Origin of the sequence: Streptomyces sp. R35, from assembly GCF_041053035.1 — a bacterium.
GTDB lineage: Bacteria > Actinomycetota > Actinomycetes > Streptomycetales > Streptomycetaceae > Streptomyces > Streptomyces lutosisoli.
In genome coordinates this window covers 4,499,639-4,557,309 of the sequence record NZ_CP163440.1, presented here as the reverse complement: position 1 = coordinate 4,557,309, position 57,671 = coordinate 4,499,639, and the positions used below count along the sequence as shown (strand labels likewise).

Below are 57,671 nucleotides of genomic sequence, written 5' to 3'. Positions count from 1 at the left end.
GCGTCTCCGGCGCGACGACGTCGGGCTCGTCCTCGTCCTCTACCTCGTCCTCTTCCTCCTCCGGCGGAGGCCTGGCCGAGACCGGCGCGAACGATCACGGCGGGCTTCGGGCCCTCGGCTTTGTGGCCGGCACGGCGATTTTGCTCGGTGGAGCGGTCTTCACGTTCATGCCGAGGCGGCGCCTGCGCTGAGCTCGGGAGCTTCTTCGCCCCCGCCGCCCCTACCCGTCCCATCCCCAGGGGCTCTGCCCCTTCGACCCCGTTCGGTTGTGGGTCGGGTGCGGGTGGGTAGGGGGCTGGTCCAACAGATTGCGCAGTTCCCCGCGCCCCTTTTAGGGGCGCGGGGAACTGCGCAATCTGTTGGGGGTCTGGGGGCGGAGCCCCCAGGAACGGGATGGGACGCCGGAGGGCCCCGCACCACTCGGTGCGGGGCCCTCCGGCAGGGGAAGCGTTACGCGCGTGCGTCAGTGCACGTCGCCCATGAGCTCCTTGACCTTCTTGCGGTACATCCACACCGCGACACCGGCGAGCACGGCGAGCGTGGCCTCCAGGGCGACGATGCCCGTCTTGTTGAGGTCGACCTCGGCGATGGAGAGGAGACCGGTCGTGGCGTCACCGGCGGTGACGGCCAGGAACCAGACACCCATCATCTGGGAGGCGTACTTCGCGGGAGCCATCTTCGTGGTGACCGACAGACCCACCGGGGAAACGGTCAGCTCACCGACGGTCTGCACGAAGTAGATCGCGACCAGCCACATCGCGGCGGCCTTGTGGCCGTCCTGGGCGATCGCCAGCGGGGCCAGGAAGAGGAAGAACGACGCGCCGATCAGGATCAGACCCGACGCGAACTTCGTGGCCGTGCTCGGCTCCTTGCCGCGCTTGTTCAGCGCCAGCCACGCCCAGGCGAAGACCGGGGCGAGCGCCATGATCATGACCGGGTTGACGGACTGGTACCAGGAGACCGGGAACTCCCAGCCGAAGATGGTGTTCTCGGCGGAGGAGTCGGCGAAGATCGACAGGGTCGAACCACCCTGGTCGTAGATCATCCAGAAGACGGCCGCGGCGACGAAGAACCAGATGTACGCGGACATCTTCTTCTGGTCGATGCGGTTCAGGTCCTTGTCCCGCTTGATACGGGCGATGACCATGATCGGGATGATCAGACCGGCGATCGTGATCGGGACCAGCAGCCAGTTCAGCGTGTAGTGGCCCGAGAAACCGACGATGCAGTAGAAGACGACGGCGACGGCGGCCCACATCGCGGACTTGCGCAGCGTCGCGGCCTTCTCCTCGGCGGACAGCGGCGTGGGGATGTCGCTGGAACGCGCGCTGAGGTGACGGCTGCCGAGCAGGTACTGGGCGAGGCCGAGGGCCATGCCGAGCGCGGCGAGCGCGAAGCCCAGGTGCCAGTTCACGTTCTCACCGACGGTGCCGATGATCAGCGGAGCGGCGAAGGCACCGAGGTTGATGCCGATGTAGAAGAGGGTGAAGCCACCGTCACGGCGCGGGTCGTCCGGGCCGTCGTAGAGGTGGCCGACCATCGTGGAGATGTTGGCCTTCAGCAGACCGGAACCGATCGCGACGAGCCCGAGGCCCGCGTAGAAGGTGCCGGCGGAGGGCAGGGCCAGGGTGAGGTGGCCCAGCATGATGATGATGCCCGCGACGGCGACCGTCTTGCGGGGGCCGAGGACACGGTCGGCGAACCAGCCGCCCGGCAGGGCGAGCAGGTACACCAGCGACAGATACACCGAGTAGATCGCGGTCGCGGAGGCCGCGCTCATGTGCAGGCCGCCCGGTGCCACCAGGTACAGCGGGAGCAGTGCCTTCATGCCGTAGTAGGAGAAACGCTCCCACATCTCGGTCATGAAGAGGGTGGCCAGTCCGCGGGGGTGGCCGAAGAAGGTCCTCTCGGAACCGGGGGTGCCCGGAGTCACCGAGTCCTTCGTCAGGCTGGACGCCATGGTTGTTCCTTGCTGGTCGGGACGCGCTGCTTGAGCGTCGCGCGCCCGGTGGGGGGCGGCCGGCACCGGCGGGATTCGATCGTCCGCCCCCAACGCCCACGGGGGAGTCCGCTCCGGATTACGAAACGGTGGACGACGACCACCGGGATCCACGCCCGTCACGCATCGATGCGCTCGGGCCCGGCCACAGGTCATTCCTTTCAAGGCTGGCGAACACCAGCCCGCACACAAAAGAGACCTTTAGCGTCAATAGCTCGCCAAAGGTCCCGGTGTGGTGCTACAGGCGTCTGGTCACCATACGACATGCCAATGCGGCATATGGAAGGACTTGAGAGATGGATCACAGGCGATCATGGAACCAAGATCGCGCATTCGAAGGCGCTTGCCAGGATCGCATCCCACAGCCGCAGGTAAGAATCACACGGGTGGCGGGTGTGAATCACGGAGGCCGATCACCCCACAGCCGTCGTCCGAGGCGGACTACCATCACCCCATGACCCGTGTACTGCTCGCCGAGGACGACGCGTCCATCTCGGAGCCGCTGGCCCGCGCACTGCGCCGGGAAGGTTACGAGGTCGAGGTGCGCGAGGACGGCCCCACCGCGCTCGACGCAGGAATGCAGGGCGGCGTCGACCTGGTCGTCCTGGACCTGGGCCTGCCCGGAATGGACGGCCTTGAAGTGGCCCGCCGGCTGCGCGCCGAGGGACACACCGTCCCGATCCTCATCCTGACCGCGCGCGCCGACGAGGTGGACACCGTCGTCGGCCTCGACGCGGGCGCCGACGACTACGTCACCAAGCCGTTCCGGCTCGCCGAACTCCTCGCCCGCGTAAGGGCGCTGCTGCGGCGCGGTGCCGCCGAGCCCCAGCAGCCGCCCGCCACGCACGGCGTCCGGATCGACGTCGAGTCGCACCGCGCCTGGATGGGCGACGAGGAACTCCAGCTCACGGCCAAGGAGTTCGACCTGCTGAGGGTCCTCGTCCGCGACGCCGGACGCGTCGTGACCCGTGACCAACTCATGCGCGAGGTCTGGGACACCACCTGGTGGTCCTCCACCAAGACCCTCGACATGCACATCTCCTGGCTCCGCAAGAAGCTCGGCGACGACGCGGCGAACCCTCGGTACATCGCGACGGTACGGGGCGTCGGGTTCCGCTTCGAGAAGAGCTGATCCGCTCCGCTGGGTTGGGGCGGGTAGGGGTTGTTTGTTTGGCTGCGGGTGGGTGGGGGCTGGGCGCGCAGTTCCCACCGCCCCTAAAAGAACCCCGGGCGAAGCCCTGCCTTTAGGGGTGCGGGGAACTGCGCGCCCAGCCCCACCGCCCCGCAGCCGACGAACCACCCGGGGTTCTGGGGCGGAGCCCCGGAAGGATGGGACGGGTAGGAGCGCCGGGGGCGAAAACTCCCACTCCAGCCCAGCGCAGCGGCAAGGCACACTGGAGCACGAACAGCCACCTGCCCGGAGGGCCCCGTGCGTCGCCGTCTCATCCAGTCCACACTCGCCGTGGTCCTCGTCGTGATCGCCGTCTTCGGCGTATCCCTCGTCATCGTCGAGACCCGCACGATCAGCAACAGCGCCCAGGAACGCGTGGACTCCGAGGCACTCCGCCTCGCCAGCATCGTGGACAGCCGCATCCTCGGCGACGAGAACATCACCGCGGAGACCTTCAAGAACCAGGTCACGGACCAGCGCTACGCCGTGATCAGGATCCCCGGCCGCCCGCCCATCGAGGTCGGCACCGAGCCCACCGGCGACGTGATCCACTACACCGCCGATGGCGAGGAGGGCGAGACGGTCACCATCCAGGAGCCACGCTCGTCGGTGACGAGGGAAGTCGGCCGTACGCTCCTGATCATCGGCGCGGTCGCCCTGCTCGCGATCGTCGCCGCCGTGCTCCTGGCCGTCCGCCAGGCCAACCGCCTCGCCTCCCCGCTCACCGACCTCGCCGAGACCGCGGAACGGCTGGGCTCCGGCGACCCCCGCCCGCGCCACAAGCGGTACGGCGTCCCCGAGCTGGACCGTGTCGCCGACGTCCTGGACAGCAGCGCGGAGCGGATCGCACGGATGCTGACCGCCGAGCGCCGCCTCGCCGCCGACGCCTCCCACCAGCTCCGTACGCCTCTCACGGCGCTCTCCATGCGCCTGGAGGAGATCACCCTCACCGACGACCCCGACACGGTGAAGGAGGAGGCGACCATCGCGCTGACGCAGGTGGAACGCCTCACGGACGTGGTGGAACGACTCCTCACCAACGCCCGCGACCCGCGCACCGGCTCGGCCGTCTCCTTCGACCTCGACGAAGTCATCAAGCAGCAGCTGGAGGAGTGGCGCCCGGCCTACCGCAGCGAGGGCCGCGCCATCGTCAGCTCGGGCAAACGGCACCTCCGGGCGGTGGGCACCCCCGGCGCGGTCGCCCAGGTCCTGGCGGCGCTGATCGAGAACTCGCTCATGCACGGCGGCGGCACCGTCGCCCTGCGCACCCGCGTCACCGGCAACCAGGCGGTCGTCGAGGTCACGGACGAGGGCCCCGGCGTCCCCACCGACCTGGGCGCCCGCATCTTCGAGCGCACGATCAGCGGCCGCAACTCCACGGGCATCGGCCTCGCCGTAGCCCGCGACCTGGCGGAGGCCGACGGCGGCCGCCTGGAGATGCTCCAGGCCCAGCCTCCGGTCTTCGGCCTGTTCCTGTCCCGCACACCGATGAAGAGACCACCGATGACGGAAGAGGACGAGCGAACGGTCCGGTAGAGCGGAGACCGACGGGGCCTGACACGGGTCTCGGCTCCAGCCCGGGCCTCGGTTCGAGCTCCGGTCTCGGCTCCAGCCCGGTCTCAGCTTCAGCTCGGGTGTTGGCCCCGGCTCGGGTCTCGGTTCGAGCTCCGGTCTCGGCTCCAGCCCGGTCTCAGCTTCAGCTCGGGTGTTGGCCCCGGCTCGGGTCTCGGCTCCAGCCTGGGTCTCGGCTCCAGCCCGGGCCTTGGGTTCAGCTTGGGATTCGGCTCCAGCCTGGGTCTCGGCTTCAGCCTGGGCCTTGGGTTCAGCTTGGGACTCGGCTCTAGCTCGGGTCTCGGCTTCAGCCTGGGCCTTGGGTTCAGCTTGGGATTCGGCTCTAGCTCGGGTCTCGGCTTCAGCCTGGACCTTGGGTTCAGCCTGGTTCTCGGCTCCAGCTCGGGATTCAGCTTCAGCCCGAGTCTCAGCTCCAGCCCAGGTCTCAGCTCCAGCTCGGGCCTCGGCTCCAGTTAGGGCCTCGGCCCCACTCGGGATCCAGCTCCGGCCCGGATCTCAGCTCCAGCTCCGGTCTCAGCCCCGCCCGGGATACAGCCCTGCCCCGCGATTCAGCCCCAGCCCTGGACCAAGCCCCAGCCCTGGACTCAACCCCAGCCCCAATCCCCAGCCCCACGCCCCACCCGCACGGGTGGGTGGGTGGGAAACCCCCGCCGCGGAGCGGCGAAGAGGTGGCGCGGAGCGGCGGGAGGCGTCGGTCGCGGAGCGGGCGAATCGCTGAGGTTCAGTTCACCCTGGCCCGCGGCCGCGACTCCGCCCCCGCGTCAAGGAACGATTCCGCACTCGCCACGGCCTCCCGCGCCGGCAGCGCCTGGAACACCCACGTGCGGTACGACCAGAACCGGAAGAGCGTCGCGATCCCGATGCCGAGGAACTTGAACACGTTGCTCTGCAGCGAGCTGTCCCACCCGAACCCGTACGTCGCCGCGTACAGCACCCCGTTCTCGATGACGAGCCCGATCGCGCTGAACAGCAGGAAGAGCGTCAGCTCCTTGGTGCGCCCACCCTTGTCACGGTCCCGGTAGGTGAAGTAGCGGAACCCGATGTAGTTGAAGACGATCGCGACGACCGTGGCGATGACACTGGCCCGCACGACCTGCAACCCGGTGACGTTGCGTACGAGGTTGAACACGAGCAGGTTGACGAGCAGCCCCGCCCCACCGACCGCCCCGAACTTGGCGGCCTCCCGAATGAGCAGGTCGAACCGGCGGCGAACCGCGCTGCGAGGCCTCGCATGAGCCCCCGATGAAGCACTGCCCATGGTGTCGCCAGCCCCCGTCGGTCGGATTTGTCGGTCGTTCACGTCACGTACGTCAACGCAGCAATGCTAACCAGCGGCCCTCCCCGATGCCTGTGCACGTGCTCACAGGTAAGAAAAAACGCGGTCACCGGCAAAGAAAAGCTGCCGTCACCGGCAGGGAAAGACCGGCTTACGGGCACGGAAATCGGCCACCGTGGCGCGGCCGATACTCTTGGAGCGTGACGTTCCCGGTAGTCGGCATGGTCGGCGGGGGGCAGCTCGCTCGTATGACACACGAGGCGGGCATCCCGCTCGGCATCAAGTTCAAGCTCCTCAGTGACACCCCTCAGGATTCCGCGGCGCAGGTCGTCAGCGATGTCGTCATCGGCGACTATCGCGACCTCGACACGCTGCGTGACTTCGCGAGGGGCTGCGATGTGATCACCTTCGATCACGAACACGTACCCACCGAGCACCTGCGTGCCCTGGAGGCGGACGGCATCCCCGTGCGCCCAGGGCCCGACGCACTTGTGCACGCCCAGGACAAGGGCGTGATGCGGGCGAAGCTCGACGAGATCGGCGTGCCGTGCCCGAGGCACCGCATCGTGAGCGACGCCGGTGACGTCGCGGCGTTCGCGGCGGAGGGCCTCGCGGAAGGCGAGGAGGGCGACGGTTTCCCCGTCATCCTCAAGACCGTCCGCGGCGGCTACGACGGCAAGGGCGTGTGGTTCATCCGCTCCGCCGACGACGCGGCCCTGGCCGAACCCTTCCGCGCGGGCGTCCCCGTCCTCGCCGAGGAGAAGGTCGACTTCGTACGGGAACTCGCGGCGAACGTCGTCCGCTCCCCGCACGGCCAGGCGGTCGCGTACCCCGTCGTCGAGTCCCGGCAGGTCGACGGTGTCTGCGACACGGTGATCGCCCCGGCCCCCGGCATAGCGGACGGGCTGGCGCTGCAGGCCGGGGAACTCGCCCTGCGTATCGCGAAGGAACTCGGAGTCGTCGGCCACCTGGCCGTGGAGCTCTTCGAAACCCGCGACGGCCGCATCCTCGTCAACGAACTGGCCATGCGCCCGCACAACTCGGGCCACTGGACCCAGGACGGCGCGATCACCTCCCAGTTCGCCAACCACGTCCGCGCGGTCCTCGACCTCCCCCTGGGCGACCCGCGCCCGCGCGCCAAGTGGACGGTCATGGCGAACGTCCTCGGCGGCGACTACCCGGACATGTACTCCGCGTACCTGCACTGCATGGCCCGCGACCCCCAGCTGAAGATCCACATGTACGGCAAGGACGTGAAGCACGGCCGTAAGGTCGGCCACGTCAACACCTACGGCGACGACTTGGACGACGTCCTTGAGCGTGCCCACCACGCAGCCGGCTACCTGAGAGGCACGATCACCGAATGAGCCCCGTTGTAGGCATCGTCATGGGGTCGGACTCCGACTGGCCCGTCATGGAAGCGGCCGCCCAGGCCCTCGACGAGTTCGAGATCGAGTACGAGGTCGACGTCGTCTCCGCGCACCGCATGCCGCACGAGATGATCGCGTACGGCGAGCAGGCCGCCGAGCGCGGGCTCAAGGCGATCATCGCGGGCGCGGGCGGCGCCGCCCACCTGCCCGGCATGCTCGCGTCCGTGACCCCGCTGCCCGTCATCGGCGTACCCGTCCCGCTGAAGTACCTCGACGGTATGGACAGCCTCCTGTCGATCGTGCAGATGCCGGCCGGTGTCCCGGTCGCCACCGTCTCGGTCGGCGGTGCGCGCAACGCGGGCCTGCTGGCCGCCCGGATCCTCGCCACGTACGACGAGGAACTCCTCGGCCGGATGCGGGAGTTCCAGCAGGAACTGAACGACCAGGCCACCGAGAAGGGCAAGCGGCTGCGCGCCAAGGTCGAGGGCGCGGCCGGCGGCTTCGGCTTCGGGAAGTGACGCGCATGTCGTCTCTCGACCAGGCCCGTGCGCTCCTCGCCGAGTTCCCCGTCGTCGACGGCCACAACGACCTTCCCTGGGCGCTGCGCCAGCAGGTCCGTTACGACCTCGGCGCCCGCGACATCGCCACCGACCAGAGCGCGCACCTGCACACGGACCTGGCCCGCCTGCGCGCGGGCGGGGTCGGCGCCCAGTACTGGTCGGTGTACGTCCGCTCGGACCTGCCCGGCGCGGTCACCGCGACACTCGAACAGATCGACTGCGTACGGCAGTTGATCGACCGTCACCCGTCGGACCTGCGCGCCGCGCTGACGGCGGCCGACATGGAGGCGGCGCGCGCGGAGGGCCGTATCGCCTCGCTCATGGGCGCGGAGGGCGGCCACTCCATCGACAATTCCCTCGCCACGCTGCGGGGGTTGTACGCCCTGGGTGTCCGCTACATGACCCTCACCCACAACGACAACATCGCGTGGGCGGACTCGGCGACGGACGTTCCCGCCGTGGGCGGCCTGACGGCCTTCGGCCGTGAGGTCGTACGGGAGATGAACCGCGAGGGCATGCTCGTGGACCTCTCGCACGTCGCGGCGACGACCATGCGGGACGCGCTCGACACGACCGGCGCGCCGGTGATCTTCTCCCACTCCTCCGCGCGCGCCGTCTGCGACCACCCGCGCAACATCCCGGACGACGTCCTGGAGCGGCTGCCCGCCAACGGGGGAGTGGCGATGGTCACGTTCGTGCCGAAGTTCGTCCTCCAGGCGGCGGTCGACTGGACGGCCGCGGCCGACGACAACATGCGCGCGAACGGCTTCCATCACCTCGACACCACCCCCGAGGGCATGAAGGTCCACCGCGTCTTCGAGGAGACCCACCCGCGCCCCGTCGCCACGGTCTCGACGGTCGCCGACCACCTCGACCACATGCGCGAGGTCGCCGGCATCGACCACCTCGGCATAGGCGGCGACTACGACGGCACGGCGTTCACCCCGGACGGCCTGGACGACGTCTCCGGCTACCCGAACCTCATCGCCGAGCTGTACGGCCGCGGCTGGTCGAAGGCCGACCTCGCCAAGCTGACCTGGCAGAACGCGGTACGGGTGCTGGGTGCGGCCGAGGACGTGGCCCGCGACCTCCAGGCGCGGCGGGCCCCGTCGAACGCGACGCTGGAGCAGCTGGACGGCTGACACACCCGCTGGTGGGTGGGGCGTACCCGGGGGCGTACCCGTGGGTGCACCCGTGGGACGTACCCCCGAACGCCCCACCCACCAGGAAGCCCCCCGGGCTCCGTGCCACGGTGACGGTACTGCGATCAGATCACCGTCCACCCCACGGAGTCCCGTCATGGCAGACCTGCAGGACGAACTGAAGACCACCGCGGAGGTGGCAGAGCTCGACCAGCCCGCTGCCGTCTGGCCGGAGGCCGAGCAGCTTTCCCCCGGGCTTCCCGAGATTCCCGAGCCCCCGGAGTTCCCTGAGTGCGCCGAGCCCGCGCCCGACGCAGATGCCGACCCGCTGGAGCGGGCCCACGCCTTCCTCGCCGGCCACCCCGTCGCCGACGGCTACAGCGGTCTGCCCTGGGCGCTGCGCCATCTGCCCTGGTTCGACCTGGAGCTGGGCGAGAGCGCTGTGGACACGGACGTCCCCCGGATGAGGGAAGGTCATGTGGGCGCGCTGTTCTGGTCGTTGCACCTGCCCGAGGGCCTCGCCGGGGACCGGGCCGTCGGCGCGACCCTGGAGCAGCTGGACCTGGTGACGACGGTGGTCCAGGCGCACCCCGAGGGGCTGCGCATGACGCACAGTGCCTCGGAGATCACCGACGCCCGGCACTGCGGCCGGGTCGCCGTCATGCTCGGACCCGCCGGAGCGGGCGCGCTCGGCGACTCACTGGGCATCCTGCGCAACCTGCACGCGCTCGGCCTGCGCGTCCTCACCCTGACCGGCGCCTCCTGGGCGAGCGGGACGGGCCTGACCCGGTTCGGTGAGGAGGTACTGCGCGAGATGAACCGCCTCGGCGTGCTCGCCGACCTCTCCGGCACCTCGGAAGCCACCATCAGCCGCGCCTTCGCCGCCTCCAAGGCCCCGGTCCTGTTCACCCGCTCCGCGGCCCGCGCGCTGCGCCCCCACCCGGCCAACCTCCCCGACGACGTCCTCGTCGAACTGGGCGCCGCCAAGGGCCTGTGCCTCGTCCCGCTGACGGCCGAGCAGACGGGCCCGTCCGTACGGGACGTCGCCGACCACCTCGACCACGTCCGCGTCCTCGCCGGGGCGGAGTGCGTCGGCCTCTCGGGGACGTACGACTCCGGAGCCGCCCACCCGCAGGACCTCGCCGACGCGTCCTGCTACCCGAACCTGATCGCCGAGCTCTTCTCCCGCGGCTGGTCCGAGACCGACCTCGCCCTGCTCACCTGGGGCAATGTCCAACGGGTCCTGCGCAGCGCGGACTTCACGGCCCGCGCCGCCCAGCAGCGCCGCGCACCGTCATCGGCGAAGATCGCGGAACTCGACGGCTGACACCCGTCTCTCCGTCTCTCGGGGGTGCTCGATCCGGCCGTCCCTGAGGGGTGTTCGATCCGGCAGAGGCAGAACGGATGCCCCGCCGGATCGGCGTACACCAGGAAGTCCCGACAGGGTCAGCAGGCGCACAGACAGAACGGGTGTCCCGCCGGGTCGGTGTACACACGCCAGGACCGCGACCGGTCCTCGGCGTCCAGCGGCTTCGCGCCGAGCGCCAGCACGCCCTTCTCCGCCGCGTCCAGGTCGTCGACGGTCAGGTCCAGATGGAACTGCTGCGAGTCGTCGGGCGCGGGCCACTTCGGCGGTACGTGTCCGGGCGCGGCCTGGAACGCCAGCGGCTGACCGCCGGGCACGTCGAGGTCGACCCAGTCGCCCTCGCCCTGGACCGTGCCGCCCAGCACCTCGGCGTAGAACCCGGCGAGCGCACCCGGGTCGGGACAGTCCAGGACGACGACACCCAGCTTGGCGAGAGCCATGACTCCTCCTAGGGAAGACGGGTTACCCGTAGAACCCCGTAAGGGGTAACGGTTACTGCATGCTCCCGCACAAGAGGTAACGTCGCAACCATGAATGACCGCGCGCCCGCACCCGGCGGCCTGGCCCTGATCCAGTCCCTGGTGAACACCCTCGACCTCGAATCGGGCGCCGACTCCCTGGACACGGCCGAGGGACTGGCCCGCTTCGGCCTGGCGCCGGGCGAGGCCGAGGCGGCACGCGAGCTGCGCGAGTCGCTGCGCGTGGTCTGCCTGGCGCACGCGGGTCACCCGGCGCACCGGACCGTCGCCCCCCTCGGTGAGCTGCTGGCCCGGGCACCCCTGTACATCACGGTCGACGAACGCGACGGCAGCGCGGGGTTCGCCCCCGCCGGCTCCGCACCCCTCGCCTCCCGCGTCGCGGCGGCCATCGCCGACTCCCTCGTCGACGGCACCTGGCCGCGCCTGAAGGCCTGCGAGGCTCCTGCCTGCCACTGGGCGTACTACGACCGCTCCCCGGCGGGCAGGGGCCGCTGGTGCTCGATGTCGGTGTGCGGCGCGCGCGCGAAGATGCGCCGATACCGCGCCAAGTAGCGTTCGGGCACAGGGAGTCGGGCGGACACCGCTCGACGCACAGCGACGTGGTGCAGAATGCAACAGACGCCGGTCCGGCCGACTGAGCCTCGGCCGGACCGGCGTCGTCCTGAAAGTCCTAGGCGGTCGGCCGCCCCATCGCCCGGTACGTCCACCCGGCCCGGCGCCACACCTCGGGGTCGAGGGCGTTGCGCCCGTCGAGCACCACCCGGGCCGTGACCGCCTCGCCGAGCACCGCCGGGTCCAGCTCACGGAACTCGCGCCACTCCGTCAGATGCAGTACGACGTCGGCGCCGCGCACGGCCTCGACGGCGGAGTCGGCGTACCCGAGCGTCGGGAAGAGCCGCTTGGCGTTCGCCATGCCCTTCGGGTCGTAGACGGTGACCTGGCCGCCCTGGAGGTGGATCTGCCCGGCGACGTTCAGCGCGGGCGAGTCCCGGACGTCGTCCGAGTCGGGCTTGAAGGTCGCACCGAGTACGGCGACCCGCTTGCCGAGGAAGGACCCGCCCCCCAGCGCCTCCCGGGCCATCTCCACCATCTGCCCGCGGCGCCGCATGTTGATGGAGTCGATCTCGCGCAGGAAGGTCAGCGCCTGGTCGGCACCGAGCTCACCGGCACGGGCCATGAAGGCGCGGATGTCCTTGGGCAGACAGCCACCGCCGAAGCCGATCCCCGCCCGCAGGAACTTCTTCCCGATCCGCTCGTCGTGCCCGATGGCCTCGGCCAGCTTGGCGACATCGCCGCCGGCGGCCTCGCAGACCTCGGCCATCGCGTTGATGAAGGAGATCTTGGTGGCGAGGAAGGAGTTCGCGGAGGTCTTCACCAGTTCGGCGGTCGGGAAGTCGGTCACCACGAACGGCGAGCCCTTGGCGACCGGCGTCGTGTACACCTCGCGCAGCAGCTTCTCCGCCCGCTCGCTGCGCACACCCACCACGATCCGGTCGGGGTGCAGCGTGTCGTTCACGGCGAAGCCCTCGCGCAGGAACTCCGGGTTCCAGGCCAGCTCGGCGTCCTCACCGGCGGGCGCGAGTTCGGCGAGCCGCGCGGCCAGCCGCTCCGCGGAGCCGACGGGCACGGTGGACTTGCCGACGACGAGGGCGGGCCCGTGCAGATGCGGTGCGAGCGATTCGAAGGCGGCATCGACGTACGACATGTCGCACGCGTACTCACCGTGCTTCTGCGGTGTGTTCACGCAGACGAAGTGGACGTCGCCGAATTCCCCGACCTCGGCCCAGTCCATGGTGAACCGAAGCCGCCCGGTGGACCCCTCGATCCCGGCGACATGCTTGCGCAGCAGCTCTTCGAGCCCGGGCTCGTACATCGGTACTTCGCCCCGCCGCAGTATGTCGATCTTCTCTTCGACGACATCCAGCCCGAGGACCTCGAAACCGAGCTCGGCCATGGCGGCGGCGTGCGTGGCGCCGAGGTAGCCGGTGCCGATCACGGTGATCTTGAGGGCCATGGATGCTCCTGGGGTTTACGGCCGTGGGTGCGCTGCCCGAGCATAGTCGGGGCGTGTCACGCGCATGGCCGGGGTGTCACGCGCTGGTCGGGGCGTGTCGTGCGTGCCCTCACCGGGCAGATCTCCCTTTGTTTTCCCCCTGTCGCCAAGCTCACGTATCACTCCCGTGGGCGGGCCCCTAAAATTTGGGTTACTTAACGGTAGTTAGCGTCACCATCACAGCATCCTTGGAGCGTGAGAGACCTTGGCCGGATCGGCTGATTTCGACCTGTACCGCCCGTCCGAGGAGCACGACATGCTCCGGGACGCGATCCGCTCACTGGCCGAGGCGAAAATCGCGCCGTACGCCGCAGCGGTGGACGAGGAAGCCCGTTTCCCCCAGGAGGCCCTGGACGCGCTGGTCACCTCGGACCTGCACGCGGTGCACGTACCCGAGGAGTACGGCGGCGCGGGCGCCGACGCGCTGGCCACGGTCATCGTGATCGAAGAGGTGGCACGGGTCTGCGCGTCCTCCTCCCTGATCCCGGCGGTGAACAAGCTGGGCTCGCTCCCGGTCATCCTGTCCGGCTCCGAGGCCCTGAAGAAGAAGTACATGACCCCGCTCGCCAAGGGCGACGGCATGTTCTCGTACTGCCTCTCCGAGCCGGACGCCGGTTCGGACGCGGCGGGCATGAAGACCAAGGCGGTCCGCGACGGCGACTTCTACGTCCTGAACGGCGTGAAGCGCTGGATCACGAACGCCGGCGTCTCCGAGTACTACACGGTGATGGCGGTCACGGACCCCACCAAGCGCTCCAAGGGCATCTCGGCCTTCGTGGTCGAGAAGTCGGACGAGGGTGTCTCCTTCGGCGCCCCGGAGAAGAAGCTCGGCATCAAGGGCAGCCCGACGCGCGAGGTCTACCTCGACAACGTCCGCATCCCGGCCGACCGCATGATCGGCGACGAGGGCACCGGCTTCGCCACCGCCATGAAGACCCTGGACCACACCCGCATCACGATCGCGGCCCAGGCCCTCGGCATCGCCCAGGGCGCCCTCGACTACGCCAAGGGCTACGTCCAGGAGCGCAAGCAGTTCGGCAAGCCGATCGCCGACTTCCAGGGCATCCAGTTCATGCTCGCCGACATGGCCATGAAGATCGAGGCCGCCCGCCAGCTGACGTACGCGGCTGCCGCCAAGTCGCAGCGCGGCGACGCGGACCTCACCTTCCAGGGCGCGGCGGCCAAGTGCTTCGCCTCGGACGTCGCCATGGAGGTCACGACGGACGCGGTCCAGCTGCTGGGCGGCTACGGCTACACCCGTGACTACCCGGTGGAGCGCATGATGCGCGACGCCAAGATCACGCAGATTTATGAGGGCACGAATCAGGTTCAGCGCATCGTCATGGCGAGGAACCTTCCGTAGCAGGGTTTTTGCAGGTCAGAGGCAGTTTGGTGGCTCAGTGAGGGAGCTCTCGACTTCCTGTCCGTTGCGGCCCGATCAAGGGCGTTCATGGGCGTCATCCTGGGGGAATCCTGGGGGATTTGGGCCCCGAGAACGGCCGCTGACCAGCACAAACAACACAGCCCCCGGCATCGCGCCGGGGGCTGTTGTCGTACGTGGATCAGGCGACGTCTGACGCCTCCTTCTCCGTGGGGTCGTCGGCGCCGGGTGTCGGCATGGTCGCGATGGCTGCCCGGCCGCGCTGCTCGGCTCCCTCGAAGATGTAGTGGTAGTGCTCCCTGAGCACGTCCGTGCTGCTGTGGCCCATCCAGTCGGCCACGTCGTTCTCAGGGACTCCGGCGTACAGCAGACGTGATCCGTAGTAGTGCCGGAGTGAGTGAGGTTTGCAGTAGGGCACCCCGCCATTCTTCAGCGCCACCATCCAAATCTTTGGGTAGAAGTACGACGCGTAGAGGTAGTTGGTGCGCGTGACGTTGGGGAACAGAAGCCGTTCCGGCCCCCATACAGCGTGGTTCCTGATGTGCCGCCGCTGGATCGCACTGTTCTTGCCGGATTCGGTCTCGCCGTCTTCGGTGATCTGGAAGTCCACGCGAAGCGTCTCGGTCTTGAAGTCGATCTGATCCCGGGCGACGGCCATGGCCTCACCGAGCCTCAGCCCGCACCCCGCCATGAGCCACATCATCGCTCGGTACCGGGGCGGGCAGCCATCCAGCATCGCCAGGACCTCGCGGGTCGTCAGGCGGGTTGCCTTGCTCTTGTGTTCGCGGATCTCCTTAGCGCGGCTCCCCGCGTGCCGGATCTTCTTGCAGACGAGAGCGGCTTTGAGATCGAGCAGCAGCAAGGGGGGTGGACAGTGCGAATGTGGTGGCCAACTGGGCCCGTGAGCGGCGGCCCCCAGCGCATCACCATCGAGCCGACTGCTGATGCGCCTCCTCGTGACGTTGCACGGGGCATCTCAACGACTGTGCTGCGGAGGCTCGACCTCGCCGCAGCGCTCAAGCTGGCCAAGATGGCGCCGGAGGCGCAAAGCGTCTTGGATGACACGGCCAAGAAGCTCACAGAGTCAGGCGAGGCGGCTGGGCTACTGCTGGCCAATGAGGGGGTCTCGGACCGCTACCTGGCATTGCTCGCGGTCACGTACAAGAACATGGCGGACAAGGGGGCGGTGGCTCCTGTGCAGCGGCTGGCGGCGCTGATTGAGCGTCGGCCCGAGACTGTGAAGGACCATCTGAAGAAGGCGAGACGTGACGGCTGCCTCAGTGCGGTTGCCGGAAAGGCCGGGGGAGAGCTGACCGAGAAGGCGATGAGCATTCTGGCGGCCGTGTCAGGCGACGAGGCGTAGTCGCGACGGTTCCGCACCCTGCACCCCATTTGAAATGGCCCCCGAGGCTCCTCGGGGGCTCTTCTGTTTTCTGGAGGAGTGATTGACCAAGCTGATGACCGTCGATGACGTGGCCAACTACCTGAACCCTCAGATGCCGACCGGCCGACTTGGAGAAGTGGCTGGACAACCAGAACTGAAGAGTTTCCAAAACGATGACTTCTCGCCCTTCGTGCAGGCGCACAGCTCGATGGAGATGCCCTGCTTGCGCCCCGCCGCTGCCGCCCCCACGGCCCGGACCCGAGGGGCCTCCTGGAACCGGAAGCCAACGTGGCGGAGGCAACCGAGGTCTTCCTCTCAGGAGGCCCGGACCACGATGCCCTCACGGACCTGCTCCACTACCTGGCGGAACTCTCCGCGTCGGACGACGAACCGGCAGCCCGCGCAGAGCAGTGCCGCCGGCTCATCGCGGAGCGCACCGCACAGTGACGTGTCGGCCGGGCCACGCGGAGACATGGGCCGCGGCGACCGGCTGGGATCCCGCGCACCGCATCTGACGCACGGTCACCGGCCGGCCAGCGCGCGCCGCAGGTCCTCCGGTTCGCGGTAGTGGACCGCTCGCATGCCGAGCGCGGCCGCCGCCTCCACGTTCTCGATGGTGTCGTCCACGAAGAGGCACCGCTCGGCGGGGACCCCCGCCCGTTCGACGGCGATCTCGAAGATGCGCCGGTCGGGCTTGGCGATCCCGACGCGCGCGCTGCTGACGACGTCGTCGGCGAGGTCCGTCAGCCCCAGCACCTCCAGGTCCTCCTCCAGCTGGACGGTGGCGTTGGAGACGAGGACCAGGCGGAGCCCCTGGGCGCGGGTCCCGCGCAGCAGGGCCACGACCGTCCCGTCGGCCCGGAAGGGGGAGCGGGCGAGCGCCGTGCCGAGTTCCCGGGCGGTCACCTGGGACACGAGCCCGGTCAGGCCGCACGCGACCGACTCCGCCCACTCGTCCGGCGTGATCCGGCCGACCAGCAGCGGCAGTACCGTCTCCGGCGCGAACGCCACCTTCATGACGGTGCCCGCGGCCAGTCCGGCGGCCTGTTCCAGCGCGGACACGGGGGCCGGGTCGTAGATCCGGATCACGTTGTCGACGTCGCAGAGCACCGCGTCGAAAGGCGGTCTGCCGGACGGCGGAGCCGGGGGCGGGGAGATCGTCATGGGGAACACCCTGACATCCGCCCCCGGCGGGCCACCGGCCAGGGCGCAGTTGCCCGCCCCGCCCCTGACCCCGACTCGACCCCGACGCGCCGGCCCGTACGTACCAATCGGCGTATTGGCACCCCACCCTCCAGGGAGATTATGGAAGCTTTTGTCCCTTCGGTGGTGAGGCATTCGTAGCGGATTGTTCGCGTCTGCCCGATGGCGCGGGACGGTCGGCAGGCGTACGACGGAAGGGCACCCCGGGCCCGACCCGGGCCCAACCACCACGAGGAGGAGCCATGCAGCAGCACGGAACCATGACCGCCATGACCAAGGAGATGCAGGACTGCGTCGAGGCGTGCATGTCCTGCCACACCGTGTGCGAGGAGACCATGAGCTCGTGCATGCAGATGGGCGGACAGGCCCAGATGCAGATCATGCGCGCACTCATGGACTGCTCCGAGATGACCCGCATGTGCGCCGACATGATGATGCGCAGGTCGCCCATGTCGGCCGAGATGTGCGTCATGTGCGCCAAGGCGTGCGACATGTGCGCCGAGGCGTGCATGTCCATGCCGGACGATCCCCAGATGATGCGCTGCGCCGAGTCCTGTCGCCGCTGCGCGGAGATGTGCCGCACGATGGCGGGCGCACGGATGTGACACCCGCCTGACCGGCCTCAAGGACACCCTCCCGGGTGTCCTTGATCCGTTGTAGGGCAGGGTGGAGCCGTGACCGACCCCGCCGCCCCGCCGCCCCTGCCCTGCTTCCCGTACCACCCCGACCCGTTGGCCACGGGCTCGCTGGTGCCGTCGCGGGCGCGCTGCGCGTGCTGTGGGCAGCGACGCGGTTACGTGTACGCGGGCCCGGTGTACGCCGTCGCCGACCTCAGCCATGCGCTGTGCCCGTGGTGCCTCGCGGACGGCAGCGCCGCCGCGCGCTACGAGGCGCAGTTCACCGAGGTGGACGGCCGCGTGCCGGCGGATGTCGTGCGCACCGTCGAGCAGCGCACCCCGGGCTTCGGTGGCTGGCAGCAGGAGCGGTGGCTGACTCACTGCGAGGACGCGGCCGAGTTCCTCGGCCGTGCCGGGATCCGCGAACTGACGCCGCACCCGGACGCGCTGGAGGCCCTGGCCGCGGACTTCGGTGAGGAGTTCCTGTCCGTTCTGGACGCCGACGGCCAGCCCACGGCTTACCTCTTCCGCTGCCGTCACTGTGCACGGCACCTGGCCTACGCGGACTTCACATGAGGAGCCCGGCGGAGGCCTTCGACGCCATTGAGCGGACCATGTGGGACGGGCGGGCACAGGCCTACGCGGCAAGCTTCGCGCGGCTGTGTGCGTACCCGGTGGGGGCGCTGCTCGACGCGGCGGAGGTGACGGCGGGGACGTACGTCCTCGATGCCGGCACCGGGACGGGGACGGCGGCCATGGCGGCGCGGCGGCGCGGGGCGCGCGTCCGTGCTGTGGACGCCGATGCGGGGATGGTGGCGGCCGCGCGCGCCGGCGGTGTCGATGCCGGCGTCGCCGCCCTGCCGGAACTTCCCTTCGCCGACGGCGAGTTCGATGCCGTCGTCGCCAACTTCGTCCTCAACCATGTCGGCCGCCCGCGCGCCGCGCTCGCCGAACTGCGCCGCGTACTGCGCCCCGGCGGCCGCCTTGTGCTGACTCTGTGGAGCGCCCGGCGCGGCGCCGGGCAGGACCTGCTCGTGCGGGCCTGCGAGGCGGGTGGGGCCGTACCGCCGGCCGGTCTGCCCCGGCGCGACCCGGCCGAGGACTTCGCCCGGACGCCGGAAGGGCTCGCGGAGCTGCTGGAGGAAGCCGCGTTCACCGCGGTGGAATCCACCGAACTGGAGTGGGACCACCGCGCCACCGTCGAGGAGTGGTGGGGCGGCGCCGTGGCCGGCGTCGCCACCATCGGCCTCGTCGTCACCTCGCAGGAACCGGAGACGGTCGTACGGATCAGGCAGGAGTACGAGCGGTTGAGCGGCGAGTTCGCGGACGGGGGAGGGCGGCTGGCCCTCCCCCATGTCGCGCTGCTCGCCCACGCGCGGGCGTAGGCCGCCCAGGCGGCGGTGACGGCGTCAGTTGCCGCTGACCGTCACCTTCTCGTCGTTCTGCAACTCGTTCACCAGCGTCTTCACCTTGGCCTTGTCCCAGACGAGGTTGCCGCCCGTGGAGCCGGAGACGGGCATGTTCATGGACTTGCCGTCGCCGCCGGTCACGCCCTTCATCGCCCAGAACATGTCGGCCAGGTCCCACAGGCTCATGTCCTTGTCGACGGTGAGACTGTCGAGGCCCGCACCCATCGTCGGGTACAGCTTGAAGGGGTTCAGGACCGTGCCCGGCGTCGCGACCTGGTGCGCCAGGGCCGCCAGGAACTTCTGCTGGTTCTTCGTGCGCTGGAGGTCCGACGCCGCGAAGGCGTGCCGCGTGCGGACGAAGGCGAGGGCCTGCTCGCCGTTGAGGGTCTGCTTGCCCTTCTTGAAGTCCGCGCCCGAGTACTTGTCCTTGAAGCCCTGGTCGAGGTTCATCTCCACACCGCCGACCGCGTCGACGATGTTCGCGAAGCCGGCGAAGCCGATCTCCACGTAGTGGTCGATGTGCAGACCGGTGTTGGCCTCGATGGTGCGGACCAGCAGCGTCGGCCCGTCCTCCGCGTACGCCGCGTTCAGCTTCACCTGACGGCCCGTGCCCTGGAAGGTCTTGCCGGACGTGGATCCCTTGTACGTGGGAATCGTCACGTTCGAGTCGCGGGGCAGCGAGATCAGCGTCGAGCCGTTGTCGCCGGTGTGCAGGATCATCATCGAGTCCGTGCGCTTGCCTTCGGCGGACCCGGTGTGCAGCTTCTTCTTCTCCTCGGCGGACATGCCGGCGCGGCTGTCGGAACCGACGATCAGGTAGTTCGTGCCCTCGCCCGCGTCGGGCCGGTCGATGACCGTCGAGAGATCCACGTCACGGTGGAGCTTGGAGTCCGCCCAGAAGTACGTGCTCACGGACACCACGACCAGCAGCGTGACCAGCGTGATCGCGGTCCACTTGATCCGGCGCCGCCAGTTCGGCGCGGGGCGCGGGCCGCGCGAGCCGCCACCGCCGGGGCCCTGCGGACCGCCGGGCCCGTTCGGGGACCCGTACACCTGGCCCGTGTTGTAGCCGGAGTCGTACGGGTCGTCGTACCCCTGCCCGTCGTCGTACGTCGGCTGCTGGGGCACCCCGCCGTACGACGGCGGCGGCGCGGCCGGGCTGCCCGGAGCGGGCGCCGCCGGACCACGCCGGACCTGCCGCATGACGCGCGCGCCCTCAGGCTGTGCGCCTGCGCTGCCGCGTCCGTAGCGGTTGCCGCTGTTGCCGCCGTTGCTGCGGTTGTCTCCGGACCACCCGTCGGGCCAATCGTTCATGCCGACCAGTGTGCAGGGCACCACTGTGGGCCTTACAAGAGAGTGGGGAGATCTGGGTCACGCCTGTTGCAGAGCTGATGCAAAGCAGCCCTTGCGCGCCCCGGCATAGGGTGGACGCCATGACAGACCAGGCCTCCAGCCCGGAATCAGACATTCCAGGCAAGCCGACTTCCGCGTCCCGGACCACCCTCAGCCACATCATGACCCACAACGACACCAACCTTCTCGGAACGGTGCACGGCGGCGTCATCATGAAGCTCGTCGACGACGCGGCGGGCGCGGTGGCCGGGCGGCACTCCGGCGGGCCCGCCGTCACTGCGTCCATGGACGAGATGGCCTTCCTGGAACCCGTCCGCGTAGGCGACCTCGTCCATGTGAAGGCTCAGGTCAACTGGACCGGACGTACCTCCATGGAGGTCGGCGTCCGCGTCCTCGCCGAGCGTTGGAACGAGTCCACGCCACCCCAGCAGGTCGGCTCGGCCTACCTCGTCTTCGCCGCCGTCGACGCCGACGGCAAGCCCCGCCGCGTCCCCCCGGTGCTCCCCGAGACCGACCGCGACGAGCGCCGCTGCCAGGAGGCCCAGATCCGCCGCACCCACCGCCTGGCCCGCCGCCGCGCGATCATGGAACTGCGCGAGAAGCGCGCGGCGGAAGGCCTCGACGACTAGCGACGCCCGTCAGGGATACGGAGACCAAGGCGCCCCGGATTGGTGTCCGTACAAGCCAGGCCTACGGACACGTCACCTGATCCCCCGTCACCACCCCGAACTCCCCCTGAGACGGATCCTCCGCCCGCACCCGCCTGACCTCCTTGAAGTCCGCCCCGGCGGTCACCTTCAGCACCGGCCCCTGCCCCTGGACCGCGCGTAGCTCGGCGCCGGGCAGCGCGGTCGCGAGGGACTGCGCCGAGCGGTCCCAGCGGGGGTCGTACGAGACGATGGTGCGCCGCAGAGTCCGGTCCACCGCGCTGGTGGGCCGGTGCGTCGTACGGAACCCGGTGGCGGCGAGCGCGCTGTCGACACGCTTGCCGAGGCCCGCCGTGGCCGTCCCGTTCTCCACCTGGACCTGGATCTGCTGCGGGGCCACGTCGACGCGCAGGGCCCTGGGTCCTGCCTTGTGCACCGCGAGCGGTTTGTCGTCGCGCAGCGCCTGAAAGAGCTTCTGCGACTTCGCCGGGTCCCACTTCAGCGTCGAACCGATGCCCTTCACGGCGAATCCCATCTGCCCGATCGGCACGGTCGTGAACTCCGACGAGGAGGGGGAGAAGTTCCGCATCGCCCGGCCCAGGTCCAGCAGCTCGTCCGTGCCGAAGCCCTTGTCGGCCCGCACCGAGCCGAGCACCGCCCGCGTCGCGTCGCGGAACCTCATCGGGTTCATCAGCACCCCGGACGAGGTCGCCTGCGAGACCAGCGCCGCCAGGAACCGCTGCTGGCGCTGCATCCGGCCGAGGTCGGAGGACCCGTCGGCGTGCCGCGAGCGGACGTACTGCAAGGCCTCCCCGCCGTTCAGATCGTGCGTCCCCGCCGCCATGTCGAGCCCGGTGTAGGAGTCCTTCAGCGGCTGCGCGGTGCAGATCCGCACGCCGCCGAGCGCGTCCACCGTCTTCATGAAGCTGGTGAAGTCGACCTCCAGATAGTGGTCGATCTTGACGTGGGTCATGTTCTCGACGGTCCGCACGGTCAGGTTCGGGCCGCCCTCCGCGTACGCCGCGTTGAGCTTGACCGGGTGGGGGCCGTGCCGCTCGCCGGTGGTCTCGTCGATGTGCGCGGGCGTCTCGGCGTACGAGTCACGCGGCAGGCTGACGATGCTGGCCCGCCCCCGGTCCTCCGAGATGTGCACGATCATGATCGTGTCGGTGCAGTGGCAGGGCGCGCCGCCCAGCCGGTACGTCCGCCGCTCCGCCTCCGTGATCTTGTCCCGGCCGTCGGTGCCGACGAGCAGCACGTTCATGCCGTGGCCGGCCCGGGGGCGGTTCTTCATGTCCTTGAACGGGTCGACGCGGGCGATGTTCGCGTCCAGGCTGGTGACCACCGCGTGCCCGATGCCCGCCGAGGCGAGGACCACCACGGAGAGAGTGGTCACCACCCGCATGGCCCAGCGCGGCTTCTTGCGCCGTACGGGCGGCTGCACAGATGGCCGCCGGGAGCGGGACGGCTGCGGGTGGCGCTGGGGGCGGACGGGGGAGCGGGGCGGCGTGGACAAGGGGGACACCTCCGCGAGGCTGGACGGGGGATGCGTTCCGCGAGGACGCGGGAGGGATGCGTTCCGCGCGGCTGGGCGTGGGGATCCGTGAGAACCGTAGGCCGATACGATCTGCGGCCCGGGCCTTAGGCCGGGCGGCGCGCGCCCGTGTCCCCCGTTCGCGGTAACGTGACGTCCGATGAGCGAGAAGTCTGACGTGCGGCCCCCCGCCGTTTCTGTGATCATGCCCGTCCTCGACGAGGAGCGGCATCTGCGCGGGGCCGTCCAAGCGATCCTGGCGCAGCACTACGACGGCGAGATGGAGGTCGTGATCGCCATCGGTCCCTCCACGGACCGTACGGACGAGATCGCCGCCGAACTCGTGGCCGAAGATCCGCGTGTGCACACCGTGCCGAACCCGACCGGACGCACGCCCGCCGCGCTGAACGCGGCGATCAAGGCGTCCCGGCACCCCATCGTCGTACGCGTCGACGGGCACGGCATGCTCTCGCCGAACTACATCGCGACCGCCGTACGCCTCCTGGAGGAGACCGGCGCGCAGAACGTCGGCGGCATCATGCACGCCGAGGGCGAGAACGACTGGGAGCACGCGGTCGCCGCCGCGATGACCTCGAAGATCGGTGTCGGGAACGCCGCCTTCCACACGGGTGGCGAGGCCGCTCCCGCCGAGACCGTCTACCTCGGTGTCTTCCGGCGCGAGGCGCTGGAGCAGCAGGGCGGTTACAACGAGGAGTTCATCCGCGCCCAGGACTGGGAGCTGAACTTCCGGATCCGGGAAGCGGGCGGCCTCATCTGGTTCTCGCCCGAGCTGCGGGTGTCGTACCGGCCGCGGCCGAGCGTGCGCGCCCTCGCCAAGCAGTACAAGGACTACGGGCGCTGGCGGCACGTCGTCGCCCGCTACCACGAAGGCTCCATCAACCTGCGCTACCTCGCCCCGCCGACCGCCGTGTGCGCGATCGCGGCGGGTGTCGTCGTGGGCGCCGCGCTGACCCCCTGGGGCTTCCTCGTCCCCGGCGGCTACCTCGCGGCCATCGCGCTCGGCTCGCTGCCCGCGGGCAAGGGGCTGCCGCTGAAGGCGCGCCTCCAGATTCCCGTCGCCCTCGCGACCATGCACATGTCGTGGGGCTTCGGCTTCCTCACCAGCCCGAAGGCGCTGGCCAAGAAGGTCATCGCGTCGCGGCGGCCGGCGGTGCTCAGCAGCTCCAACTGAGCTTCAGTACATGTGAGTTGAGTTTCTGTGCGTATGAGTTGAGCTTCTGTGCGTATGAGTTGAGCTTCTGTGCAGACGAGTGGGGCCCCTCTCGGTTTCGAGAGGGGCCCCACTCGTCTGTGCTTGCCGCCGGCTAGGACCAGATGTAATCCGGGTCGACGTGCATGCACGCCTTGGTGTCCGTCCCCTTGTCCAGCTTCGCGGACGCCGGCGTCTTGTCGTCGTCCTCCGGCGCCGTGTACGTGGTGCCCGACCGCCAGTCGGCGCCGACGACCAGGGTGACCCCGGAGACGTCCGTCGACTTCTTCACCGCGCTGAACGGGATGCCGAGGGACTTGGCGACCCGCTGGGCGTCACCCTCCAGGTCGGCGCTCGGGTAGCGGATGACCGTCGTGGCCTCGGTGGTCGCCGTCGTCGTGTCGGCCTTGGCCTCGGTGAAGCCCTTGCCGACGAGCAGCTCGGTCACCGCGGACGCGCGCCCGCTGACCGGGGCCAGCGCCGAGGTCCGGGTGCCGTTCTGCACCTGCACCGCGATCGCGTCGTCCGCCGCGGCCGGGTCGGACGAGGCCTTGTCCTTGGTGGTCTTCTTCTTGTCCTTGCCGTCCAGCGCGATGTCCTCGCGCAGCAGACGCCAGACCTTCGCCGCGTCGGTCGGCTTGGGCACCACCCGGCCGCTGGTGGGCGACGCGTACTGCCACGGCATCGTCGTCATGCTGATGCGCTTGGTGGGGACCTTCTTCAGTTCCTTGCTCAGGTCGTACAGCTTCGTCACGGTTCCGAGGGCGTCGTCCACGGTGAGCGCGGTGGTGGCCGTCTCCGCGAGCTTGCGCAGCTTGCCCGGGTTGCCGAGTGTGGCGTTCTCCCGCAGCTGGCGCACCATCGAGTTCATGTACTGGTGCTGGGCCTTGGTCCGGGCTATGTCCGTGTCGTCCTCGAAGCCGTAGCGCGTGCGCAGCCACTGCAGGGCCTGCTTGCCCTTGATGGACGTGGTGCCCTTCTCCAGCTTCAGACCGGAGCCGTGGCCGGAGGAGGTGTGTGAGTAGATGTTGGCGTCCACACAGACCGGGACGCCGCCGATGGCGTCCGCCATCGACACCACACCCGAGAAGTCGACCATCATGAAGTGGTCGATGTGGATGTCGGTCAGCTTCTCCCAGGTGGCGACCGTGCAGCCGGGGCCGCCGCGGCCCAGCGAGTCGTTCGTCATCACGTTGGTCTCGGCCGCGTAGACCTTGCCGGTGTCCGGGTCCGTGCACTTGGGGATGGACACCAGCGTGTCGCGCGGCATGCTCACCACCGACATGTTGGAGCGGTCCGCCGACACGTGCAGCAGCATCTGGACGTCCGCGCGGGCCGGTGTGCCGAAGGTGTCCTTGGCGCCGCCGAGCTTCTGGTTCTCCGTGGAGTCCCGGGCGTCCGATCCGATCAGCAGGATGTTCAGCGGGGTCTGGCCCGCCGCGTTCGCCTTCGACTTGGCGGCCCGGTCCTTCGGGTCGCCGATGTTCAGGTCCTTCTTTTTGATGTTCGCGTTCAGGTGCTGGTAGTAGAGATAACCGGCACCAGCGGTGCCAAGTATCAGAACCGCCAGGACGATCGCGGACCAGCGCAGGATGCGACGTCTGCGACGCGGGCGCCCCCCGCCCCCGCGCCGGCGGCCGCCACCGCCGCCGTGCCGCCCGTGGCCCTGCGGCTTCAGCGGCATCGTGTCGTCGGCCGCACGGACTCCGTCGCCGTCGGCCGTCGGAGCCCCATGGGCGTCGGCCGTCCGTACCGAACCGTCGTCCACCCGATGAACGGGATCACCGTTCTCGTCGTACAGACTGTCGTCCCAGCCGTGCGCACCGGCTCCGCCGGACCCGCCGGCGTGCCGGACGCGTGGTCGTGCTCCCTCCCCACGCACACCGCTTTGAGCCATCTCTCCGCCCCTCCCCACCCTGCGCCTGACAAACGGGTCCGTCACGCGCCCCGCAGGACGCTTCCAGCGCCCCGCAGGACGCTCCTCGCGTCCTGTTAGACGCCTGACAGACCCGTTAGGTCATCAGCTGGCGCACACCGTCTTGTCCGCCGTCGACTTGTCGACGTCGGGCGCCTTCGTCGGGGTGGTCATCGACACCCCGGCGCCCTTGAAGTCCTTGCCCAGGGTCAGCACGATCGCGGGCAGACCCTGTGAGTTCTTCTCGCTCTTGCCAGGCTTCATCGCCGAAGCGGACAGCCCCATGAGATCCGCCAGTTTGCGCGCCTGATCGGCCTGGTCGGGAGAGTACTCCAGGGTCGTCTTGCTGAGTGTTTCGTCAGCGTTTCCGAGCTGGCTGGATTTGAGCACGCCCTCATCATTCTGCAGCCAGTTAAGAGTTGCCTGTGCGGAGCCGGCATCGGCGCCGCCGTTGTAGATGTCGACGCGGATGTCGGCGGCGGCGGAGCGGGTGCCCTTGAGGCGGGCGGCGACCGCGGCCTTCTCCTTTTTCTCCTTCTGCTTCACCGCGGTGAAGGAGACGTCGTTCTTGATGGCGTCGAAGACCGCGGGTGCCGTCGTCGGGTTCACGACGACCGTCGCGTGGACCTTCTCGGTCGGGTTGTCGATCACCGGCACCGTGGTGAAGGTGATGTTCTTCGCCGGCACCTTCTTCAGCTCCAGGGCGATGTCCTTGAGCGTGCTCACGCTGCCGATGCCGGTGTCCACGGTGAGCGCCTTGGTGGCGGCCTCGGCCAGCTTTATCAGCTTGGTGGGGCTGGTGAGGGTGTTGCTGGAGCTCATCTTGCGCATCAGGGAGCCCATGAACTGCTGCTGCACCTTGATGCGGTCGAGGTCGCCCTGGTTGCCGAAGCTGTGCCGGGTCCGCACGAAGGCCAGCGCCTGCTCGCCCTCGACAACGGACTTGCCCTTGGGCAGCTTGAGCTTCGACTCCTTGTCGTTGACGGCGTGGGCCACACAGACCTCGACACCGCCCACCGCCGTGGTCAGCGTCTTGACCGCGTTGAAGTCGACCATCATGAAGTGGTCCGGCGCGATGCCGGTGACCGCCTTGACCGTGTTCATGGTGCAGCCCGGGTCGCGGCCCGCCTGGCCGAGGCTCGTGTTGAAGCGGACGTTCTGCGTGCCCGTGATGGTCTTGAAGCTGCCGTCTGCCTGCTTGGTCTTGCAGTCCGGGACATCGACGATCAGGTCGCGCGGAATGCTCATCGCGGTCGCGTTCGTACGGTCCTTGGAGACGTGCAGCAGGATGTTGGTGTCGGCGTGCCCGACGCTGTTCTTGTCGCCGTAGCCCTCGTTGCCCTTACCGGTGCGCTTGTCCGTACCGATGATCAGGATGTTGAAGGCCTCGTCCTTGCTGAAGCCCTTCTTGCCCGCGCTGCCGATGTCCGTCGTGTTGACGTTGCCCTCAAGGTGCTTGAGGTAGGCGTACGCGGCGGCCGAGACGGCGACCAGCACGAAGGCCATGGTGCCGCCGGTCCACAGCACTATCTTCTTCGCCTTGGACTTCTTGGGCTTCGTACGCCCCCGACGGCGGCCCGGAACGGGCTCCGGCGGCTCCGCCCGGCGCCTGCGCGGCCCCGGCACATCGCGGCTCGGAGTCTCGCGACCAGGAGCCTCGCGGTCCCGGCCGGGCGCGCTGCGGGCACGCGCTCCCGCGGGAGCGCTCCGCCGCGGTCTCGGTACCCCCGACTGCGGTGCGGAAGGGGTCAGTCGCAGTTCGTATTCGCCGGTGCTCGGGTTGAGTACCCACTGGTCTGCGGGGTCGATGTTGTCCGCCCGCCCACGGCCTTGCGCGTCCACGGTTGTCTGAATCCTCCGTCGGGGCCACGCGGCGCCTTTTCCCCCCTCTAAAGGCGCTCGGGTCTCGGTCAACCAGTGCGCGACCTCCAGGACGGACCTCGTGGCCGGGTGCACCGGATCGCTCACACTATCCGCCCAGTTCAGCGTCGAGCGACGGCCGTGACAAATTCAACGCCCCTACAACTGGGCAATCCGCCCTATTTCTCAGAGACTTCTTAGCTCAGCAGTTCCCCGCCTTGGTGTGCGCTTTACCCGCAGGCGTCCTCGGCCGCCGTGTTCCCCCGGAAAGTCGGCGCGGGTTCGGGGCCGCCGGCCGGTCCGCCGGGCCGTTTGCCCCTCGACTTTCCGTCGCCGTAGGACTCCACTTCGTAGTTGGACGAGGAGTCGCGGGAGTGGCCGCCGGAGGAGTTGCCCGAGGAGTCGTACGTGCTTCCGCCTGTCGTATTGCTGCTTTTTGTGGCGGAAACCTCCGGAAGGACAGCGGAGTCCTCCGGAAGGTTCTTCGAGACCGCCACCGGCGCGTCCGCCCGCAGCCGCGCGAAGAGTTCCGCCGCCGCGGGTTCCACGAGCTGGTCGCGATTCACGTTCAGGACGTACGACGTCCGGGGCACCGTCAGGAACTGCACATGTTCCGTGGGGATGTTGCGCATGCCGCGCACCAGGTCGTACAGCCCGCGCAGGCTCGCCAGTCCCGGGTCCGTGGTGAGCGACGAGGTGGCCGCGTCGAGCACGGGATAGAGCTTCGCGGGATTGAGCAGGACGTCATTGCTGCGCACCTTGTTGACGAGCGCGCCGAGGAACCGCTGCTGGCGGTCCATCCGGTCGGTGTCGCTGCCGTCGCCGATGCTCTTGCGGGCGCGGACGTAGCCGAGGGCCTGCTCGCCGCTGAGCAAGACCTTGCCCGCGGGCAGCTTCAGCTTGGCCTCTTTGTCGTCGATGGGCTCCTTCAGGCACACCTCGACACCGTCCACGGCATCGACCATGTCCTTGAAGCCGTGGAAGTCGACGACCATGTGGTGGTCGACGCGGATGTTCGTGAGCTTCTCGACGGTCCGGATCGTGCAGGCCGAACCGCCCACCTCGAAGGCCGAGTTGAACATCCCGAACACCGGCTTGGTGCGGCTGCCGTCCGGCCGTCGGCAGCTCGGCATGTCCACCATCAGATCGCGGGGCAGCGAGACGGCGGTCGCGCTGCGCCGGTTCGCGGCCAGGTGCAGCAGGATCGTGGTGTCGGAGCGCTCGGTCCCGGAGTCCCGCCCGTACTTCTGGTTTCCGTCCCCCGAGCGCGAGTCCGACCCGATCAGCAGGATGTTCTGAGCGTCCCGCACCAGCGCGGTGGGCCGCTCCTTCCCGTACCGGGCGAGCTCGGCGGCGGCGGCGTTGTCCGGCGTGATGTTCGCGTTCAGCTTCTCGTACGCCGCCCAGCCGACCCCCACGGCGCCCAGCACCACGACGGCCACACCGATCGCTGTGTAACGCAGCCACCGCCGCCGCCGACGTATGAGCCCGCCTCCGCTGGGCGACGCCCCGAGCCCCGGCCCCTCCGGCCGTCCGGAGGGCGCACCTACGGTGTCGGTCACGTGTCGGTCCACCCCTCATGGCGTACGAGCGTGTCGAACTGCTCTTACGACCATGGCTCGGAGGGGGCGGGGAGGGGGGCCTTTGATGGGCCGAACGGATGACACTGGGTGAGGGGGGGCGCCCCTTTAGGGGCGCGGGGCTGTGTCGATATGCGGCTCCGCCGCGTGGGCGCGACCAGCCACAGACGGCCTGCAGCCGACAAACAACCCCCACGGCTCCCTCAGCGAGCCGTCGCGGTCACCCGCTCACTCTCCACCCGCTTGGCCACCGCATCCTCCCCGAGCTGATCCAAGTGGCGGCACAGCACCACGGACCCCCCGGTGGCGAGCGGCGCGTACAACCCGGCACTGAGCCCCTCCCATGTGTCATAGGGGAGCGCCGACAGAATCCGGGACCCCGGCCCCGTGAGATCGAACCCGGGGGCGTCGGCCCGAGCTCGCTCAACCACCTCGGCCCCCGTGTACTCGGCCCCGGCGACGATCAGCGCCGGCTCCTCCGGATCCACCGGCGCGTACGGCATGAAGCGGTCACCCTGGCTCGGCACCTCCACGGCGTAATCGGCGAAGCCCTCCGGCGGCTGCGGGAAGCGCCCGCCGAGGGGCCGCAGCGCGAGCGCCACCCGCTCCCCGGAGCACGCGCGGGCCGCGTCCAGCGTGTCCGGTCCGCTCACCACGAGGTCCGCGGCGGCGGGATCGCCCCCGACATCGGCGATGACGCCGACCGAAGAACACGCGAGCAGCCACACCGCGGTCTGCCAGTGCGCGGGCAGCAGCAGCGCGACCCGCTCGCCGGGCTCGGCGGACAGCTCGTTCTGGAGCAGATTGGCGGTCTTGGCCACCCAATTGGCGAAGGTGGCCACGGACAATTCGACACGTTCGCCCGTGGCGTCGTCGTAGAAGGTCACCAGGGGGCGCGCGGGGTCCGCGGCGAGCGCGGATCGCAGCAGGTCGGCGGGGGTGCGGTCGGTGGCGTTCACGCCGGCAAGCGTACGCGGGGGCGACGCGCGGGACCGGCCGCCCGCGCCACCGGTTCGGACGAGCGCCCCCCAGACGGTCCGTCAATTCCCCAATGGACAGATATGTATGCCTATGTCCACGATCGGGGGCATGCGTAGATTCCTTGCTTCCTCGGTCGGCGTCACCTGCGCGGCCGCACTAGCCCTCCCACTGGCCCTGACCGCCCCGGCGCAGGCAGAGCCCCCGGCGGGGACGTCCGAGCCGGCCGTCCCCGGCAGCACCCAGTCCCTGCCGCTCGTCCCGCTCTCCGGCGAGCGCTCCCTCGGCTCCGCCGCGCCCGATCAGGGGCTCACGCGACGGGGCGTACGGCCGTTCTCCCTGGTCGGCGTCGTCTGGGACAACCCGGACAGTGAGCTGTACGGACGCGTCCAGGTCCGTACCCGTACGGTCGCCAGCGGCGACTGGTCCGGCTGGCAGGACGTCGAGACGCACAACCACGAGCACGCGGCCGACCCGGACACCGCCGAGGCCGCATCGGGCCGGGTGCGCGGCTCCACGGCGCCCCTGTGGGTGGGGAACTCGGACGGCGTCGAAGTGCGCGTCCAGGCGGAGGAGGACGAACGGGCGACGGCTCCGGGCGACTCACCGCTCCCCAGGGGGCTCCACCTCGAACTCGTCGACCCCGGCGCGGACGCCCCGCCCGCGGGCGCACCGGTGGGCAACCCACGCCTGAGCGCTCACGAGGGCGCCGGCATGGACGACCCGCACGCCGACGCACTCTCTCCCGAGGCCGCCGCCGCGTCCGCCGTCAACGTCGATCTCGCGCCCCTCGGCGCCCTGGAGATCCCCGCGCTCTCTCAAGAGGAGACGGAGCGCGAATTCCTCGTCGCACGCTGGGGCGAGCTCAGCGCGAAGCCGTACATAGGCGCACGCCCGCGCATCGTCACGCGCCGCGGCTGGGGCGCGAACGAGAGCCTGCGCGAGGGCGGCTTCGTCTACACGAACAAGGTCAAGGCCGCCTTCGTTCACCACACGGCTTCGGGCAACAACTACAGCTGCTCCCAAGCCCCTTCGGTCATCCGCAGTATCTACCGCTACCACGTGGTGAGCAGCGGCTGGCGCGACATCGGCTACAACTTCCTCGTCGACAAGTGCGGAAACATCTACGAAGGGCGCGCCGGGGGCGTGGCGAAGGCCGTCAGGGGCGCCCACACTCTCGGTTTCAACACCAACAGCATGGGGATCGCCGTTCTCGGCAGCTTCGGCAACAAGGAGCCGTCGAGCGCCGCAGTCCAAGCCATCGCTCGGCTCACGGCCTGGAAGCTCGGCCTCTACGGAGCGAATCCGCGTGGCAAGACATACCTCACGTCGGGCGGTGGCAATCTCTACCAAAAGGGAAAGAGCGTGCGACTGAACGTGATCTCCGGCCATCGGGACGGATTCGCGACGGAGTGCCCAGGAAAGCTCCTGTACGGCAAGCTCGGTTCGGCCCGCCAGGAGGCGGCCCGCTACCAGGGAAGGTAGGTGCCGGACCCGGGGCCGCCAGGCCTATGAGCAGATGTCCATAGAGGTCGGTCGAGGCCGGTAGCGGTCATGAGCGGCCATTAGAGGGCAATCGAAGGACACCGCACGGCCGTCGAAGGCGCCATCGAACAGTCTGCATACACTGGCCGGCCGAAACACAGTTCGGCCGGTCCCGGCAGGAAGCAGAGACGACAGGTGACAGAAGCGATCCTCCTGGTCGGCGGCAGAGGCACCCGGCTGCGTCCGCTCACGGTGCACACTCCCAAGCCGATGGTTCCGGCGGCCGGGGTCCCCTTCCTCACACACCAGCTGGCGCGGGCGAGGGCGGCGGGCGTCGAGCACATCGTCCTGGCGACCTCCTACCTGGCCGAGGTCTTCGAGCCGTACTTCGGCGACGGCTCCTCCCTGGGCCTCCACCTCGAGTACGTCACCGAGGAAGAGCCCCTCGGCACGGGCGGCGCCATCCGCAACGTGGCGTCCCGGCTCCACTCGGGCCCCGACGACCCCGTACTGATCTTCAACGGCGACATCCTCACGGGCCTGGACATCCCGGCGCTGGTCCGCACCCATGAGACGACCGGCGCGGACGTCTCCCTCCACCTCACCCGTGTCGAGGACCCGCGCGCGTACGGCCTGGTCCCCACGGATGCCACCGGCCGCGTCACGGCCTTCCTGGAGAAGCCCCAGACCCCCGAGGAGATCGTCACCGACCAGATCAACGCGGGGGCGTACGTCTTCCGCCGCGCGGTCATCGACATGATCCCCGAGGGCCGCCCGGTCTCGGTCGAACGCGAGACCTTCCCCGAGCTGCTGGCCACCGGAGCGCACCTCCAGGGCATGGTGGACTCCACCTACTGGCTGGACCTGGGTACCCCGCAGGCCTTCGTCCGCGGCTCCGCGGACCTCGTCCTCGGCCGCGCCCCGTCCCCGGCCGTCCCCGGCCGCTGCGGCGACCGCCTGATCCTGCCCACGGCCACGGTCGCTCCCGACGCCAAACTCACCGGCGGCACGGTGGTGGGCGACGGCGCCCGCGTCGGCGAGGGCGCCCGCATCACCGGCAGCACGATCCTCTCGGGCGCGGTGATCGCCCCCGGCGCCGTCATCACCGACTCCCTCATCGGCGTCCGCGCCCACATCGGCGAACGCACCATCCTCACCAACACGGTCATCGGCGACGGCGCGACCGTCGGCCCCGACAACGAACTCCGCGAGGGCGTCCGCGTCTGGTGCGACGCCCACATCCCAGCAGCGTCACTCCGCTTCTCCTCGGACCAGTAGCGACGGGTGCGGGTGGGTGGGGGCTGTTCCCCGCGCCCCTAAAAGGGGCGCGGGGAACTGCGCAATCTTTTAGGGAGGGCTGGGGGCGCAGCCCCCAGGGATGGGACGGGTAGGGGCGGCGGGGGCGATCACAACCGCCCAATGTCCCCGCGGGGCATCTTCGGCACACGCCGCGGCGGCGTCCGCCCCGACAGCAGAATGAGCCGAGCCGCCCGATGCCGCTGCCCCGCATACGGCTCGAGCAGCGAGAGCATCACAGAGTCATCAGCATCCCGGTCATCCGCCAGGGCATACCCCACGATGCCGGGAAGATGAAGATCCCCCACGGTCACCGCATCCGCCGCCCCATGACTCCGCTGCACAACCTCCGCAGAGGTCCAGGGCCCCACCCCGGACACCACCTCAAGCCGAGCCTGAGCCCGCACAGGATCGAACGACACGGCCTCCTCAAGCCGCGCAGCAACCCGCACGGCCCGAAGAACCGTAGAAGCCCTCTTGTTGTCGACCCCGGCCCGATGCCACTCCCAGGACGGGATCAACGCCCACGTCCGCGGCGCCGGCATGACGTACATCCGCTCCGGCGCGGGCCCCGGCGCAGGCTCCCCGAACTTCCGCACGAGCAACCGCCACGCCCGATAAGCCTCGTCCGTGGTCACCTTCTGCTCCAGCACGGACGGAATCAGCGACTCCAGCACGAGCCCGGTACGCGTCAGCCGCAGCCCCGGCCGCCGATGCCGCACGAGAGCGACCAGCCGGTGCCGCGGCTCGAAGGCGTCGGGATCGTCCGCCGCCCCGAGCAGTTCGGGAAGCCGATCGAGCAGCCACTCGGCCCCCGGCCCCCACGCCTCGCCCTGAACCACCCCGTCCCGCAACACGACCCGCAGGGTCCCGGGCCCGGCGGGCGTAAGGCTGGCCCGCCACACGGCCCCGTCCGGCGTCGCCCGGAACGTCGGATCGCCCGGTCCACGCCGCAGCGGCCCGAGCACGAGCCCGAGATCGAGCGGTCCGGCCGGTGTCCACGTACGACTGCGCCCGGCCACGGGCGCCTGCCGAGGCACCCCACCAGGCACGACGACATGCCCGCCGCGCACGGTCGTACGCGTCGGCCGAGGAGCGAAACGTCCAGCCACGAATGAGGTCCTACACGACTGAGGTCCTGATGGAGGTCGAGGTCCCAGGGACGCCAATGGAGGTCCCGGGGATGCTCGGGGTGCCTTACGAGAGTAGGCGCTGGGGATGCCCCGTAGGCGCCGTACGCCTCAGCGCACCTCGATGAACGCCCCAGCGTCCCGCTCCGGCCGGGCCCGCGGCGCCTCCGCCGCATGCCCCACGGCTACGGCTCCCATCGGATCCCATCCCTCCGGCAGCCCCAGCACCTCCCGTACGACATCCCGGCAGAACATCGTCGACGACACCCACGCGGACCCGAGCCGCTCTCCGGCGAGCGCGACCAGGAAGTTCTGCACCCCCGCTCCGGCGGCGACCACGAACATCTCGCGCTCGGCCCCGTCCCGGCGTACGTCGCCGTACGTATGGGACCCGTCCATGACCAGACACGGCACCACGAGGTACGGCGCGTTGCGCAGCACGTCCCCCCGTCGCACCCGTTTGGCGATGGACTCCTCGCTCTTGCCGTCCTCCCGCAGATCCGCGATCCACGCGTCCCGCATGGCGTCGAGCAGCCGCGTCCGGGACTCCTGCGACTCAAGGAGGACGAACCGCCAGGGAGTGGTGTGATGCGGCGCCGGAGCGGTCACCGCCGCGGCGACCGCACGCCGTACGGCACCGGGGTCGACGGGCTCGTCGGTGAACGCCCGTACGGTACGCCGCTGGGTCACCGCCTCCCGTACGGCTTCCGAGGTGCCCAGCCGGAACATGTCGTCGTGCGCGCCGCGCACCATCGCCCGCGCCCCCTCGCCGTCGTCCTCGGCCACCACGTGGGGCAGCCCGCGCACGACGGCGACGGGCAGCCCGGAGGCCTTGCCTTTGACCAGGTCACCGGCGGAGGCGAGCTCGTCGGCGGTGGCGACGACGGTCGCGCTCAGCGGATTGCCGTACGCGTCCGTGCCGCCGCGCAGATCGTCGAGTACGTGTACGCCTGCGGCGCCGATGGCGACATCGGTGAGCCCGGTGCGCCAGGGCCGCCCGAAGGTGTCGGTGATCACGACACCGACCTCGACCCCGAGTGTGTCCCGCAGGCCTTCCCGAATCGCCCGCGCCGACGCGTCGGGGTCATCGGGCAGCAACAGCACGGTCCCGGCAGGGGTGTTGGAGGCATCGACACCGGCGGCGGCCATGACGAGCCCCTGCCTGTTCTCGACGATCCGCAGGGTTCCGCGCCGCGCCACGACCCGTACGGTCTCGGCGTCGATGGCGGCCTCACGGTCGACGGCCTCGACGATCCGCCCCTCCGCCTTGGACACGATCTTGGAGGTGACGAGGAGTACGTCCCCGTCGACGAGCCCGGGCTCGGTCGCGGCGATGAGCTTCGCGAGGTCGTCACCCTGACGAACCTCAGGAAGCCCGTCCAACGCCCAGACCCGATAGCCCGTGGCACCACCATCCTGTCCGCTCAAGACGCCCGTACCTCCTCCGCCAGTGCCAGCGCCTCACGCGCCATCTGCGCCGTCGCGTCGAGGTCGGCCATCATCAGGGGCACGGCCCGGCACCGGATTCCGGCTGCCTCCACACGCTCCACGGCGGAAGCGTCCACCGTGTCGACGAGCCAGCCGTCGAGGAGCCCCGATCCGTAGTGCTCGGCGACCGCCGCGGCCGTGGACTCGACGCCCACCGCGGCGAGCACCTTGTCGGCCATGCCGCGCACCGGTGCGTCCCCGACGATGGGGGAGAGGCCGACCACGGGCACGCCCGCGTCGGCGATGGCCTCGCGGATGCCGGGCACGGCGAGGATGGTGCCGACGGACACGACGGGGTTGGACGGCGGGAAGAGCACGACGTCCGCCTCGGCGATGGCTTCGAGCACCCCGGGCGCGGGCTTGGCCTGCTCGGCGCCGACCGGCACGATCGCCTCGGCCGGCACGGAGGCCCGCAGCCGCACCCAGTACTCCTGGAAGTGGACGACCTTGCGCTCGCCGGAGCCGGAGCCGGAGCCGGAGTCGTCGGCGGGCAGCGTGACGGCGACATGCGTCTCGACGCGGTCGTCGGACATGGGGATGAGCCGGACTCCCGGCTTCCACCGGTCGCACAGCGCCTCGGTGACGGCGCTGAGCGGATAGCCCGCGCCCAGCATCTGCGTCCGCACGATGTGCGTCGCGAAGTCGCGGTCGCCGAGCCCGAACCACTCGGGCCCGACCCCGTACGCCGCGAGCTCCTCCTTCAGATGGAAGGTCTCCTCGGCCCGACCCCAGCCCTGCTCCTCGTTGATGCCGCCGCCGAGCGTGTACATCACCGTGTCGAGGTCCGGGCAGACCTTCAGCCCGAAGAGGTGGATGTCGTCGCCGGTGTTGCCGATGACCGTGATGTCCGCGTCCGGCACGGCCCGCTGGAGACCACGCAGGAACCGGGCACCACCGATACCGCCTGCCAGAACCACAATGCGCATGAGACTCAGTCTTGCAGGCGGGTACGACAACGCGTCACGCGGTTACGAGACCCGGCGGTCACGGGACCAGGCGGTCACGAGACCTCGGCGACGGCGCACTGCGCGGCGTGCATCGGCATCTCGGTAAGACCCGGGTAATAGACGTGCAGGCTCACGGCCGGTTCGAGGGAGTCGTTGACGACCTCGTGGATGTAGCCGGGCGCGAACACCCGCTGCGATCCGGCGCTCAACGCGCGCGTGCCGCGCTCCGTGTGCTCCGTCAGCGCGCCGTCCAGGACCGTCAGTACGCCGGAGGAGCCGCCGTGGTCGTGCAGCCCGCTGCCCTGCCCGGGCACCCAGGAGAGCAGCCACACCTCGTAGCCGGGGCCGGTGCGCAGCCGGTGGTACCAGCGCGAGGTCGCGTCGTACTGGACGAGGTGCTCCCACTGGGAGCGGTCGGCGGCGATGGAGCGGGCGAGGCCGACGAACTCGGCCACGGTGCCGGGGTGCTCGCGCGGCGGCTGGAGCAGGTGCGGTACTTCGAGGATGTCGCCGGCGATCTGGAGGTCGTTGTCGCTGTTCATGGGGTGCGGTGGTTCCTCGGCGGGAGAGTGCTGGGGTGTCGCGGACCATTTCCGTCCGGGTTACGAACGGGAGGGTTGCCCTGGTGTGGGCGTTCGCCCCGGAAGGGGGCGGGGATTCGCCTCAGTGGCGGCGAGGCAGCCGGAGCGCGGTGAGGCTCAACAGCTGGAACAGCAACAACAGCTACAGCGAGCGCGGGCAGCACCGTGGGACCCGGCGGTGCGGGTCGAGGTGAGTGCCAAGTTCGCGAGCATGCCCATAAGGTCCCCGGTTCACACTCCCACTGTCAACTTCATGTCCGCTATGTGGGAGATGTTTCACCTCATCCGGTTCATCTGGCAGGCGAAAGGTTTGTTCAGGAGCCGCCCCGGACACATGGCGCACAACCGGGCGCACAAACCTCACTGCGACCCCGTGATCGAAATGTGATCCGGTTCGCTTCAGGGTTCGCGTCGGAACGAGATCGAACTCCTGGACGTCCTCCCCTGTGAAGGGGCCGGGCGTCCGACCGGGACCCCTTGGGCTGTCAGGGTTTATGCCGATTTGAACACTTTCCGCATAACCTTGGTTCCGCAGAGTGAATAAGGGACCCAATAGCAGATCTCGGCTTGACTGGCCCGGATCGGCACACTTGTAATTTCACTCGTGTCGTTCAGCCGAAATCGGTAACGGCAGCATCACGGGGACGCGAAAGACAGACGAGGGGCGCACATGACCGAGCTGGTGCAGCAACTGCTGGTCGACGACGCGGACGAGGAACTCGGCTGGCAGGAGCGCGCGCTGTGCGCCCAGACCGACCCCGAGTCCTTCTTCCCCGAGAAGGGCGGATCCACCCGCGAGGCCAAGAAGGTCTGCCTCGCCTGTGAGGTCCGCTCCGAGTGCCTCGAATACGCGCTCGCCAACGACGAGCGGTTCGGCATCTGGGGTGGTCTGTCCGAGCGTGAGAGGCGTCGCCTGAAGAAGGCAGCCGTCTGAAAGAGCGGTACAGGGCGGCACGGAGCGGCACAAAGCGGTATGGAGAACTGTCGTACGCGCGCGTGTGTGTGCCGCCGACCAAACGGCACACACTCCTACGTAACGAACGGCCCGTCGCAGGTGGGTTATCCACAGGCGGCGGGCCGCCGTCTTGCCCAGCCGTTAGTGTGGGCCCTCGTCCGAGACGTCCCGCTGTCCCCGCCGGACACAGACGTCCACCGCAGTCCATCGAACCGGGGCCCGTACCTCGATGTCCGTGCACAGCCATTCGGCAGCCCATCAAGACGCCGCCGCCACCCCTGAGTTCCCGCGCCACGTGGTGACCGCGGTGCTCGTCTCCCACGACGGCGCCCGCTGGCTGCCCGAGGCGCTCGCCGGGCTGCTCGGCCAGGAGCGCCCCGTGCAGAACGCGGTGGCGGCCGACACCGGCAGCGCGGACGACTCCGCCCAGCTGCTCACCGACGCCCTCGGCGCCGACCGCGTGCTGCATCTCGCCCGCCGCACCGGCTTCGGCCAGGCCGTCGAAGAGGCCACGCGCAGCGCCAGTGTGCTCACCCCGGACGACCTGCCCTACCTGAAGCGCCCCAGCGGCTGGGACCCCGTCACGCGCACGTGGCGCGACGACGCGTACGACATGCCGGACCTCCCGCACGGCGAGCCCGAGCAGTGGCTGTGGCTGTTGCACGACGACAGTGCCCCCGAGCCGGACGCCCTGGCACAGATGCTGCGGGTCGTGGAGAACGAGCGGGAGCTCGGCCAGGAAGTCGCCGTCGTAGGCCCCAAGCTCCGCGGCTGGTACGACCGCCGGCAGCTGCTCGAAGTCGGCGTCACCATCGCCAACTCCGGCCGCCGCTGGACGGGTCTGGACCGCCGCGAACAGGACCAGGGCCAGCACGACCACGTCCACCCCGTGCTGTCCGTCTCCACCGCCGGAATGCTGATCCGGCGCGATGTCTTCGAGGAACTCGGCGGCTTCGACCGCCGACTGCCGCTGATGCGCGACGACGTCGACCTGTGCTGGCGCGCCCAGACCGCGGGCCACCGCGTCCTCGTCGCCCCCGAAGCGGTCGTACGGCACGCCGAGGCGGCCTCCCGCGAGCGCCGCACCGTCGACTGCGTGGGCCGCACCTCCGCGTCCCCGCACAAGGTCGACAAGGCGGGCGCCGTCTACACCCTCCTCGTCAACGCCCGTACCGCGCAGCTGCCCTGGATCCTGATCCGCCTGGTCCTCGGCACCCTGCTGCGCACGGTCGCGTATCTCGTCGGCAAGGTCCCCGGACAGGCGGTCGACGAGATCCGCGGTCTCCTGGGCACCCTGCTGCGCCCGGAGCGGATCATCGCGGGCCGCCGCAGGCGCGGCCGGCCCCAGGTCGACAAGGGTGAGCTGCGGGCGCTGTTCCCGCCGCCCGGCGCGACCGTGCGGGCCACGGTCGAACAGGTCGCGAGCAACTTCGGGGGCAGCTCCGACCCCGAGGCCACGACCGGTGCCGGACGGCACGGCAGCGCGGTCGAGTCCGGACCGGGCGGCGACGACGCCGACTTCCTGGAGATCGAGCAGTTCGCGCGGCTCAAGCGGGTCGCCCGCAACCCCGGTCCGATGCTCTTCCTGGTGCTGCTGTTCGTCTCGCTCCTGGCCTGCCGCCAACTGCTCGGCAGCGGGGCGCTCGCGGGCGGGGCGCTGCTGCCCGCGCCCGCGGACTCCTCCGAGCTGTGGTCGCGCTACCTCGACGGCTGGCATCCGGTGGGCGCGGGCGGCACCCAGTCCGCGCCGCCCTACCTCGCGCTCGTCGCGCTGCTGTCCTCGCTGCTCCTCGGCTCCACCGGGCTCGCGGTCACCGTGCTCCTGGTGGCCTCCGTACCGCTCGCCGGCTTCGCCGCGTACTTCGCCTCGCGCCCCCTCGTCGAGTCGCGCCTGCTGCGCGCCTGGGCGGCCGTGGTGTACGCCTTCCTGCCCGCCGCCACCGGCGCGCTCGCGGGCGGCCGTATCGGCACCGCCGTCCTCGCGATCCTGCTGCCGCTCATCGCGCGCGCGGGCATGGCCGCGAGCGGGCTGACGCACTCCTCCGGGGCACGCGGCAGCTGGCGCGCCACCTGGGCTTACGCCCTGCTGCTGACGTTCACCACGGCGTTCACGCCGATCGTGTGGCCCATCGCGCTGGTCCTTGGCATCGCGCTCCTCGTAGTGCGCAGGAACGAGATCGTCGCCTACGGGCTGCGTTTCCTGGCCCAGCTCGGCACCCCGCTGCTGATCCTCGCCCCCTGGTCGCTGACGCTGCTCCCGTTCGGCTTCTTCAAGGAAGCCGGTCTGGAGTACGGCGACAGCGCGGCCTCCGCGCTCGACCTGCTCGGCGCCAGCCCCGGCGGCCCCGGGACCGTCAGCGGGCTGATGCTGTTCGGCATCGTGCTGGCCGCGCTGGCCGCCCTGCTGCGCGGCGGGCGACAGCAGTCGGTGTGGGTCGCCTGGGCTGCCGCCCTGGTCGCGCTCGTCTTCGCCGTCCTGTCCAACAGCTCCACCTGGGCCGGGCCCGCGACCCTCGTCTACGGCCTCGCGCTCCTTGCCGCCGCCGCGCTCGGCGCCGACGGGGCACGCGCGCGCGTGGCCGAGCAGAGCTTCGGCTGGCGCCAGCCGGTGGCCGCGCTCATCGCCTTCGCCTGCGCGGCGGGGCCGCTGCTCGTCGCCGCCGGGTGGATCATCGGGGGCGCCGACGGGCCCGTGGAGCGCCGCGACCCGGTGCAGGTGCCCGCGTTCGTCGCCGAGGAGAGCGGCACGCGCGACCAGGCCCGCACCCTCGTCCTCGACAGCCGCTCGGCCGCCAAGGTCGGCTACACCCTCGTGCGCGGCTCCGGCGCCCGCCTCGGCGACGCCGAACTCGCGGCGGCGGACGGCGCGAACAAGAAGCTCGACAAGGTCGTCGCCAACCTCGTGGCCGGCTCCGGCGCCGACCAGGCCGACGAACTCGGCGGCTTCGCCGTGCGCTATGTCCTCGTCCGCAAGGGCGCGCCTCGCGAGATGAGCCGCGTCCTGGACGCCACACCGGGCCTGACCCGGCTCAGCCAGCAGGACGGCAGCGCCCTGTGGCGCGTCGACCGGCAGGTCTCGCGCGCCGCGATCGTCCCCAAGTCCGGCGACGCGACGTCCATCGCGGCCGGACCCGTCGAACTGCACACGACCATCCCCGCCGGAGCCGACGGCCGCGTCCTGCGCCTCGCCGACACGGCCAACGAGGGCTGGACGGCGACCCTGGACGGAAAGCCGCTCACCCGCACCACGGTCGACGGCTGGGCGCAGGGCTTCGAACTGCCCACCACTGGCGGCACGTTGGACGTCACCTTCGACGCTCCGGTGAGCCACACCGCCTGGCTGTGGGCGCAGGGTGCGCTCGCCGTCGTCCTCGTGGTGCTCGCCCTGCCCGGGCGGCGCCGGGACGTCGACGACGACCTCCCCGAGGAGCAGGCCGTCCCCGCCCAGGACGTCACGGGCGAGGGCCGGCGCGCCCGCCGTCTGCGCGCCCAGGCCGAGGCGGAGGCCGAGCAGGCCGCCGAGGACGCCGGAAACGCCGAAGACGCCGAAAACGCAGACACCCTTCCTCCTCCGGAGGAGGAGTTCCCGGCCGCCGTTCCGCAACAGCAGGCGTATGGCGAGTGGGACGCACCGAGCTACGCGGGCGCCGACTACGGCACCTACGGCGGCGAGCAGTACCAGGGCCAACAGCAGTACGCGGCGGGCACCTACGAGCAGCCGTACCAGGCGGACCCCTACCAGAGCGGCCAGTACGACCCGTACGCCTACGGGGGCACGACGTCGTACGACCAGACGTACGGCGGCCAGGGCTACGACGCGGCGGGCCAGGGCTACGACCCGGCGCAGCCCCCGATGCCCGCGCAGCCGCCGCACGGCACCGACAGTGAGCGCCCCGACGGGAGCCAGCAGTGAACCGCACCACCCTGTCCCTGATCGCCGGCGCGACAGCGCTCGCCGCCGTCACCGGATTCGCCGCGCTCAGCGCACCGGCCGCCTCCGGCGACGCGAGCACCGCCAGGACGGCCGCCCAACTGCCCGTGGAGCGCACCAGCCTGCTCTGCCCGCAGCCCAGCACCTCCGACATCGCCGAGACCGCGTACACGTCCTTCACGCCCGTCTCGAAGGGCACCGGTGACAGCGGCAAGGCCGAACTCCAGTCGGCTACCGAGGAGTCGGCGGGCGCGGCCGGCGGCAAGAAGAGCGGCAAGAGTGCCGGCAAGCCGGTGGTGACACCCAAGGAGCCCGGCAAACCGGCCACCGGCGACAGCTCGGGCGCCGAGGCGCCCTCCCTCGTCGGCACCGCCGAGGGCAGGTTCGCGCCGGGCTGGACCGTCCAGGAGACCACCGAGGTCGCCGCGGGCACCGGGCGCGGTCTGCTCGGCACCAACTGCACCGCCCCGGACACCGAGTTCTGGTTCCCAGGCGCCAGCACTGCCGCCGACCGCACCGACTACATGCACCTGACCAACCCCGACGACTCGGCCGCCGTCGTCGACATCGAGCTGTACGGCAAGGACGGTGCCCTCAAGTCCACGGTGGGCGACGGGATCACGGTCCAGCCCCACGCCAGCGAGCCGATCCTGCTGAACACGCTCACCGACGACGCGCAGACCAACCTCACCGTGCATGTGACGGTCCGCAGCGGCCGCGTCGGAGCCACCGTGCAGGCCCTGGACGACAAGCTCGGCGGCGACTGGCTGGCCGCCTCCACCGACCCCGCGGGCAGCCTCGTCCTGCCGGGCATTCCCAAGGACGCCACCTCTGTGCGCCTGGTCGCCTTCGTGCCCGGCGACGCCGACGCCGACCTGAAGGTGCGCCTCGCCACCCCTTCGGGGCTGATCACGCCCGCGGGGAACGAGACGCTGCACGTGAAGGCCGGCATGACCGCCGCGATCGACCTCGGTGACGTCACACGGGGCGAAGCGGGTTCCCTGGTGCTGACGCCGACCGGCACGTCGGTTCCGGTCGTAGCCGCCGTGCGGGTCGTGCGCGGCACGGGCGCCAAGCAGGAGACAGCTTTCATCCCCGCCACCAGCCAGGTCGGCACGCGCGCGACGGTCGCGGACAACAGCTCCAAGGGCTCCACGCTCGCCCTGGCCGCCCCCGGCCGCGCCGCCCAGGTCAAGGTCACCGCGTCCGCGGGCAGCGAGGGTGGTACAGCCGTGACGAAGACGTTCACGATCAAGGCCGGCACGACCCAGAACGTCGAGGCACCGGTCCCGGCCGGCCTCAAGGGGACGTACGCGCTCACGGTCGAACCGGTCTCCGGAGGTCCCGTCTACGCCTCCCGGATGCTCGCCGCCACCGAGGAGGGCGTCCCCGGCTTCACGGTTCAGACCCTCCCGGACGACCGCGGAACGGTCGCGGTACCGGTGGCCGATCAGGATCTCTCGGTGCTGCTGAAGTAGGGCCGGCCGGAGAAAACGGGCTCCACGCGCGGGTGCGGGTGCGGGTGCTGCCAAGAGTTTTCGCCCCGCACGCGTGCGTGCCGTGTGGACGTACGCGAGTGCCGTGTACTCGTACGGGTGTCAGTTCGCCCCGTACGGGTGTCAGTCCTCGCCGTACCGCGGATCCACCGTCTCCGGTGTCAGCCCCAGCAGCTCCGCGACCTGCTCCACGACGACCTCGTGCACCAGGGCGGCGCGCTCGTCGCGGCCCTTGGTGCGGATCTCGACCGGGCGGCGGTAGACGACCACGCGCGCGGGGCGGCCCTCGTGCGCCGCAATCGTGCCGCCCAGAGGCACCGCCTCGTCGCTCCAGCCCTCGCCGGAGCCTTCCAGGCGGGGCACTTCGAGGACCAGGAAGTCGATGTCGGCGAGCTGCGGCCAGCGCCGCTCCAGCCGCTCCACGGAGTCCTGCACCAGGTCCGCGAACACCTCGGCGCGGCTCGCGGCGAGCGGCACCTGGGGTGGCGCGACGGGGCCACGCATGCCCCTGCCATGGCGGTCACGACGGCGGGGCCCGGGTGCGGCGGCGCGGGGCGGTACGGGGTTGTCCATCACTGGCGAAGCGTAGTCCCAGGAAGGCCCGTGTGCCCGACCCCCACGCGGCTGCCCGCGGACGGTGGGCAGACCGTGGGTGGACCGGGGTGCCAAGTCCGGTGATCATGCCGGATGTCGCTCGATGACCATTCCGGCCAAGGTTGGGCTCGATTCCGTGTCCCTCCAAGACCGTCGCTCACATGGCAATTGACATGGTTTGCGCCAAGTGGTGACCGGATTCAGGTCTGTTCGGCATCCCGCCACGTGATGTCGCCCCAGGTCAGGGCGGGATGTGCGGAGGCGCGTGTGGGCCGTCTCACAGCACGACACGGTGGGGTGACCTGGGGGAGAGTCGTCGCGGCCCGCTCAAGAGTGCGGTACCGTCCAACGTCGTGAGCCCTGTACGTCGCTGTTCGCGAACCGCTTGCGGCCGCCCCGCCGTCGCGACGCTGACGTACGTCTACGCCGACTCGACCGCGGTCCTCGGCCCGCTCGCCACCTACGCCGAACCCCACTGCTACGACCTGTGCGCCGAGCACTCCGAGCGCCTCACCGCGCCGCGCGGCTGGGAGGTCGTCCGGCTCGCCGACTCCTCCGGTCCCTCGCGTCCCAGTGGTGACGATCTGGAAGCGCTTGCCAACGCGGTGCGCGAGGCGGCACGTCCGCAGCGGCGCGCCGCGGAGGCCGGTGGCGGCGCGAGCGCGCGCTCGGCGGACCCGATGGAGGTCGCGCGCCGCGGCCACCTGCGGGTGCTGCGCTCACCGGACAACTGAGCGCCCCCCACTTCTCCGTACGCCGTTTCCGCACGCCCCTCTTCCTTGCGTGCGCCTCTTCCCTCCGAGCGTTCACCGTCCCGGCGTGCACCCCTTCTCCGTGCGCCCCCCGTCCCCGCGCGCGCCTGCCCCGTACGCCCGATCTCACTGGCTGACGCACACCCATTGACGTGAAGTTGTCGCGGACACGACTATTCCGTTTGCCGTGAGAAATCGCTTTCCGCATCACGGAATCCGGGGAGGCGCCCGTGTACGTCCAGGAACTGGAACCCGTCGCCGACTCGCTCGGCCTGTCCGCCCTCGTCGCCGTCCTGCCCCTGGTCGTCGTACTGGCCCTGCTCGGCGGCGTTCGCATGAAGGCGCACCGGGCCGGGCTCATCGGCCTTCTGGCGGCCTCTCTGGTCGCCTGGCTCGCGTACGGCATGCCGGTCGGCCAGACGCTCTCCAGCGCCGCCCAGGGCGCCGTTTTCGGCCTCTTCCCCATCCTGTGGATCGTCGTCAACGCCCTGTGGGTGTACCGGATGACCGTCCGCACCCGGCACTTCGACATCCTGCGCCGCTCGTTCGGCCGGCTGTCCGACGACCCACGCATCCAGGCGCTCGTGGTCGCCTTCTGCTTCGGCGCGCTCCTGGAAGCCCTCGCGGGCTTCGGCGCGCCCGTCGCGATCTGCTCGGTGATGCTGGTCGCGCTCGGCTTCGACCCGGTGCGCGCGGCGGTGGTCGCGCTCGTCGCCAACACCGCGCCGGTCGCGTTCGGCGCGATGGGCACACCGGTCGTGACGCTCGCCCAAGTCACCGGCCTGCCACTGGATTCCGTCGCCTCCGTAGTGGGCCGTCAGACCCCGCTGCTGGCCCTCGTCGTGCCCCTGCTGCTGGTCGGTCTGGTCGACGGCCGACGCGGGCTGCGCGAGACCTGGGTGCCCGCCCTGGCGTGCGGAGTCGCCTTCGCCGCCGCCCAGTTCGCCGCCTCGAACTACGTCTCCGCGCAACTCGCGGACATCGGCGCCTCCTTGGCGGGCGCGGCCGCCCTGGTCGCCGTACCGCACGCACGCGTGCCCGCCACCGAGTCCGTACGAGCGGCGGTCCTGACCGGCGTACGCAGCGAGGACCTGGACGAGGAGGACCCGCGCGGCGAAGTCGTGCGGGCCTACGCCCCCTACGCGCTGATCGTCGCCATCTTCTCGATAGCGCAGATCCCGGCTGTGAAGGACTGGCTGGCCCAGGCGACCCGGACGTACGACTGGCCCTTCCTGGACGTCGTCAACCCGGACGGGAAGCCGGTCGGCGGGAACGTCTTCATCTGGCCGATCGTGTCGACCGGCGGCACCCTCGTGCTGCTCGCCGGGCTGTGCACGGCCGCCGTACTCGGGGTGCACGCGCGCGTGGCCGTCAGGGAATGGGCGGCGACGGTCCACGAGTTGAGGTTCGCCATCCTCACCGTGACGTCCGTACTGGCCCTCGCCTACGTCATGAACCTCTCCGGGCAGGCCGCCACGATCGGCCACTTCGTGGCGGCGGCCGGCGGCGGGCTCGCCTTCCTGTCACCCGTTCTGGGCTGGTTCGGGGTGGCTGTCTCCGGCTCCGACACCTCGGCGAACGCCCTTTTCGGTGCACTCCAGGTGAGCGCGGCCCGCGAGTCGGGACTGTCTCCCGAACTGCTCGCCGCCGCCAACAGTTCGGGCGGCGTGCTCGGCAAGATGATCTCGCCGCAGAACCTGACCATCGCGTGCGCGGCGGTCGGACTCGCGGGCCGCGAGGGCGACCTGCTGCGCAAGGTGCTGCCCTGGAGCGCCGGGCTGCTGCTGATCATGTGCCTGATCGTGGTGGGACAGAGTTCACCGGTGCTCGCTTGGATGCTCCCCTGAGACGGGCGGGTTTCCCCCAGGTGACGGACGCAGGCGCGCAGGTCACGGATGCGCGTCCACTCCGCGGCCGCACAGCGGAGTGGCAGCCGGGACGGGTAGTTTGGGGCGACCGATGTGGACTTCTGGAGGGTTGGCCGTGACTGCTGATCTGTCGCAGCTCGTGAAGGCGTACGACGTACGAGGTGTGGTCCCGGACCAGTGGGACGAGCCCATGGCCGAGCTGTTCGGCGCGGCCTTCGTCCAGGTGACCGGAGCGGACGCGATCGTGATCGGGCACGACATGCGCCCCTCGTCGCCCGGTCTGTCCCGTGCCTTTGCGCGTGGAGCGGCGGCCCGTGGTGTCGACGTGACCGAGATCGGCCTGTGCTCGACGGACCAGCTGTACTACGCGTCGGGCGCGTTCGACCTCCCGGGCGCCATGTTCACGGCCTCGCACAATCCCGCCCAGTACAACGGCATCAAGATGTGCCGGGCGGGCGCCGCCCCGGTCGGCCAGGACACCGGCCTCTCCGAGATCCGCGAACTCGTCGAGTCCTGGCTCGACTCGGGCGCCCCGGCCTTCGACGCGACGCCGGGAACGATCACGCAGCGGGACACGTTGGAGGATTACGCGGCGCACCTCCGCGCACTCGTCGACCTGACCTCGATCCGCCCCCTGAAGGTCGTGGTCGACGCGGGCAACGGCATGGGCGGACACACGGTCCCCACCGTCTTCGCCGGCCTGCCCCTGGACCTCGTCCCGATGTACTTCGAGCTGGACGGCACGTTCCCCAACCACGAGGCCAACCCGCTCGATCCGGCGAACATCGTGGACCTCCAGAAGCGCGTGCCCGAGGAGGGCGCCGACCTCGGCATCGCCTTCGACGGCGACGCGGACCGCTGCTTCGTCGTGGACCAGCACGGCGACCCGGTCTCCCCGTCCGCGATCACCGCCCTGGTCGCCTCCCGCGAGCTGGCGAAGAATGGCGGCAAGGGCACGGTCATCCACAACCTGATCACCTCCTGGTCGGTCCCGGAGGTTGTCCGCGAGCAGGGCGGCACCCCGGTCCGCACCCGCGTCGGCCACTCCTTCATCAAGGCCGAGATGGCGCGCTCCGGCGCGATCTTCGGCGGCGAGCACTCCGCGCACTACTACTTCCGTGACTTCTGGAACGCCGACACGGGCATGCTGGCCGCCCTGCACGTCCTCGCCGCCCTCGGCGGCCAGGACGGCCCGCTCTCCCAGCTCGTCGCCGAGTACGACCGCTACGTCGGCTCCGGCGAGATCAACTCCACCGTCGACGACCAGGCCGGCCGCCTCGCCGCCATCAAGGCCGCGTACCAGGGCCGCGACGGCATCACCCTCGACGAACTCGACGGTCTCACCGTCACCGCCGCCGACTGGTGGTTCAACGTCCGCCCCTCCAACACCGAACCCCTCCTCCGCCTCAACGCCGAAGCCAAGGACGAGCCGACGATGGCGAAGATCCGCGACGAGGTACTGGAAACCATCCGATCCTGAGACCGCACCGGGCGCGTTTCTCGCCCCCAGACCCCCGCTAAAAGATTGCGCAGTTCCCCGCGCTCCTTCTAGGGGCGCGGGGAACTGCGCAATCTTTTGGACCAGCCCCCACCCACCGCAGCCGAAGAAACAACCCCACGCACCCCCAACCCCACCTCACAAGCCAGCGCCGCGCCCCGGCACCCAGCCCCCCACAGCGGTACCCTGACCAGGCCGCATCCACCCGTTCGAAAGGACACCCCATGCCGCTCGAAGCCGGCCTCCTGGAGATCCTCGCCTGCCCGGCCTGTCACGCCCCTCTCAAGGAGCAGGACACCGAGCTGATCTGCACGGGAGCAGACTGCGGCCTCGCCTACCCCGTCCGGGACGGCATCCCCGTACTCCTCGTCGACGAGGCCCGCCGCCCCGCGTGAGCGACCCCTCGGCGACACACGTGTAACGACACACGCGTCAGCGCGAAAGCGACCCCCGGCGATCGGAGGCTCCCGACCCCATGCTCGACGAATCGCTGCTCGACGACCCCGACGCACTCACCCGCGCCGACCGCCGCGCGCTACTCCGCGGCGCCGCCGAGGCCGGCGCCCGGGTCCGCACCGCGGTCCGGCACGCCACCGAGGCCGGAATCCCCGAGCTGAAGCCGGACGGCCGCCCGCGCGCCGTCCTGATCGCGGGCCCCGGCATGGCCGCCACCGGCGTCGCCGAACTGCTCGGCACCCTCGCCGGAGCGAGCTGCCCCCTCACCAGGCTCACCCCCACCGGGGTCGCCCCCGCCGCGGGCGCCCTGCGCTGGGAGCTGCCCGGCTGGGCGGGCCCCGTCGACCTCCTCCTGGTCGCCACGCCCGACGGCAGTGAACCGGGCCTCGAACTCCTGGTCGAGTCGGCCTACCGTCGCGGCTGCACCGTCGCCGCAGTGGCCCCGGCCACTTCCCCCCTCGCCGAGTGGGTGGACGGCGCGCACGGCCTCTTCGTACCGATGGCGACCGCCCCGTACGAGCACGACGAACCCCTGGCCGCCTCCGCGCCCGGCGTCCTGTGGGCGCTGCTCACCCCGCTGCTCGCCCTCCTCGACCGCACCGGCCTGGTCTCGGCCCCGCCCGAGGCGCTCCAGAAGGTCGCCGACCGCCTGGACAACATCGCCGAGCGCTGCGGTCCGGCCATCGCGACCTACAGCAACCCGGCCAAGACGCTCGCCGTCGAGCTGGCCGAGGCGCTCCCGGTGATCTGGACGGAGGGCACCTCCGCGGGCCCCGCGGGCCGCCGTTTCACCGCCGCGCTCGCCGAGCTCGCGGGCCGCCCCGCGCTCACCGCCGAACTCCCCGAGGCGCTCGCCTCGCACAGCGTGCTGCTCGCGGGCGCACTCGCGGCCGGCGCCGACCCCGACGACTTCTTCCGCGACCGCGTCACGGAGGCACAGGCCCTGCACGCGCGCGTGGTGCTGCTCCGCGACCGCCCGATCGGCGGAATCAGCGCGGCGCCCGGCGCCCGCGAGCTCGCCCTCAGTCACGACACCGCGATCAGCGAGCTCGAACCCGAGGAGGGCGGCGAGCTGGAGACCCTCGCCGAACTGATCGCCATCACGGATTTCGCCGCCGTTTACCTGGCGCTTGCTTCGGGCGCCTGATCTTGACTCCGACACCCTGACCTTCGTACGCGGAGGAAGGCCCACCGCACGCCCAGGAAGGTCCACCGCACGCCGAGGAAGGTCCACGCCTTCCCCGTGGGACCCGCGTGCCGGGGGCGAGCCCCCGCGTCGTACGCAGAAGGAACTGTAGAGACTCGTATGGATCGCCTCGACAACACCATCCGCCCCTACGCCTGGGGTTCGACGACTGCCATCCCGCGACTGCTCGGCGTGGAGCCGACCGGTGAACCGCAGGCGGAGATGTGGATGGGCGCCCATCCGGGCGCGCCCTCGCGCACCGCGCGCGGTCCGCTCAACGAGGTCATCGCCGAGGACTCCGAGCGGGAACTCGGCCGCGCGGCGGTCGCCAAGTTCGGCCCCCGCCTGCCGTTCCTGCTGAAGATCCTTGCCGCGGGCGGCCCCCTCTCCCTCCAGGTGCACCCCAACCTGGAGCAGGCGAGGGAGGGTTACGAGGACGAGGAGAGCCGCGGCATCCCGATCGACGCCCCGCACCGCAACTACAAGGACGCCAACCACAAGCCCGAACTGATCTGCGCCCTCACGGAGTTCGACGGTCTGTGCGGCTTCCGCGCGCCCGACGAGGCCGCCGAACTCCTCGCGGGCCTGGACGTCGACTCCCTCAAGCCGTACGTCGACCTGCTGCACGCCCACCCGGAGGACGCGGCGCTGCGCGAGATCCTGACGGCGGTGCTGAGCGCGGACCCCGAGGACATGTCCCGCACGGTCACCGAGACCGCGGCCGCCTGCGCCCGCCTCGGCGGCGACTACGCCCCGTACGCCGACATCGCCCACCACTACCCGGGCGACCCCGGCGTCCTCGCCGCGATGCTCCTCAACTACGTCCAACTGCAGCCCGGAGAGGCCCTGTTCCTCGGCGCCGGAGTCCCGCACGCGTACTTGAACGGCCTCGGCGTCGAGATCATGGCCAACTCCGACAACGTCCTGCGCTGCGGCCTGACCCCCAAGCACGTCGACGTCCCCGAACTCCTGCGCGTCGTCCGCTTCGAGGCGAGCGACCCCGGCGTCCTGCGCCCGGAGGCGTCCCCCGACGGCGAGGAGGTCTACGCGACCCCCATCGACGAGTTCCGCCTCTCCCGGTACGTCCTGGCGGAGGGCGCCGCCCCGCGCGACCTCACGCGCGAGACCCCGCAGATCCTGCTCTGCACGGCGGGTTCCGTACGCGCGGACGGCAGCACGCTGGCCCCCGGCCAGTCAGTCTTCGTACCGGCGGGCGAAAAGGCCGAAGTGTCCGGGAACGGCACGATCTTCCGTGCGACAGTGGTGGCTTGACGGGACGACTGTGGTGACCTGAGGCGCCGTTGTCCGAGCGGGCTGCAACAATGGCCCACGGGCAAAAGGCAGGCAAAGCCCTGACGGCGTACGAAGGGACAGCAGGAGCACATGAGCGCTTCAGGCGGCACCAGAGCGATCGTGGCGGCACTCGGCGCCAACCTCGCGATCGCGGTATCGAAGTTCGTGGCGTTCGCCTTCAGCGGCTCGTCCTCGATGCTCGCCGAGGGCGTCCACTCGCTCGCCGACTCCGGCAACCAGGCCCTGCTACTGATCGGCGGCAAGAAGTCCCAGCGCGAGGCGACCCCGCAACACCCCTTCGGCTACGGCCGTGAGCGCTACATCTATGCCTTCCTCGTCTCGATCGTCCTCTTCTCGGTCGGCGGCATGTTCGCCGTCTACGAGGGCTACGAGAAGATCAAGCACCCGCACGAGATCGAGCACTGGTACTGGCCGGTGGGCGTCCTGGTGTTCGCGATCATTGCTGAGGGCTTCTCCTTCCGCACGGCCATCAAGGAGTCCAACGAACTGCGCGGCACGCTGTCCTGGGCACAGTTCATCCGCCGTGCCAAGGCCCCCGAGCTGCCGGTCGTCCTCCTGGAGGACTTCGGCGCGCTGATCGGTCTGGTCCTCGCGCTCGGCGGCGTCAGCCTGGCCCTGCTCACCGGCGACGGCGTCTGGGACGGCATCGGCACGGTCTGCATCGGCGTCCTGCTCATCCTGATCGCCCTGGTCCTGGCCGCCGAGACCAAGTCCCTCCTCCTCGGCGAGGCCGCGGGCACCGACGACGTCAAGAAGATCGAGGACGCCATCGTCGATGGCGACACGGTCACCGGCATCATCCACATGCGCACGCTCCACCTCGGCCCGGAGGAGCTCCTGATCGCCGCCAAGATCGCCGTCCAGCACGACGACACGGCCGCCGAGGTCGCCTCCGCGATCAACGCCGCCGAGTCCCGCATCCGCACCGCCGTCCCGATCGCCCGCGTGATCTACCTGGAGCCGGACATCTACAGCGAGGCGGAGGCGGCCAAGGGCCCGGACCGCGAGGCGACGCCCGGGGGACCGTCCCCGGCACCCGAGCACTGATGTCACCTTGCCTGTACGTGGTGGGGGCCCGCCCGGAGTCGTCCGGGCGGGCCCCCACCGTCGTTCACACCTGCTGCACGGCCCACGGCGGCGCCGGCGGCACCGCCCGGCTCCGCCGTCGTACGACAAAGGCGGCGATCCCGAAGCCGACCCCGGCGAGCGCGACCGGCACCCCGAGCATCCCGGTCACCGCAAGCGCGATGGGCACCGCGCGATGGTCGACCACCCGACCCTGCACCGCGCCGACGGGCACCGTCCCGCCGTGGTCGTCGAGGAAGTAACGGGAGTCCCGCGCGTTCAGGCGGTGATCGCCGAGCAGGAACAGCCGCCCTTCGGGCACCGTGACGTCGTACGGGTCGTACTGCCTGTGCGTTTCGTCGACGACCCCGTCTTGCAGATACGGCTCCTCGAGCGGCTTCCCGTTGACGGTGATCCGCTCGTCCGCCCCCTCACCCCCGCAGCACGCCACGCGATCGCCACCGACCCCGATGACGCGCTGAATGACACTTCCCGCCGATCCGTACCGCTCCGGCGCGGAGAACAGCACCACATCACCACGCCGTATCCGCTCCCCGCCAACGCGCTCGACGAATAGCCGCTCACCGACCGTGTACGTGGGCGTCATGCTCCCGCTCCGCACCGTGGCCGTCGTATAGGCGCTGCGCGCATACATCAAGGACCCGAGCAGCAACACCAAACCCAACGGCCCCAGCACCCACGCCGTGACCGCCAGCCCTCGCCCCCTGCGCATCCCCAACCCCTCCCCGCACGGCACTCCCACGCGCGCAGAGGCTAGCGGTTTCCTGTGAACGCACGGCGAGGGCCCCGGCCTCGCGACCACGGGGCCGGCCGCTCAATGCACCTCGCCCAGCACGCCGAGGATCGCGCCCACGTCCGCCGCCTCCGTCAGCCGCTCCCGGAACCCGGCGGCCATCCCCACTCCGCGACAACATCGCCAGGATCCTCAGATGCTCGTCCACCGCGGCCGCCTCCGGCACGGAGACCGTGAACACCTGCTTGGCCCCGTCGCGCACACCTCATTCGATGCCCTCGGCGGACCGCGCGAACCCGACGACCGGCGCTGTCACCGCATCCGTCTTGATCCCGAGGACCTCCCGCCATCGGCCTGATCCGTGCGCGCGGGACCCCGCTGTGTCCGAAGGCGGACTGGGGACGGCCGGGTCCACCGGTGTAGCTTGGTGACTTAGCCAGACGTCGCTGCTGATGGCGGTCGGGCGGTCCCACCGCGGACCGGCCGAGGGAGAGAGGGCCTCCGACGACTGCGCTGCGCGCACCAGGCACACCTGTGCCCTGCCGGGCACCTCCGTGCCCAGCTCGGGCATGCGTATGCCCGCCGCCGCGCAGACAGCCGTATCCACCTCGCCCCAATCCCGACCCCGAGGAGCAGCTCGCCATGACGACTGTCGACAACCGACAGGACTTCAAGGTCGCCGACCTCTCCCTGGCCGAGTTCGGCCGCAAGGAGATCACCCTCGCCGAGCACGAGATGCCCGGCCTGATGTCGATCCGCAAGGAGTACGCCGAGGCGCAGCCCCTCGCGGGCGCCCGCGTCACCGGCTCCCTGCACATGACGGTGCAGACCGCCGTACTCATCGAGACCCTGGTCGCCCTGGGCGCCGAGGTCCGCTGGGCCTCCTGCAACATCTTCTCCACCCAGGACCACGCCGCCGCCGCCATCGCGGTCGGCCCGGACGGCACGCCCGACAACCCGCAGGGCGTCCCGGTCTTCGCCTGGAAGGGCGAGACCCTGGAGGAGTACTGGTGGTGCACGGAGCAGGCGCTGACCTGGCCGAACACCCCCACCGGCGGCCCGAACATGATCCTTGACGACGGCGGTGACGCCACTCTCCTCGTCCACAAGGGCGTCGAGTACGAGAAGGACGGCAAGGTCCCCTCGGTCGACACCGCAGAGTCCGACGAGCACCGCGTCATCCTCGAACTCCTGAACCGCACGATCACCGACGGCTCCCAGAAGTGGACCCAGCTCGCCTCGGAGATCCGCGGCGTGACCGAGGAGACCACGACCGGCGTCCACCGTCTCTACGAGATGCACCGCGACGGCACCCTGCTGTTCCCGGCGATCAACGTGAACGACGCCGTGACGAAGTCGAAGTTCGACAACAAGTACGGCTGCCGCCACTCCCTGATCGACGGCATCAACCGCGCCACCGACGTCCTGATCGGCGGCAAGACCGCCGTCGTCTGCGGCTACGGCGACGTGGGCAAGGGCTGCGCGGAGTCCCTGCGCGGCCAGGGCGCTCGCGTGATCATCACCGAGATCGACCCGATCTGCGCGCTGCAGGCGGCGATGGACGGCTACCAGGTCACGACGCTCGACGAGGTCATCGACAAGGCCGACATCTTCGTCACCACGACCGGCAACAAGGACATCATCATGGCCGCGGACATGGCCAAGATGAAGCACCAGGCGATCGTCGGCAACATCGGTCACTTCGACAACGAGATCGACATGGCCGGCCTCGCGAAGATCCCGGGCATCGTCAAGGACGAGGTCAAGCCGCAGGTCCACACCTGGAAGTTCCCCGACGGCAAGGTGCTCATCGTCCTGTCCGAGGGCCGCCTGCTGAACCTGGGCAACGCCACCGGTCACCCCTCCTTCGTGATGTCCAACTCCTTCGCGGACCAGACCCTGGCCCAGATCGAGCTGTTCACGAAGCCCGAGGAGTACCCGACCGACGTCTACGTGCTGCCCAAGCACCTGGACGAGAAGGTCGCCCGCCTCCACCTCGACTCGCTCGGCGTGAAGCTGACGACGCTGCGCCCCGAGCAGGCCTCGTACATCGGCGTAGAGGTCGACGGCCCGTACAAGTCGGACCACTACCGCTACTGAGCACCCCGCCGAGCAGCGGTACCACCGCTCGGCGTACGGATGTCAGCAGGCCCTCGCTCTCGTGGCGGGGGCCTGTCCCCGATGAGGACCTGAACGCCCATGCCCCGCGGCCGTTATTCGCTCCATGATCCGCACGATCACACCCCCCTCGCTGAAGAGCACTTCCACTGCGCGCCCGGCCCCTCCGGCTGGCGCTACGTCTCCCAACTCACCACCCCCTCCGGCGACCACTCCGGCTCCGTCGACCTCACCCTCGACGAACTCGGTCGTCCCATCCGACTCGAACTGCACGCCGCGAGCTGGCAGGTCCGCGGCGCCGCGCTCGACGGTGTGACCTGGGTCCGCACCGACCCCACCGGCACGGAGGCCACTGAAGGCAATGTCCAGGCCCACGCCTTCACCGGTACGTCTCCCGCGTTCCTCATCGCCACCGCCCGTCTCCTTCGCCTCACCCCCGCCGCCGCCGCGACCCGCGTACGCCTCGTCGCCTTCACCGACCCAGTCCTCGCCCCGCGCACCCTCGACCAGTCCTGGGCCTTGATCTCGAGAGAAACACACACCACTGACAACGGCCCTCTGACCGTGGACGAATACCAGGTCACAGCGCTGGACACGGGGGAGCAGCACGCCGTGCACATCTCCGGAGACGTGGTGCTGGCGGCGCCCGGCATCGAACTCGAACACCTCGAATCGCCGCCGTCGGTATTCACCTGACGACGACGTCTCGACCCGCCGACGCCATGACGGCTGGTAGCGCGGGCGGGGCCGCGACGGCTGACTACGCGGGCGGCACGAAGCCGGTCGCGGGACGTTCGACCTGGTCGGCCTGCGGCGTGGTGTGCCGCGGCGGCGCTTGCGGCACCTGTTGCGACGCCGTTCCCGGAATCGCCGAGGGAGCTGACGGGTAGCGGTAGGGCTGTGCGCCTGACGGCTGCGCCGCCGGTCCTGCCGGGCTCGGCACTCCGACCGGATACCCACCCGGGCCGGGGTGAGAGATCCCGGCCGGCCCACCCCGAAACGCCCGCCGGACCTCCCGCGCCTGCCGCTCCTGCACCACGGCCGCCAGATACGCGGCCGGCGGAACCCCCTGCGGCGCCGGAGCGCCCGTACGGGCCGCGAGATCCATGGCGAGCCGTTCCGCCATAGCGCCGCCGACCTGCGGATCCAACTGCTGCATCCGTGTCAGGTACTGGCGGATGGCCAGCCACAACCCGTCGGGCACCGCGGACAGGTCAAGCCCGGAGAACCGCCCCGCCAACCAGGGCGGCGGCGGAGGCACGAAGGGCATATGGCCGACCGGAATCCTCTCCCGTACGACGAGCGTCCCCGCGAACACGTCACCGAGCCGCCGCCCCCGCGCCGACACCAGCGAGGCGATGCACGCGACGATCCCGAACGTCATCAGAATCTCGACCACACCGACAGCGCCGCGCACCAGCGCATGGCGGAACCGGATCGGCCCACCGTCGTCCCGCACCACCCGCAGCCCGCACGCCAGCTTCCCGAGCGAGCGGCCATGACTGAGGGTCTCCACCGCGATCGGCCCGCCCACCAGCACGAGAATGAAGCTGGCGATGGACACCGCGAGCTGCGCTGCGTCGTCCAGGGCGGCCGTTGACGCCACCAGACCGATGGTCACGACGACATAGACGGCCATGGCCACGGCCAGGTCCAGCAACACGGCCAGCGCTCGGCTCGGCAGCTTCGCGGGGCGCAGCTCCAGCGCCACCGCCTCGCCCGTCACTAGCTCACTCACGCCCGCCGTCCTTCCCTGACCTGCCCCGTGAACGGCCAGTCTGCCAAGCTGAGGGCGCATCGCGCCGCAGTAGGACAAGCTGACATCCACGACGAGCCGCCGACGAGCAGCCGAGGAGCAGGCAAACCGATGGACCTCGACGTCTTCGTCTCCGCCCACCGCGCCGAGTGGGACAGGCTCGACGCCCTGCTGCGCCGCCAGCGCCGTCTCACCGGAGCCGAGGCCGACGAACTCGTCACCCTGTACCAACGCACCGCCACTCACCTCTCCCTGATCCAGTCCAGCGCCCCGGATCCTCAGCTCACCGGCCGCCTCAGCCAACTCGTGGCACGCGCGCGTAGTGCGGTGACAGGCACCCGCCATGCCTCCTGGCGCGATGTCACCCGCTTCCTGACGCACGGTTTCCCGGCAGCGGTCTACCGCTCGCGCCACTGGTGGGTACCCACGGCGCTCCTCTCCACCGTCATAGCGACTCTCCTGGGCTGGTGGATCGGCACGCACCCCGAGGTCCAGTCCTCGATCGCGGCCCCCAGCGAACTACGGGACCTCACTCGCCCCGGTGGCCAGTACGAGACGTACTACTCCAGCCACCCCGCTGCTTCCTTCGCGGCCCAGGTGTGGACGAACAACGCCCAGGCCGCCGCGATGTGCCTGGTCCTGGGCGTCTTCCTGGGCATTCCGGTCCTCTGGATCCTCTTCCAGAACATGCTCAACCTGGGCGTCGGCATCGGCCTGATGTCCTCGGCCGGCCGCCTCGACACCTTCCTGGGGCTCGTCCTCCCGCATGGGCTTCTGGAACTGACCGCCGTCTTCGTCGCCGCCGGCACAGGTCTGCGACTGGGCTGGACCGTGATCGACCCGGGCCCACGTTCCCGTCGCACGGCGCTCGCCGAAGAGGGCCGCGCCGCGCTGGGCATGGCGATAGGCCTGGCACTGATCCTCTTCGTCTCGGGCGCCATC

At 70.3% G+C, this 57,671-nt stretch carries 50 protein-coding genes and 1 pseudogene (2 of these 51 running past the window's edge); 31 read left to right on the top strand and 20 right to left on the bottom strand.

Going from position 1 to position 57,671, the window contains the following annotated elements; translation table 11 throughout:
* On the top strand, positions 1-191 hold the end of the coding sequence (locus AB5J50_RS20790; RefSeq protein ID WP_369259944.1) for a hypothetical protein. Its footprint begins 1,180 nt before the window's first position; the window shows 191 of its 1,371 coding nt (coding positions 1,181-1,371); the start codon falls outside the window, past its left edge; the stop codon is at positions 189-191.
* A 272-nt stretch (positions 192-463) separates the two neighbouring features.
* Here AB5J50_RS20790 and AB5J50_RS20785 read toward each other — a convergent pair whose 3' ends face one another.
* Positions 464-1,960 (bottom strand): oligopeptide:H+ symporter, encoded by a 1,497-nt coding sequence (locus tag AB5J50_RS20785; protein WP_369259943.1) that lies wholly within the window; start codon positions 1,958-1,960, stop codon positions 464-466.
* Between the two features lie 493 nt (positions 1,961-2,453).
* Here AB5J50_RS20785 and AB5J50_RS20780 point away from each other — a divergent pair, with 493 nt between their 5' ends.
* The gene (locus tag AB5J50_RS20780) at positions 2,454-3,131 is read left to right on the top strand and encodes a response regulator transcription factor (protein ID WP_018566970.1); all 678 of its coding nucleotides are present in this window, start codon (positions 2,454-2,456) and stop codon (positions 3,129-3,131) included.
* 297 nt (positions 3,132-3,428) lie between these two features.
* Positions 3,429-4,706: an ATP-binding protein gene (locus AB5J50_RS20775; protein ID WP_369259942.1), complete on the top strand. Its 1,278-nt coding sequence runs from the start codon at positions 3,429-3,431 to the stop codon at positions 4,704-4,706.
* 757 nt (positions 4,707-5,463) lie between these two features.
* Here the strand turns inward: AB5J50_RS20775 and AB5J50_RS20770 are convergent.
* Positions 5,464-6,000 carry a GtrA family protein gene (locus AB5J50_RS20770; protein ID WP_327429232.1) on the bottom strand — a complete coding sequence of 179 codons (537 nt, stop codon included), beginning with the start codon at positions 5,998-6,000 and terminating at the stop codon, positions 5,464-5,466.
* Positions 6,001-6,218: 218 nt separating this feature from the next.
* On the opposite strand from AB5J50_RS20770, the gene AB5J50_RS20765 reads away from it, so the two are divergent.
* From AB5J50_RS20765 to AB5J50_RS20750, 4 genes are all read left to right on the top strand, one after another.
* Positions 6,219-7,385, top strand: a complete 1,167-nt coding sequence (locus AB5J50_RS20765; protein ID WP_369259941.1) for a 5-(carboxyamino)imidazole ribonucleotide synthase — start codon at positions 6,219-6,221, stop codon at positions 7,383-7,385.
* The gene (gene purE, locus AB5J50_RS20760; protein WP_369259940.1) at positions 7,382-7,906 is read left to right on the top strand and encodes a 5-(carboxyamino)imidazole ribonucleotide mutase; all 525 of its coding nucleotides are present in this window, start codon (positions 7,382-7,384) and stop codon (positions 7,904-7,906) included. Before AB5J50_RS20765 ends, purE begins: the two co-directional genes overlap by 4 nt.
* Positions 7,907-7,911: 5 nt before the next feature.
* Complete coding sequence (locus AB5J50_RS20755) at positions 7,912-9,090, top strand: dipeptidase (protein WP_327429230.1); 1,179 nt, start codon at positions 7,912-7,914, stop codon at positions 9,088-9,090.
* Positions 9,091-9,247: 157 nt separating this feature from the next.
* Positions 9,248-10,417, top strand: coding sequence for a dipeptidase (locus AB5J50_RS20750; RefSeq protein WP_369259939.1), 1,170 nt, complete (start codon positions 9,248-9,250; stop codon positions 10,415-10,417).
* Between the two features lie 119 nt (positions 10,418-10,536).
* Here AB5J50_RS20750 and AB5J50_RS20745 read toward each other — a convergent pair whose 3' ends face one another.
* Entirely contained in the window at positions 10,537-10,896 is a 360-nt protein-coding gene (locus AB5J50_RS20745) for a VOC family protein (protein WP_327429228.1), read from the bottom strand.
* A gap of 90 nt (positions 10,897-10,986) precedes the next feature.
* Here AB5J50_RS20745 and AB5J50_RS20740 point away from each other — a divergent pair, with 90 nt between their 5' ends.
* Positions 10,987-11,487: a CGNR zinc finger domain-containing protein gene (locus AB5J50_RS20740; RefSeq protein WP_369259938.1), complete on the top strand. Its 501-nt coding sequence runs from the start codon at positions 10,987-10,989 to the stop codon at positions 11,485-11,487.
* A gap of 118 nt (positions 11,488-11,605) precedes the next feature.
* Here AB5J50_RS20740 and AB5J50_RS20735 read toward each other — a convergent pair whose 3' ends face one another.
* On the bottom strand, positions 11,606-12,949 hold the full coding sequence (locus tag AB5J50_RS20735; protein WP_369259937.1) for a UDP-glucose/GDP-mannose dehydrogenase family protein: 1,344 nt from the start codon (positions 12,947-12,949) through the stop codon (positions 11,606-11,608).
* Positions 12,950-13,193: 244 nt separating this feature from the next.
* On the opposite strand from AB5J50_RS20735, the gene AB5J50_RS20730 reads away from it, so the two are divergent.
* Positions 13,194-14,351 carry an acyl-CoA dehydrogenase gene (locus AB5J50_RS20730; protein WP_369259936.1) on the top strand — a complete coding sequence of 386 codons (1,158 nt, stop codon included), beginning with the start codon at positions 13,194-13,196 and terminating at the stop codon, positions 14,349-14,351.
* Between the two features lie 199 nt (positions 14,352-14,550).
* On the opposite strand, the gene AB5J50_RS20725 is transcribed toward AB5J50_RS20730, so the two are convergent.
* A complete protein-coding gene (locus AB5J50_RS20725) occupies positions 14,551-15,231 on the bottom strand; it encodes a tyrosine-type recombinase/integrase (protein ID WP_369259935.1) in 681 nt (226 codons plus the stop codon).
* A gap of 39 nt (positions 15,232-15,270) precedes the next feature.
* Between AB5J50_RS20725 and AB5J50_RS20720 the strand changes: the two genes are divergently transcribed.
* Both AB5J50_RS20720 and AB5J50_RS20715 read left to right on the top strand, forming a co-directional pair.
* Entirely contained in the window at positions 15,271-15,732 is a 462-nt protein-coding gene (locus AB5J50_RS20720) for a hypothetical protein (protein ID WP_369259934.1), read from the top strand.
* Between the two features lie 309 nt (positions 15,733-16,041).
* Positions 16,042-16,200, top strand: coding sequence for a hypothetical protein (locus AB5J50_RS20715; RefSeq protein WP_369259933.1), 159 nt, complete (start codon positions 16,042-16,044; stop codon positions 16,198-16,200).
* A gap of 75 nt (positions 16,201-16,275) precedes the next feature.
* Here the strand turns inward: AB5J50_RS20715 and AB5J50_RS20710 are convergent, their stop codons facing one another.
* Positions 16,276-16,917 (bottom strand): HAD family hydrolase, encoded by a 642-nt coding sequence (locus tag AB5J50_RS20710; RefSeq protein ID WP_369259932.1) that lies wholly within the window; start codon positions 16,915-16,917, stop codon positions 16,276-16,278.
* Positions 16,918-17,198: 281 nt separating this feature from the next.
* Here AB5J50_RS20710 and AB5J50_RS20705 point away from each other — a divergent pair, with 281 nt between their 5' ends.
* From AB5J50_RS20705 to AB5J50_RS20695, 3 genes are all read left to right on the top strand, one after another.
* Entirely contained in the window at positions 17,199-17,561 is a 363-nt protein-coding gene (locus AB5J50_RS20705; RefSeq protein ID WP_369259931.1) for a four-helix bundle copper-binding protein, read from the top strand.
* Positions 17,562-17,630: 69 nt separating this feature from the next.
* Entirely contained in the window at positions 17,631-18,149 is a 519-nt protein-coding gene (locus AB5J50_RS20700) for a CbrC family protein (RefSeq protein WP_369259930.1), read from the top strand.
* Entirely contained in the window at positions 18,146-18,958 is an 813-nt protein-coding gene (locus AB5J50_RS20695; RefSeq protein WP_369259929.1) for a class I SAM-dependent methyltransferase, read from the top strand. Before AB5J50_RS20700 ends, AB5J50_RS20695 begins: the two co-directional genes overlap by 4 nt.
* Before the next feature lie 24 nt (positions 18,959-18,982).
* On the opposite strand, the gene AB5J50_RS20690 is transcribed toward AB5J50_RS20695, so the two are convergent.
* Positions 18,983-20,296, bottom strand: coding sequence for an LCP family protein (locus AB5J50_RS20690; protein ID WP_369259928.1), 1,314 nt, complete (start codon positions 20,294-20,296; stop codon positions 18,983-18,985).
* Between the two features lie 119 nt (positions 20,297-20,415).
* Between AB5J50_RS20690 and AB5J50_RS20685 the strand changes: the two genes are divergently transcribed.
* Positions 20,416-20,964, top strand: coding sequence for an acyl-CoA thioesterase (locus AB5J50_RS20685; protein ID WP_369259927.1), 549 nt, complete (start codon positions 20,416-20,418; stop codon positions 20,962-20,964).
* Positions 20,965-21,025: 61 nt separating this feature from the next.
* On the opposite strand, the gene AB5J50_RS20680 is transcribed toward AB5J50_RS20685, so the two are convergent.
* A complete protein-coding gene (locus AB5J50_RS20680) occupies positions 21,026-22,507 on the bottom strand; it encodes an LCP family protein (protein ID WP_369259926.1) in 1,482 nt (493 codons plus the stop codon).
* A gap of 169 nt (positions 22,508-22,676) precedes the next feature.
* On the opposite strand from AB5J50_RS20680, the gene AB5J50_RS20675 reads away from it, so the two are divergent.
* Complete coding sequence (locus tag AB5J50_RS20675; RefSeq protein WP_369259925.1) at positions 22,677-23,708, top strand: glycosyltransferase family 2 protein; 1,032 nt, start codon at positions 22,677-22,679, stop codon at positions 23,706-23,708.
* A gap of 133 nt (positions 23,709-23,841) precedes the next feature.
* On the opposite strand, the gene AB5J50_RS20670 is transcribed toward AB5J50_RS20675, so the two are convergent.
* From AB5J50_RS20670 to AB5J50_RS20655, 4 genes are all read right to left on the bottom strand, one after another.
* Positions 23,842-25,623, bottom strand: a complete 1,782-nt coding sequence (locus AB5J50_RS20670) for an LCP family protein (RefSeq protein ID WP_369259924.1) — start codon at positions 25,621-25,623, stop codon at positions 23,842-23,844.
* A gap of 123 nt (positions 25,624-25,746) precedes the next feature.
* Positions 25,747-27,483, bottom strand: coding sequence for an LCP family protein (locus AB5J50_RS20665; RefSeq protein ID WP_369259923.1), 1,737 nt, complete (start codon positions 27,481-27,483; stop codon positions 25,747-25,749).
* A gap of 248 nt (positions 27,484-27,731) precedes the next feature.
* Positions 27,732-29,063 (bottom strand): LCP family protein, encoded by a 1,332-nt coding sequence (locus AB5J50_RS20660; protein ID WP_369259922.1) that lies wholly within the window; start codon positions 29,061-29,063, stop codon positions 27,732-27,734.
* 221 nt (positions 29,064-29,284) lie between these two features.
* Positions 29,285-30,040 (bottom strand): TIGR03089 family protein, encoded by a 756-nt coding sequence (locus tag AB5J50_RS20655; RefSeq protein ID WP_327429215.1) that lies wholly within the window; start codon positions 30,038-30,040, stop codon positions 29,285-29,287.
* Positions 30,041-30,170: 130 nt separating this feature from the next.
* Between AB5J50_RS20655 and AB5J50_RS20650 the strand changes: the two genes are divergently transcribed.
* Together AB5J50_RS20650 and AB5J50_RS20645 are read left to right on the top strand one after the other, a co-directional pair.
* The gene (locus tag AB5J50_RS20650; RefSeq protein WP_369259921.1) at positions 30,171-31,544 is read left to right on the top strand and encodes a peptidoglycan recognition protein; all 1,374 of its coding nucleotides are present in this window, start codon (positions 30,171-30,173) and stop codon (positions 31,542-31,544) included.
* Between the two features lie 195 nt (positions 31,545-31,739).
* Positions 31,740-32,822 (top strand): sugar phosphate nucleotidyltransferase, encoded by a 1,083-nt coding sequence (locus AB5J50_RS20645; protein WP_369259920.1) that lies wholly within the window; start codon positions 31,740-31,742, stop codon positions 32,820-32,822.
* Positions 32,823-32,950: 128 nt separating this feature from the next.
* Here AB5J50_RS20645 and AB5J50_RS20640 read toward each other — a convergent pair whose 3' ends face one another.
* From AB5J50_RS20640 to AB5J50_RS20625, 4 genes are all read right to left on the bottom strand, one after another.
* Entirely contained in the window at positions 32,951-33,952 is a 1,002-nt protein-coding gene (locus AB5J50_RS20640; RefSeq protein WP_369259919.1) for a DNA-3-methyladenine glycosylase, read from the bottom strand.
* Between the two features lie 129 nt (positions 33,953-34,081).
* A complete protein-coding gene (locus AB5J50_RS20635) occupies positions 34,082-35,398 on the bottom strand; it encodes a coenzyme F420-0:L-glutamate ligase (protein ID WP_369259918.1) in 1,317 nt (438 codons plus the stop codon).
* Entirely contained in the window at positions 35,395-36,384 is a 990-nt protein-coding gene (gene cofD, locus AB5J50_RS20630; protein WP_369259917.1) for a 2-phospho-L-lactate transferase, read from the bottom strand. Before cofD ends, AB5J50_RS20635 begins: the two co-directional genes overlap by 4 nt.
* A 74-nt stretch (positions 36,385-36,458) precedes the next feature.
* A complete protein-coding gene (locus tag AB5J50_RS20625; protein WP_369259916.1) occupies positions 36,459-36,947 on the bottom strand; it encodes a cysteine dioxygenase family protein in 489 nt (162 codons plus the stop codon).
* A 709-nt stretch (positions 36,948-37,656) separates the two neighbouring features.
* Between AB5J50_RS20625 and AB5J50_RS20620 the strand changes: the two genes are divergently transcribed.
* The 3 genes from AB5J50_RS20620 to AB5J50_RS20610 all read left to right on the top strand — a co-directional run bounded on the left by AB5J50_RS20620 (position 37,657) and on the right by AB5J50_RS20610 (position 43,350).
* Positions 37,657-37,920, top strand: a complete 264-nt coding sequence (locus tag AB5J50_RS20620; protein ID WP_003975777.1) for a WhiB family transcriptional regulator — start codon at positions 37,657-37,659, stop codon at positions 37,918-37,920.
* A gap of 250 nt (positions 37,921-38,170) precedes the next feature.
* Positions 38,171-41,854, top strand: coding sequence for a glycosyltransferase (locus tag AB5J50_RS20615; protein ID WP_369259915.1), 3,684 nt, complete (start codon positions 38,171-38,173; stop codon positions 41,852-41,854).
* Complete coding sequence (locus AB5J50_RS20610) at positions 41,851-43,350, top strand: DUF5719 family protein (RefSeq protein WP_369259914.1); 1,500 nt, start codon at positions 41,851-41,853, stop codon at positions 43,348-43,350. Before AB5J50_RS20615 ends, AB5J50_RS20610 begins: the two co-directional genes overlap by 4 nt.
* A 141-nt stretch (positions 43,351-43,491) precedes the next feature.
* Here AB5J50_RS20610 and AB5J50_RS20605 read toward each other — a convergent pair whose 3' ends face one another.
* A complete protein-coding gene (locus tag AB5J50_RS20605) occupies positions 43,492-43,941 on the bottom strand; it encodes a metallopeptidase family protein (RefSeq protein ID WP_369259913.1) in 450 nt (149 codons plus the stop codon).
* Between the two features lie 272 nt (positions 43,942-44,213).
* Between AB5J50_RS20605 and AB5J50_RS20600 the strand changes: the two genes are divergently transcribed.
* The 7 genes from AB5J50_RS20600 (at position 44,214) to AB5J50_RS20570 (ending at position 52,083) form a co-directional block, all read left to right on the top strand.
* Complete coding sequence (locus AB5J50_RS20600) at positions 44,214-44,696, top strand: DUF3499 domain-containing protein (protein WP_369259912.1); 483 nt, start codon at positions 44,214-44,216, stop codon at positions 44,694-44,696.
* A 248-nt stretch (positions 44,697-44,944) separates the two neighbouring features.
* Complete coding sequence (locus AB5J50_RS20595; protein ID WP_369259911.1) at positions 44,945-46,561, top strand: L-lactate permease; 1,617 nt, start codon at positions 44,945-44,947, stop codon at positions 46,559-46,561.
* A gap of 136 nt (positions 46,562-46,697) precedes the next feature.
* Positions 46,698-48,062, top strand: a complete 1,365-nt coding sequence (locus AB5J50_RS20590) for a phosphomannomutase/phosphoglucomutase (RefSeq protein WP_369259910.1) — start codon at positions 46,698-46,700, stop codon at positions 48,060-48,062.
* A gap of 242 nt (positions 48,063-48,304) precedes the next feature.
* Positions 48,305-48,475, top strand: coding sequence for a Trm112 family protein (locus AB5J50_RS20585; protein WP_242765862.1), 171 nt, complete (start codon positions 48,305-48,307; stop codon positions 48,473-48,475).
* Between the two features lie 80 nt (positions 48,476-48,555).
* Positions 48,556-49,683 carry an SIS domain-containing protein gene (locus AB5J50_RS20580; protein ID WP_369259909.1) on the top strand — a complete coding sequence of 376 codons (1,128 nt, stop codon included), beginning with the start codon at positions 48,556-48,558 and terminating at the stop codon, positions 49,681-49,683.
* Positions 49,684-49,842: 159 nt separating this feature from the next.
* Positions 49,843-50,994, top strand: coding sequence for a mannose-6-phosphate isomerase, class I (gene manA, locus AB5J50_RS20575; RefSeq protein ID WP_369259908.1), 1,152 nt, complete (start codon positions 49,843-49,845; stop codon positions 50,992-50,994).
* 111 nt (positions 50,995-51,105) lie between these two features.
* Positions 51,106-52,083, top strand: coding sequence for a cation diffusion facilitator family transporter (locus AB5J50_RS20570; protein WP_369259907.1), 978 nt, complete (start codon positions 51,106-51,108; stop codon positions 52,081-52,083).
* 64 nt (positions 52,084-52,147) lie between these two features.
* Here AB5J50_RS20570 and lepB read toward each other — a convergent pair whose 3' ends face one another.
* Together lepB and AB5J50_RS20560 are read right to left on the bottom strand one after the other, a co-directional pair.
* Entirely contained in the window at positions 52,148-52,834 is a 687-nt protein-coding gene (lepB, locus tag AB5J50_RS20565) for a signal peptidase I (protein ID WP_369259906.1), read from the bottom strand.
* Between the two features lie 102 nt (positions 52,835-52,936).
* A pseudogene (locus AB5J50_RS20560) lies at positions 52,937-53,183 on the bottom strand (PTS sugar transporter subunit IIA); the annotation flags it as partial.
* A gap of 314 nt (positions 53,184-53,497) precedes the next feature.
* Here AB5J50_RS20560 and ahcY point away from each other — a divergent pair.
* Together ahcY and AB5J50_RS20550 are read left to right on the top strand one after the other, a co-directional pair.
* Positions 53,498-54,955 carry an adenosylhomocysteinase gene (ahcY, locus tag AB5J50_RS20555; RefSeq protein WP_369259905.1) on the top strand — a complete coding sequence of 486 codons (1,458 nt, stop codon included), beginning with the start codon at positions 53,498-53,500 and terminating at the stop codon, positions 54,953-54,955.
* Positions 54,956-55,054: 99 nt separating this feature from the next.
* Positions 55,055-55,669 carry a hypothetical protein gene (locus AB5J50_RS20550; protein ID WP_369259904.1) on the top strand — a complete coding sequence of 205 codons (615 nt, stop codon included), beginning with the start codon at positions 55,055-55,057 and terminating at the stop codon, positions 55,667-55,669.
* A 64-nt stretch (positions 55,670-55,733) separates the two neighbouring features.
* Here AB5J50_RS20550 and AB5J50_RS20545 read toward each other — a convergent pair whose 3' ends face one another.
* Positions 55,734-56,711, bottom strand: a complete 978-nt coding sequence (locus AB5J50_RS20545; protein WP_369259903.1) for an RDD family protein — start codon at positions 56,709-56,711, stop codon at positions 55,734-55,736.
* 129 nt (positions 56,712-56,840) lie between these two features.
* On the opposite strand from AB5J50_RS20545, the gene AB5J50_RS20540 reads away from it, so the two are divergent.
* On the top strand, positions 56,841-57,671 hold the 5' portion of the coding sequence (locus AB5J50_RS20540) for a stage II sporulation protein M (RefSeq protein ID WP_327429195.1). It continues 177 nt past the right edge of the window; only the first 831 of its 1,008 coding nucleotides appear in the window; the start codon lies at positions 56,841-56,843; its stop codon lies off the right edge, out of view.

Bases quoted from the DNA above. Each gene is read 5' to 3' on its own strand.
- AB5J50_RS20605 (WP_369259913.1), bottom strand. From the start codon at position 43,941: ATGGACAACCCCGTACCGCCCCGCGCCGCCGCACCCGGGCCCCGCCGT.
- AB5J50_RS20625 (WP_369259916.1), bottom strand. From the start codon at position 36,947: ATGAACAGCGACAACGACCTCCAGATCGCCGGCGACATCCTCGAAGTA.
- ahcY (WP_369259905.1), top strand. From the start codon at position 53,498: ATGACGACTGTCGACAACCGACAGGACTTCAAGGTCGCCGACCTCTCC.
- AB5J50_RS20675 (WP_369259925.1), top strand. From the start codon at position 22,677: ATGAGCGAGAAGTCTGACGTGCGGCCCCCCGCCGTTTCTGTGATCATG.
- purE (WP_369259940.1), top strand. From the start codon at position 7,382: ATGAGCCCCGTTGTAGGCATCGTCATGGGGTCGGACTCCGACTGGCCC.
- AB5J50_RS20755 (WP_327429230.1), top strand. From the start codon at position 7,912: ATGTCGTCTCTCGACCAGGCCCGTGCGCTCCTCGCCGAGTTCCCCGTC.
- AB5J50_RS20580 (WP_369259909.1), top strand. From the start codon at position 48,556: ATGCTCGACGAATCGCTGCTCGACGACCCCGACGCACTCACCCGCGCC.
- AB5J50_RS20695 (WP_369259929.1), top strand. From the start codon at position 18,146: ATGAGGAGCCCGGCGGAGGCCTTCGACGCCATTGAGCGGACCATGTGG.
- AB5J50_RS20745 (WP_327429228.1), bottom strand. From the start codon at position 10,896: ATGGCTCTCGCCAAGCTGGGTGTCGTCGTCCTGGACTGTCCCGACCCG.
- AB5J50_RS20710 (WP_369259932.1), bottom strand. From the start codon at position 16,917: ATGACGATCTCCCCGCCCCCGGCTCCGCCGTCCGGCAGACCGCCTTTC.
- AB5J50_RS20600 (WP_369259912.1), top strand. From the start codon at position 44,214: ATGTGCGGAGGCGCGTGTGGGCCGTCTCACAGCACGACACGGTGGGGT.
- AB5J50_RS20615 (WP_369259915.1), top strand. From the start codon at position 38,171: ATGTCCGTGCACAGCCATTCGGCAGCCCATCAAGACGCCGCCGCCACC.
- cofD (WP_369259917.1), bottom strand. From the start codon at position 36,384: ATGCGCATTGTGGTTCTGGCAGGCGGTATCGGTGGTGCCCGGTTCCTG.
- AB5J50_RS20570 (WP_369259907.1), top strand. From the start codon at position 51,106: ATGAGCGCTTCAGGCGGCACCAGAGCGATCGTGGCGGCACTCGGCGCC.
- AB5J50_RS20770 (WP_327429232.1), bottom strand. From the start codon at position 6,000: ATGGGCAGTGCTTCATCGGGGGCTCATGCGAGGCCTCGCAGCGCGGTT.
- lepB (WP_369259906.1), bottom strand. From the start codon at position 52,834: ATGCGCAGGGGGCGAGGGCTGGCGGTCACGGCGTGGGTGCTGGGGCCG.
- AB5J50_RS20705 (WP_369259931.1), top strand. From the start codon at position 17,199: ATGCAGCAGCACGGAACCATGACCGCCATGACCAAGGAGATGCAGGAC.
- AB5J50_RS20740 (WP_369259938.1), top strand. From the start codon at position 10,987: ATGAATGACCGCGCGCCCGCACCCGGCGGCCTGGCCCTGATCCAGTCC.
- AB5J50_RS20785 (WP_369259943.1), bottom strand. From the start codon at position 1,960: ATGGCGTCCAGCCTGACGAAGGACTCGGTGACTCCGGGCACCCCCGGT.
- AB5J50_RS20550 (WP_369259904.1), top strand. From the start codon at position 55,055: ATGCCCCGCGGCCGTTATTCGCTCCATGATCCGCACGATCACACCCCC.
- AB5J50_RS20650 (WP_369259921.1), top strand. From the start codon at position 30,171: ATGCGTAGATTCCTTGCTTCCTCGGTCGGCGTCACCTGCGCGGCCGCA.
- AB5J50_RS20685 (WP_369259927.1), top strand. From the start codon at position 20,416: ATGACAGACCAGGCCTCCAGCCCGGAATCAGACATTCCAGGCAAGCCG.
- AB5J50_RS20690 (WP_369259928.1), bottom strand. From the start codon at position 20,296: ATGAACGATTGGCCCGACGGGTGGTCCGGAGACAACCGCAGCAACGGC.
- AB5J50_RS20750 (WP_369259939.1), top strand. From the start codon at position 9,248: ATGGCAGACCTGCAGGACGAACTGAAGACCACCGCGGAGGTGGCAGAG.
- manA (WP_369259908.1), top strand. From the start codon at position 49,843: ATGGATCGCCTCGACAACACCATCCGCCCCTACGCCTGGGGTTCGACG.
- AB5J50_RS20670 (WP_369259924.1), bottom strand. From the start codon at position 25,623: ATGGCTCAAAGCGGTGTGCGTGGGGAGGGAGCACGACCACGCGTCCGG.
- AB5J50_RS20620 (WP_003975777.1), top strand. From the start codon at position 37,657: ATGACCGAGCTGGTGCAGCAACTGCTGGTCGACGACGCGGACGAGGAA.
- AB5J50_RS20585 (WP_242765862.1), top strand. From the start codon at position 48,305: ATGCCGCTCGAAGCCGGCCTCCTGGAGATCCTCGCCTGCCCGGCCTGT.
- AB5J50_RS20780 (WP_018566970.1), top strand. From the start codon at position 2,454: ATGACCCGTGTACTGCTCGCCGAGGACGACGCGTCCATCTCGGAGCCG.
- AB5J50_RS20735 (WP_369259937.1), bottom strand. From the start codon at position 12,949: ATGGCCCTCAAGATCACCGTGATCGGCACCGGCTACCTCGGCGCCACG.